We start from the raw sequence: 55,808 nt of genomic DNA, 5'->3' as shown, positions 1-55,808 counted from the left end.
CCGCGCACCGGGAGTTCCAGGCGAACATCTGCGTATTGGATCCAGTGAAGCTCACTAGCGGCCAACGGCTGTTGATCAAGCACGGTACCAAGGTCGCCGCAGCCAAGCTGTCAACCATCGACTACGTCATCAACGTGGCCGACTATTCGCAGCAGCCCGCCCACTCCTTGGAGCTCAACGACCTGGGCCGGATCACCTTGCGCAGCCAGGCAGCGTTGGCCATCGAGCAGTACGCCACCTCGCGCACTGGCGGAAGCTTCCTGCTGATCGATCCAGCTACGGGGCGCACCCTTGCGGCGGGGATCTTCGAGGAAAATAATGAAGCAGCCTGATGCTGGCCAGCCAGCAGGAAACCAAGGCCGGGTCCGGCTGACGGCTCATGGGCAGAAGACCGGCTTCCGAGGACGCTTCCTCGGGCTGGCGGCGGTCGGAGCATTGAGCGCAGTTGCTGTGGCGACGACGTTTCTTCCGGGACCAAATGAAGTACCAGCGCAGGCGGCACATCACGGACCGGCAGATGAGCTGAAGATTGGCTATTTCGCCAACCTCACCCATGCTCCGGCCTTGATCGCCCAGTCCGAAGGTCTTCTCCAAGATCACCTTGAAGAAGACGGTACCAGTGTCCAAAGCCAGATATTCAACGCGGGACCGGCAGCCGTAGAAGCCTTGAACTCGGGGGCCATCGACGCCGCGTATCTGGGGCCAAACCCAGCGTTGAACAGCTACCTGTCCAGCGATGGCGAGTCTTTGAACGTGGTGTCCGGCGTCGCCTACGGCGGAGCCAGCCTGGTCGTGGACAAGAAGATCACTGAGCCCGAGGAACTGGCCGGCAGCAATCTGGCCAGCCCGCAATTCGGCGGAACCCAGGATGTTGCCTTGCGCAGCTACCTGAAGGGCCTGGGCTTGAAACAGGACGCCACAGTGACCCCGAGCTCCAATGGAACCGTCGCACAGCTTTTCGGCCGCGGTGAAATTGACGGTGCTTGGCTTCCGGAGCCCTACGCTTCATTGCTAGTCGAGAAGAACGGGGGACACCGCTTGGTGAATGAAGCCGAGCTCTGGCCCGACGGCAAGTTCCCGACAACGGTTCTGGTGGTCTCCAAGGAATTCATGGCTAGCCATCCGCAAACCGTCCAGAAGCTGGTCGATGCAAATACCCAAGCCATCGATTGGCTCAATCATGCGGACGGAAAACAGAAGTTGGCGGCTGTGCAGAAAGCTTTGGTCGAAGCCAACGGAAGTTCCTTTGACAAATCAGTGATCGCTGAAGCCTTGAAGCAGGTGCACTTCAGCGAGGACCCCCTGCCTGAAACCTACCAGTCACTCGTGGACCACGCATTGGCCGTAGGAGTGGGGTCTGGCGGTAACGCAGACGGAGTCGTGGATACGCGTTTTCTTGAACAGCAGGAGAAGTAATGGGAGTACGGCTGAATGAAGTTTCCCTGAGCTATCCAGGCACTGGCTTGGTCATAGATCGCCTCAGTGCAGAAATTGAAGACGGAGAGTTTATCGCTGTCTTGGGGGCCTCAGGCTGCGGCAAGTCGTCCTTGCTCAACATGATTGCTGGGTTACTGCCGCCCAGCTGCGGCTGGCTTGAAGTACCTGAAGACGGCGCGGCATTCATGTTCCAGGATGCCAACCTCCTGCCGTGGCTGACAGCCAGCGAGAACGTTGACCTGGCGCTCAAGCTCGCGGGGAAGCCAGCTCCGGAACGCCAGCAACGCGTCGAGGAACTGCTCAACCTCGTTCAGCTGGGGCATGCAAGCGGCAAGAAGCCGCATGAACTTTCTGGCGGCATGCGCCAACGCGTAGCTTTGGCCAGGGCTTTGGCTCAGGACCGCCAGGTTCTGTTGATGGATGAGCCATTTGCCGCCCTGGACGCCATCACGCGTGACATGCTCCATGAGCAGTTGCGCGCCTTGTGGAGGCAAACGGGCAAAACCATCATCTTCGTCACCCACAATGTGCGTGAGGCGATTCGCCTCTCCGGCCGCATTCTGGTGCTTTCTTCGCACCCCGGGCGCATCCTTGAGACTCGCCGGATCACCGGCGAACTCCGCAATAACCCGGCCGAGGCCGCCGCATTGGCCGATGAACTAACCACGATTCTCAGAAAGGAGCAGCGGAAACATGAGCTCACTGACAGAATCTCGAACTAGGTTCAAACCCGTGCGCGTTATCAAGCTACGCCCGAACAACCAGCTCGATTCATGGGTTGCCCCCTTGCTCACTGTGGTTGTGCTTCTGAGCCTGTGGCAAATTATTTCCTGGGCAAGCCCACTGCGCGAAGACCTTTTCCCCGGTCCACTGGCTGTCGCGGCTAAGCTTCCGCAACTGCTGGCAGATGGATCATTGGTTGCGGCCGTGGGCAATTCGTTGTTCCGCGCCGTGAGCGGATTTGCGATTGCCGTGATTATTTCCACCCCGCTGGCGTTGCTGCTGGCGCATCAGCCGCTGTTGCGCAAGGGGGTGGGGCCACTGGTATCGGCCATGCAGGTATTGCCCTCTATTGCGTGGGTTCCCGCAGCCATCATTCTTTTTGGCCTGAGCGATGCGACCATCTACACGGTTCTGCTGCTCGGCGCGATTCCATCCATCATCAATGGCCTGCTCGCCGGGATCGACATGATTCCAGCGCAGTACAAGTCCTTGTCCAAGGTGCTCGGTGCCTCCAAGTGGGAGCATGTGCTGCACATTGAGCTGCCAGCTGCCATGCCAGGGTATGTAGCCGGACTGCGTCAGGGCTGGGCTTTCGCTTGGCGTTCGTTGATGGCTGCCGAATTGATTGCCGTGGGCGGTTCGCTGGCCCTGGGCGTCGGTTCACTGCTGCAACGGGGCCGCGATCTGGCAGACCTGCCATTGGTCATGCTGGTGATCTTGACCATCCTGCTGGTGGGTGTGCTGATCGAGTTGGTATTTTTCGCTCCGATTGAACGCAAGCTGTTGCGCGATCGAGGAATGACCCGAACGGGAGAAAACAATGGCTAAAGGGCATATCACCCTGATTGGCGGTGGACCGGGGGATCCCGAGCTGATTACCATCGCCGGCTATAGGGCCCTGCTTGCCGCGGAAGTGGTTTTGGCCGACAAGCTGGGACCTACCGCGTTGCTGGCAGAACTTTCCGATGATGTGGTTGTCATCGATGTGGGCAAGTCACCAGGCTGCCACGTCAAAACCCAGGATGAAACCAATGAATTACTGGTCAAGTACGCTTTAGAAGGTAAGCGGGTAGTTCGCCTCAAAGGTGGCGACCCGTTTGTACTTGGACGCGGCGGCGAGGAACTGCTCCACGCCGCGAAATACGGGATCCCTACGCGTGTGATTCCCGGCATTACCAGTGCAGTCTCCGTGCCCATGGCCGCTGGCATTCCCGTCACGCACCGGGGAATTGCGGCCGGTTTTACCGTAGTCAGTGGACACAGCGAACTCGCGGACGTGCCGATCCGCTCCGATCACACCCTTGCGGTGCTGATGGGAGTATCGAATTTGCCACAAATTGTTGAGACATTGCTTACCCGTGGTTTACCGTCAAGTACACCGATTGCGATAGTTGAGCGAGGTTACTCACAGACGCAGCGCACAACTATCGGTACGCTAGAAGGGATAGTAAAGCGCGCCCGCAAGGCCGCAGTGGCGAATCCGGCCGTTATCGTTATTGGTGACGTCGTTCGGCTAGCCCCGGAAGCCTCCGACCAACTGGTAGACCTCCTGCCGCTAGAGAATGCCGATGCCACCGCGGCGGCCTCATTCGTTGACTAAGAAAGAGAAGTTGTTTGATGAGTGAAATTATCGTCCCTGAGCACCTCCATTCCCGGGCGCTGCGTGTTGCCATCGTTGGTGCCGGTCCGGCCGGCATCTACGCCGCTGACCTGCTCAACAAGAGCCAGCCGGTCGCATCGGGAGAATTGAAGCTGCACGTTGATCTCTTTGACGAGCTTCCTACGCCATTCGGTCTGATCCGTTACGGAGTTTCCCCGGATCACCCGCGTATCAAGGGCATCATCAACGCCCTGCACAAGGTGCTGGACAACGACTGGATCGACTTCTACGGCAACGTCGGCTTGGGCCGAGACATTTCGCTGGAAGACCTGCATACCCGTTACGACGCAGTGATCATCTCCACCGGCGCCCAGAAGGACGCTGACCTGAACATCCCAGGTGTCGATCTTGAAGGGTCCTTCGGCGGCGCCGACTTCGTGTCCTGGTATGACGCACACCCAGATGTTGACAAGAATTGGGACCTGTCCGCCAAGGAAGTTGCTGTCATCGGCAACGGCAACGTTGCCCTGGACGTGGCCCGCATCCTTTCCAAGCATGCTGACCAGCTGCTGGAAACCGAAATCCCTGAGCACATCTACGAGCAGCTGAATGACTCGGCCGTCACCGACGTGCATGTCTTCGGCCGCCGTGGCCCGGCCCAGGTGAAGTTCACCCCGCTGGAACTGCGCGAACTCTCGCACTCCAAGGACGTTGACATCGTCCTGTACCCAGAGGACTTCGAGTTCGACAAGGCTTCGGATGAAGCCATGAAGACCAATAACCAGACCAAGACCATGGTCTCCACCCTGACCAACTGGCTGATCGAGCAGGAAGAGCGTGAAGAAGCTCCAAGCGCCTCGCGCCGCCTGCACCTGCACTTCCTGCAGTCGCCAGTCGAGGTATTGGGCGAAGATGGCAAGGTCACCGGCTTGAAGGTGGAGCGCAACGAGCTCGACGGAAATGGCGGCGCACGCGGCACCGGCGAATTCGTCGAGTACCCGCTGCAGGCCATCTACCGTGCCGTCGGCTACTTCGGTTCGGCAGTCGACGACATTGAATACGACGGGGCCAAGGGCGTTTTGCCCAACGTGGAAGGCCGCGTGCTGAACGCGTCCGGCGCTCACGTTCCCGGCCTGTATGCCACTGGCTGGATCAAGCGTGGCCCGATTGGGCTGATTGGCCACACCAAGGGCGACGCCCTGGAGACCATTACCCACTTGCTTGAAGACCTCACTAAGCTGGCGCAGCCGGATTCTTCCCAGAAGATCTCGGAACTGCTCGAAAGCCGCGGCGTGAACTTCTCCAACTGGGATGGCTGGAAGAACTTGGACGCGCACGAGAAGGAACTGGGCGCCACAGCCGGCACCGTTTCGACTCGCTTCGGCGAGATCACTCGCGACCGCGTCAAGGTCGTAGAGCGCGAAGCGATGATGGAATTCTCCTCGGCAAAAAAATTGGTTGAGAGCCTGTAAGTTTCACCCCGGGCTCTAGCAACTATGGGCGATGTCCCTCGGCAAATCATTGCTGGGGAACATCGCCCATTGCTGTACCTGGCGCAGGTGTCAGCGGAGTAGGGTGTTCCAGAGATAATCTTCGCCGACAACAGGGATGCAGTAGTCGCGTGCTTTCTTGGCTTTGCCGGAGAGCGAGTCAGGATCCGCGGCCACCAGCAAGGCTACTTTCTTGGTGATCGCGCGATGAGGGGTGAACCCTGCGGACGCAAGCTGAGCTTCAATCTCCGAACGCGGACGAGTCATATCGCCGGTGAGCACCACCATGGCGCCGAGATCGATCTGATGATTGCCCTGAGGCTCGCGGATGGGTTCGTGATCTTCGGAAGCCACCGGCGCCACCTTGGCTACCTCGATTAGCTGCGGCGGAAGTCCTAGCAATCCGATGACTTTCGCCAGATCGTCTATTTCGTCTTCGGTCAGTACGCCATCGGACCAAGCCGTTGCGACAAGCTGTTGGAAGTACAGTTCGTGCAATCTCAGCGCTTGGTGCTTATCCAAACCAATTTCAGTGGCGGCCTGGAGCAGCTGGGCTTCTTCATGGGCTGATACGTAGCGGTCCATCAAAGCTAAATCCAGTACAGCCAAGTAGTTCTCCTCCGTAGCCGTGCCCGAAAATTCCGGCAACCGGGTCGCAAGCTTTTCCAGAAAATGCCCGGCAGATTCAGCTCTGTACTGGGACCGCTTAACTGGAACGACGCGCGAGCGCGGCGTGGAATCAAACCACCGCCCTGTCGAGGCTAAACGCAGTCGTCCGTCCCATTCTGGTTCATCGGGATCCAGTTCCATGTAGCGCGAAAGCAATGTCGCTGTGGCCGTCGCATCTCCCACTGCGCTGTGAGCCTGTTGCAACTCGATGCCAAAGGAATCGCAGCAGTCTTGAAGCGAGCGGCCTGCGCCTTGCAGGTAGCGGTGGGACATTCGCATGGTGCACATTCCTTGCGCCAGGAAGGTCTCGGGCACCGGCAGGCCGCACTTGCGGAATTCAGCCTCAAGGAATCTGGAATCGAAGGAAAGATTGTGTGCCACGAGCACTGTGCCCGATAGCCTCCAATGCAGTTCTTCTGCCAGATCCTTGAAGCTGGGCGCATCGAGCACGTCGCGGCTCTGGATGCCATGGATTGATTGCTTGCCAAGATCGCGTTGCGGGTTGATCAGTGTTTCCCACGAGTCGACAATCGTGCCCTGCCGATTCATGGTGACTATCGCAATTTCGGCGATGCGGTCGTTCCCTCCGGGGAACAGGCCGGTGGTTTCGGTATCCACGATGGAAAAGAATTCGTCGCTCATGACCGCTCCTGGGAGAAAGATTGTTAGTTCAATCTATAGCAGCAGCGGATCATTTTATCTTTAGCCAAGTGGCCAATCTTGGGGTCCTGGCAGTGGGGGCCAGAAGCGCGAGCGAACTCGGCCCAGACGATCTTCGTCTGGGCCGAGTGTCAGTTCCGCTGTGGTACTTGGCTGGGCTAGCCGGCCAGCTCAACCTTTTGGGTTGGCTTCTGGGCGCCGACACTGCGGCGCAGCATGATGAACAGCAAGATCATGCCTGCGGTGATAGACATGTGGCCAAGGCCCGCGATGCCCGAGATCATCTTGGACGACTCAATGCCTAGTACGGTCATGATGCCGTGGGTGAGCTGCATGCCCGCGGTTAGGATCACGCCCGCGTTGTAGGTGCCCATGAACCACGCGAAGAGCTTGCGGTGCTGGCTCAGGCCGAAGGCCTTTTCCAGAAGGAGCACCAGCAGCAAGATGATGAAGCCCAGCACCAGCAGGTGGGTGTGGACTACGGAGAGCTGGGTCCACTGGCCTTCAGGGAATCCGTTCATCTTGGTGAATTCACGGTAGAAAAGACCGGAAGCTACACCGAGGACCATGTAGGCGAAGGAGAAATTCACGAGCTTACGCATTGATTTTGTTTTCTTTCTGAACGGTTGGTTCTGCAGTTGCTTCTGCAGCGGAGGAAGTTGTGCCGAAGAGTGGATGCTTGCCTGAGCCCAGGACTGCGAACAGCGCCGGGAGCAGCAGGGTGCGAACGACGAAGGTGTCCAGCAGGACGCCGAGTCCGACGATCAGGCCGAGCTGGCCTAATACCGTGAGCGGCAGTGTTGCCAGTGCCGCGAAGACACCTGCCAGCACGAGCCCGGCACTGGTGATCACCGAACCGGTGCGGCTTGCGGCCAGTACCACTGCGTCGCCCAGCGCCAGCACCTGCGAGTCTTGGCGGACTCGCTGGGTCAAGAAGATGGTGTAATCCACGCCCAAGGCGACCAAGAAGACGAAGGCCAGCAGCGGCACCTGGACATCCAGGGCGTTGGCCTCGAAGACCACCGAGGAAACCAGGGAACCCAAGCCGACGGCGGCGCCCGCGCTGAGCAAATTCACCAGACCCAAGGCAAGTGCGGTTCGCCAGGAACGGGTCAGCCAGCCGAGCATCACGAAGCAGATGACCATGATCAGCGGGGCAATCACGAACAGGTCGCGCAGGTGCATCTGGTGCGAATCAAGCTGTTCGGCGCTCTGCCCGCCAATGAGCACCTGCCCGGTACTGCCGGTTGCCGCAGCACCGCGCAGGTCCGCTACCAGGTCCTGTGCCATGGCCGAGCTGGGATCGACAGCCGAGATGACAGAGAACTGCTGCCATGGCGTGGTGCCGAGCTGGGAGGATTCGCCAACACGCTTGACGTTTTCGACTCCGGAGAATTCATCTCGCAGGACCTGGACATCGGTTCCCTGCGCCAACACGGTGATCGGCTGGGTTTCACCTGCGGGGAAGTGCGCGGCCAGGGTCTGCATGGCACTGGAAGACTCGGTGGCGGTGCGGAATTGCTGGGTCTGGTCCAGACCGATACGCGTACCGGTCAGCGCTCCGGCCAGAACCATGAGCAAGACCGCCAATGCTGCCAGGTTCAGGCCCGGACGGGTCATGACAGCACGAGCAGCACGTCCGAAGAAGTTTTCCTTCTTGCTTTCCTGTCCCGGGCGGGGGACCAGCGGCCAGAATGCCTTGCGCCCGGCGAAGGCCAGGATCGGTGGCAGCGCAAAGAGCACGAAGAACGCAGCGATCAGCAAGCCAGCGGCGCAGACGATGCCCAGCCCGCGGGTATCTTCCATGACGGCCAGTCCCAAGGTCAGCAGGGCCAGCACTACGGTGAGGTTGGAGGTCAGAATCGCTTCGAAGCTGGCCGCCCACGCCTTGGACAGCGCCTGGCGGTGGTCAGTAGTCTTCTGCAGTTCATCGCGGTAACGGGAGATCAGCAGCAAGGCGTAGTTGGTGCCGGCGCCGAAGACCAGCACGCTGAGCACGCCGGAGTCGAAGTGCAGATTGAAGGCGTTGCCCAGCAGGTTCGCCACCAGGGAGGCGCTGCGATCGGCTATGGCAACAACGACCAGCGGGATAAGCCAGAGTACCGGCGAACGGTAGGTGAGGATCAGCAAGACTGCCACGATGCCCACCGTGACGGCCAGCAGGGTGAAGTCCGCCCCGGCGAACGCATTGGTGATATCTACTGCGAAGGCGGTAGAACCAGTGACCTGCACGGCCAGCCCCTGAATGGGATGGGCCTGGATCCAGTTGCGGATCTCATCCAGCTTCTGGCGGTCGGCCGTATCGGAGACCGTATCCCAGGTGAGCGGAACCATGGCTGCCTGCTGGTCTTCGCTGGCCATGGTGGGGCCAGCGGAAAGCTCCGCGTCGTGGGCTAGCGCCGCGGTCTGCTCATCAAGGGCAGCGGTGTCGGCATTGCTCAACGCATGGCCATCGGCGCGGTTGGCCACCAGCAAAGCCGAGCTCTGGGAATCGCTGGTGTTGGCATCCAGGATTTCGGCGACCTGTGCCGATTCAGAGCCTTCGACCAGGGAGCTGGCCGCACGCGTTGGGGCTTGGATGCTGCTCAGCGCACCAAAAAGAACGAGAACTATTGCAAAGATGCCAGCGGCCCAAATGCGGGCTCCGCGGCGGCTGGTCAGCGAATCGCCGATCCGGGGGATAACTGGAACTTTCATAGTTCCAGTTAACGAGATTTCGCAGGTCAGGCCATCGTGGAAAGGGGTGAATAAAACTTCAACCGAAAGGTTGAGATGCACCCCGCCGTGTCACCGGGATTCTGTTGATCAGCTACAGCAGCCCGTGGTCTTTGGCCTTGTTGATCGCGTCGGTACGCGTGGTTGCTTGGAGCTTGTCGAAAATGTGGACCAGGTGGGTTTTGACCGTCGCCTCCGAGACGAACAGGGCCTTGGCGATCTGCTTGTTGCCGGCACCGGTAGACAGTTGGGCCAATACGTCCTTTTCGCGCTTGGTGAGCTCGATTTTGGGACGGCGCATGCCCTCGACAACGCGCTGGGTCATCTCCGGGGCCAGGACCATGTGCCCGGCGGAGGCTTGGCGGATGGACTCGACGATGGTCTGGGCACTAACATCCTTGAGCAGGTAGCCGGCAGCTCCAGCTTCGATGCAAGCGAGCAGCTCTGAGTCCTTGTCGAAGGTGGTCAGGATCAGCACATAAGGCGGTTTGGCCAGTTGGCGGATCGCCGCGGTGGTTTGTGCACCGTTCATCCCGGCACCCAAGCGCAAGTCGCAGAGCACCACATCGACGGTGTTGGCCTTGACGAATTCCACCGCTTCCTCGCCGCTGGATGCTTCGCCAATGACAACGATGTCGTCGTAGTTCTCGAACAGCGCGCGCAGGCCGGTCCGCACGATGGGGTGGTCGTCGACCAGCAGGATCCGGATCATGAGTTGTCCTTTGCTAAGCGAAGCGGAAGGTGGGCGCACAGGGCGGTGCCTTCACCGGGTGAGCTCTCGACATCCAAACCGCCGCCGAGTTCGCGCAGGCGCTGGTTCATTGCGGTCAGGCCGAAGCCTCCGGTGTGCGTACTGGTTTGCACGCGACCAGTTTTGGGAACGAAGCCGATGCCGTCATCGACAATATCCAAACGTACCTCGTCGCCGCTGGACCCCAGGCTGAGCGCCACCGCGGAGGCCTGGGCATGGCGCAGCACGTTGGACAGGGCGGATTGGGTGGTGCGCAGCAGCGCGATCTGCACATTCGGATCCAAAGTGGGCAGCCCCGGTTCGATATCCAATCGGGTCTCCAACTTCGAATCGGCCTTGAAATTCTCCAAGACGCGGCCCAAGGCTCCGGCGAGCGCCTGGGAATCGAGTTCTGCCGGAGCCAGGGCGGCGATGATGCGACGCAAATCGGTCAGCGCTTGCCCGGAAAGCTCATCGATGCGACTCAGGGCCGCCGAGGCAGACTCTGGGTCTTTGGAGGCTTCTGCCGCCTTGGCATGCAATCCGATGGAGGAGAGCTGCTGGGCCACGGTGTCGTGGATTTCGCGGGCCAAGCGGGTGCGTTCGGTGGCGATGCCAGCCTCATGCTGGGAGCGGGCCAATTCTCCTTGCAGGTCTGCCATTTCCTGCTGGGCTCGCACCAGGGAATTCACCAAGGATGTGCGCACTTCGGCATCGCGTTCCATCTGCAGGTATCCGCGGGAGATGCCCCAGGCGAATAGCCCGCCAACCAAGGGGCCGGCAATGGCGGCAATGCTGAGCTCGGCATTGTGCAGGTAGGGAGCGAGCAAAGTAAAGGCGTAGACGACCACTGACCACAATATTGAGGGAAGAAATGGCAGCTGGTGGCCCAGAAGAAGCCAAAGGCTGAAGGCCAACCACATGAATTCAGCGGAAACGAAGAGGCTTGCAATCCAGATCCCTAGCAGCAGCGCCAACCACCACGCGGGCTTGGCGAAGACTCCTTTCTTGGCACGGGAAACGAAGCCGAGGCTGTACCAAGTGGCGAAGAGTACCGAGACGAGGATCGCGGGCAGGACATTTCCTTGCGCTGAAATCTGTCGCAGCAACGCGATGGCAAGCAGGATTGCCGTCACCAGGTGCTGCCCCCAGCGCAGCACCACTGGCGAGGCCAACGAGTGCTGCTGATTCTGGGTGTCCAACCACTGCGGCTCGGAAGTACTCATGAATGCCAGCCTACTAAAGGCTGCTGCCGGTTATTGATCGGCAAGTATTACCAGTTGAGCTGTCGCTCTGGTCATGGCCACGTATCTGCGCACGGCTCCGCTTAATCCGGTGCCGAAGGAGCGTGGCTGGCAGACGAGCACCAGATCGAATTCCAGGCCCTTGGCGTTCTCTGGCGAAAGAAAGCGGACCCTGCCAGAGTCGTGGAAGCCAGAGGCCCCGATAACTGCCGCCGTGCCCTCGGCATTTTCGCCTAGCCAATCATCGAGTATTAATTCCAGTTCGGTCAGGCGGGCATAACGCACCGGTGCACCATCCGTGCGCAATGATCGCGGCACGTTCGCCTCGGGCATCTGTGCCTGGATCTGCTCTGCGGCTGCTTCCATGATCTGTGCCGTGCTGCGGTAGTTGACCCGCAAGCGGGATACGGAGATGCCGCGAATGCCAATCCTGGCCAAACGCTGTTCCCATGTCGTGTTGAAGCCGTGAACGGCCTGGGCCCTATCGCCCACAATCGTCAGGCTCCCTGATGGGCAACGGCGTTGGATCATTGCCCATTGCGCATCGGTCAGGTCCTGGGCTTCATCGATGATGACATGCGAAAAGGGTCCGTCGTAATTGAGCGAGGCCAAATTGTTCTCCGGAGCTCCGGCGAGAAGCTGCTCCTGGAGATCGTGGTGGATGAGCTGGGATGCCAGATCCTCGCTGTCGTCAACCGAGTCCATCAGATCATCAACGACGTTTTTCCATCGAGTACGCTCGGCGTGCACTCTGAACTGTTCATCACGACGTTTCGCTTCGCTGTGCGGGTCGCCAATGAGAAAGCGCGCAAGGTCAATCAGCGGAATATCCGACGTGGTCCATCGGCCAGAAGCCGAACTTGCCAGTAGCTTTTCGATCTCTTCGTTGCCAAGGTCTCTGCCGCTGTAGCGGAGCAGTTCCGAGGTTGAATAGAGCGCCCGCAGCAGCTTGCATGGATCCAGGACAGGCCAGTGCTCATCTAGCAACCCATTCAGTGCTGGATTTCTCTCCCACTCCGAGCGCGGCAGTGGCTTCGTGTCTTCGCCTCTGAGGGCTTGGGGGAGCAATTGATCAATGAGGGCATCACGCAATTCGATGCGTGCTTCATTGTGCGGCGTTGCTTCGCCAATCATGGTGACCGCAGTGCGCCACAGCTGCGTTGTCAGAGTGGCTTGAGCTTCCCCAAAGTCGATTTGAACGTCAACGGAGGGAGGCTCTTCAAAGACCTGCACGGCCCTCTTGACTGCATCCAGCATTGCCAGACTGGATTTAATGCGGTGGACTCCGTGATCCGGTTCCGAGGGCTAATCATCGCCAATCGAAACTATGTTCGAAAGTGTTGAAATGAGCACCTCGTCCTCGCCGAGATTCGGAAGAATGTCAGCGACATAGGAGCTATAGGCCTCGTGCGGGCTTACCACCAAAACCTTGCCACCCTGGCGTTGAAGCCGTGGGTCCGCATGCAGCAAATAGGCGGCTCGATGCAGGGCGACCACCGTCTTGCCGGTACCCGGCCCTCCGTCAACTACCAGCGCGCCTTGCGAGCTTCTCCGGATGATCGTGTCCTGGTCCGATTGGATGGTTGCGAGCACGTCCTGCATTTTTGGTGAACGCTTGCTGCCAAGGGAAGCGAGAAATGAAGAATGGTCATCCAAGCGGGCATGGGAAGCCAGCTGGGAGGAATCAAACACTTCATCCCAATAGTCGCAGATGCGTTGCCGGCGCCAACGGTAGCGGCGTCTCATGGCCAACCCATGGTCCTTCTCATGGGTGGCGGCGAAGAATGGTTCTGCTGCAGGGGCTCGCCAATCAAGCAGCAGCTGCTTGCCCTGGTCGTCGCTCAAGCCACTGCGGCCAATGTAGAGGCGCTCGCCGGTCCCGGCTATTTCCATGAAGCCCAAGCAGGCGTAGGGACCCATGCGGTCCAGCTGGCGCAGCCGCTGGGCTAATTCGCTGAGTTCAACATCGCGTTCAAGGGATTGCTGCAGCACGCCGCCCTGGTCTTGTCCTCGTCGGGCGATGCGCTCCAAAATTTCGGATCGAAGCTGCCCAACCCGGTTGGCAATTTCGCAGAGCCGTTGCTGGTCCTCGCCAATCTCGGCCGAGTTCTCCGGTGCTGGACTGTGCTCGATGGCATCGAAATAGTTGGTGTTTGCGATTTTGGCAGGCACACGGGCTCCCTGGTCTGGCTAGTTCTCGTGGGGAAGATATTGATTATGGACCCTATGCGGGGCCTTGCGGCAAGGCCCCCTGGGCGCGCTATCCTGAAAATGCAGGGAATGGCGTTTTCGGTTTTCCAGCTGCGTACTGTGAGCCTGCGCTCACTTGCATTTCGAAGGCTGCTGGGAATTTTCAGCTGGGGCATCACGCGGTAGGATATAAGGACTGCGACTTTGATCCGGCTATCACCGGTGAGTCTTCGGAAGAACCGCGAGCATCATGAACGCCAAGTAGAACCGAACGGGACCAGCCCGTCACAGCTGAAGATAAGCGATTCCCCATCATTGCGGCGGGGGATAAGCGGGGTGGTACCGCGGCATTCGTGCCGTCCTCGTAGGCAAGGATTTATCGACCCTACGCTTGAAGGACGGCCCATTCGATGAGCTTCTACCCGAAGGTCACTACAGACCCAACCGGTTCGACCCCGGCTTCACCGCGATTCCCAGATCTTGAGAAGCGCGTCCTCGAATACTGGAAGAACGACGACACTTTCCAGGCCTCCATTGACCAGCGCGAGGGCGAAGAATTCGTCTTCTACGATGGCCCTCCCTTCGCCAACGGCCTGCCGCACTACGGCCACCTGCTCACCGGCTACGTCAAGGACCTGGTAGCGCGCTACCAGACCCAGCGCGGCAAGCGCGTGGAGCGCCGCTTCGGCTGGGACACCCACGGCCTGCCAGCCGAGCTGGAAGCCATGAAGCAGCTGGGCATGACCGACAAGAAGCAGATCGAAGCCATGGGCATCGACAAGTTCAATGACGCCTGCCGCACCTCGGTGATGAAGTATGCCGATGAGTGGAAGCAGTACGTGAACCGCCAGGCTCGCTGGGTCGACTTCGAAAACGACTACAAGACCCTGAACGTCGAGTTCATGGAATCGGTCATCTGGGCCTTCAAGCAGCTTTCGGACAAGGACCTGACCTACAAGGGCTTCCGCGTGCTTCCATACTGCTGGAAGGACGAGACCCCGCTGTCCAACCACGAGCTGCGCATGGACGACGACGTCTACAAGAACCGCCAGGACCAGACCGTCACCGTGGGCTTCACCATCCTTGCCGGTGAAACCGAAGCCTCCAAGGCACTTGCCGGCGTGCAGGCCCTGGCGTGGACCACCACCCCGTGGACCCTGCCAACCAACGCCGCACTGGCCGTGCACCCGGCGATCGACTATGTCGTGGTTCCTGCAGGCGAAGCCGGCGTGAAGGCTTCGGCCGCCGCCGGGCCATTCCTGCTGGCCCGCGACCTGCTCGGCTCCTACGCCAAGGACCTGGGCTACAAGGATGCCAAGGAAGCCGCTGCGGCCATCACCGCCAGCTACACCGGTGAGCAGCTTGCCGGCGTGCGCTACCAGCCGCTGTGGGACACCTACACCGACACCGAGAAGTACGGCACCGAAAACGCATGGCAGATTCTCACCGCCGACTACGTCACTGTGGCCGACGGCACCGGCATCGTGCACCAGGCTCCGGCCTACGGCGAGGATGACCAGAAGGTCTGCGAAGAGCACGGCATCCCGGTGATCCTCTCGGTAGACGAGGGCGCCAAGTTCCTGCCGGTCTTCGGCAACGGTCCGCTGGCCGAGATCGCCGGCGTGCAGGTCTTCGACGCCAACAAGACCATCACCAATGTGCTCAAGGACGAGGCCAAGCTGGTCAAGCAGGCCTCCTACGAGCACTCCTACCCGCATTGCTGGCGCTGCCGCACCCCGCTGATCTACCGCGCGATCTCCTCGTGGTACGTCGAGGTCTCCAAGTTCAAGGACCGCATGGTCGAGCTGAACGAGCAGATCAACTGGATCCCGGGCAACGTCAAGCACGGCCAGTTCGGCAAGTGGCTGGAAAACGCCCGCGACTGGTCCATCTCGCGCAACCGCTACTGGGGTTCGCCGATCCCGGTGTGGGAATGCAGCGGTGCCGAATGCGAGCACCGCGAAGTCTTCGGCTCGCTGCAGGAAATGCAGGACTTCTTCGGCCGCATGCCGGTTAACCACGAAGGCCAGCCTGACCTGCACCGCCCATTCATCGACGAGCTGACCAAGGCCCATGAGGGCTGCGCCGAATCCGGCACCCTCAAGCGCGTGGAAGACGTGCTCGATGTCTGGTTCGACTCCGGCTCGATGCCGTACGCCCAGGTGCACTACCCGTTCAACAACCAGGAATGGTTCGATTCCGGCCACCACCCGGCGGACTTCATCGTGGAGTACATCGGACAGACCCGCGGCTGGTTCTACACCATGCACGTGCTCTCCACCGCGCTCTTCGACCGCCCGGCCTACACCAACGTGATCTCCCACGGCATCGTGCTGGGCTCGGACGGGCAGAAGATGTCCAAGTCCTTGCGCAACTACCCGGATGTCACCGAGGTCCTGGACCGCGACGGCTCCGATGCCATGCGCTGGTTCCTGATGGCCTCGCCGATCCTGCGCGGCGGCAACCTGGTCGTGACCGAACAGGGCATCCGCGATGGCGTGCGCCAGGTGCTGCTGCCGCTGTGGAACGTCTGGCACTTCTTCAACCTCTACACCAACTCCGCCAACAACGGGGCCGGCTACGAGGCCAAGCGCTCGATGGACTCCACCGACCCGCTGGACCAGTACATGCTGGCTGCCACGGGCCAGCTGGTGCGCGAAGTCACCGAGGCACTGGATTCCTACGAGGTCTCCGATGCTACCGAGGCCGTACGCCAGTACATGGACACCCTGACCAACTGGTACGTGCGCCGTAGCCGCCAGCGTTTCTTCGATGAAGACACCCAGGCCTTCGACACCCTGTACACCGCGCTGGAAACCCTGGTGAAGGTCACCGCTTCGCTGCTGCCGCTGGCCAGCGAAGAGATCTTCCGCGGGCTGACTGGCAAGCGCTCGGTGCACCTGGAGGACTGGCCGGACGCCAGCGAATTCCCAACCGATGCCGCGTTGCTGGAAACTATGGAAACCACCCGCAAGATCTGTTCCGTGGGCTCCTCGCTGCGCAAGGCCAAGAACCTGCGCGTGCGCCTGCCGCTGGCCGAGCTGAAGGTCGTGCTCACCGGCGCTGCCCGCCTGGAAGGCACCTACGCGTCGATCATCAAGGACGAGCTGAACCTGAAGGCCGTCACCCTGATCGATGCCGAAGGCGTCGACGCCGCCAGCTACGGCATCAGCCAGCAGCTGGTAGTGAACGCCCGTGCGGCCGGTCCGCGCCTGGGCAAGAACGTGCAGCAGGCGATCAAGGGCGCCAAGTCCGGGGACTGGTCGGTCACCGACGGGGTGGTCACCGCGGGCGGACTGGAACTGGCCGAGGGCGAATACACCCTGGACACCGTGGTGGATGCAGCAGGCGAAATTGCCGCGGCAGTCATCGACGGCGGCTTCCTGGTGCTGGATACCGAGGTCACCGAGGCACTGGCTGCCGAAGGCACCGCACGCGACATGATCCGCTCCATCCAGTCCGCCCGCAAGGACGCGGACCTGCAGGTATCGGATCGCATCCACACCGTGGTCACCGCCAACACGGCCGCCATCGCGGCACTGGAAGCGAACCGCGAGCTGGTGGCAGCTGAAACCCTGACCGCGCAGCTGGAACTTGTCGCCGATGATTCGGTAGATGGCGAGCAGGTCACCGTGGCCAAGCTGGATTCTGGCAAAGTCGAGGCCAACTAGTGAGCGAATTGGACCGCGTCTACGCGCAACTTCTCTCCCGTGCGCCGGAAAACAAGATGGAACCGCGCATGGATCCGATGTTCCGCGCGATGGAGATCCTCGGCGAGCCGAACAAGGCTTGCCCGGTCATCCACATCACCGGCACCAACGGCAAGACCTCGACCGCACGCATGATCGAGTCGCTGCTGATGGCGCACGACTTGCGCACCGGCCGCTACTCCTCGCCGCACCTGATCTCGGTCACCGAGCGCATCGCCATTGACGGTGCCCCGGTAGACGACGGGACCTTCGTGCGGGTGTGGGATGAAATCAGCCCGTTCCTTCAGATCGTGGACACCGAGCTCGTCGAGCGCGGCGAAAACAAGCTGACCTACTTCGAAGCTGTCACCATCCTGGCCTTCGCGGTTTTCGCCGAGGTTCCGGTGGATGTCGTGGTGCTCGAAGTCGGCCTGGGCGGCATCACCGACGCCACCAACGTGGCAGATGCCGACGTTTCGGTGATCACCCCGATCTCCTTGGACCACACCGATCTGCTGGGGGATACCCCGGGCGAGATTGCCGAAGAAAAGGTCGGCATCCTCAAGCCCGGCGGCTACCTGGTCTCTTCGGTGCAACCGGTGGATGCCGCCGACGTGCTGCTGGCTCGCGCCCGCGAGCTTGAGGTGCCGGCAGCTTTCGACAGCCTGGACTTCAAGCTCCTGGAACGCCAGCATGGCGTGGGCGGGCAGCTGCTGTCCATCCAGGGCCAAGCGGCGCGCTACGACGAGATCTTCCTGCCATTGTTCGGTGCCCACCAGGCGCAGAACGCCACCGTGGCCTTGGCTGCGGTGGAGGCCTTCCTGGGCGGCGGCCAGCGCGAGCTGAATGCCGATCTGGTCCGCGACGGCTTCGCGGCCGCCACCAGCCCGGGCCGCCTGGAACTGGTCCGCGCGGCACCGAGCATCCTGGTGGATGCCGGCCACAACCCGGATGGCATCCGCGTCACCGCAGAGGCGATCAAGGAATCCTTCGGCTTCACCCGCCTGGTGCTGATGGTTGGCATCTTGCAGGAGAAGGACGCCGAAGCAATGCTTTACACCATGCGCGAGCAGTACGGTGACATGGTTGAGGACATTTGCATCACCCAGTCGTCCTCGCCGCGGGCCATCCCGGCCGGCGAACTGTCCACCATGGCGATCGACGCTGGCTGGCCGGAAGAGGACATCCACGTCACCGAGGACCTGGAAGATGCCATCGAATGGTCGGTGGGCCGCGCCGAGGCAGGCAACGACTTGTCCGGCGGCGTGCTGGTGACCGGTTCGATTACACTGGTGGGCGAGATTTCACTGTTGCTCAAGGGAGGCGAATCCTGATGGCTAAACTCACCCGTGCCCAGCGCGAGTGGCGTCCTGGGATGAAGAAGAAGCAGCGCTCCACGAAAATGATGTTCGCATCAACAGTGCTGGTCTGCGAGGCGCTGCTGGCGGTGTTCGTCACCCTCGCGGCCTTCGGGCTCAAGCGTGGCGGAGAACCGGTGGTCGTGCTCAGCCTCGGCGCTGCCGTGGCGCTGCTGTGCATCTTCAACTGCGCCCTGCTGGGCAAGAAGATCGGCTACATCATCGGCTGGATCCTGCAGGTAGTGTTCTTCCTGTGCGGCTTCATCCTGCCGGACATGTTCTACCTCGCAGCGGCCTTCGCCCTGTGCTGGTGGTATGCGCTGAACAAGGGCGGCGAAATCGACGCAGTGAACAAGCGCCGCGCCGCCGCCCAAGAAGCCTGGGAAAAGGCGAACCCCGAGCAAGCCTGAGAACCTAAGAAGTACATCAACGATACGAAGAGGTAGTCACATGACTGAACGTACCCTGATCCTGGTCAAGCCAGATGGCGTCAAGCGCGGTCTGACCGGACAGATCCTTGGCCGCATTGAAGCCAAGGGTTACACCATTGCCAAGCTGCAGCAGCTGGAAGCTACTCGCGAGCTGCTCGCCGAGCACTATGCAGAGCACGAAGGCAAGCCATTCTACGAGCCGCTGGTTGAGTTCATGCTCTCCGGTCCGGTGGTGGCGATCGTGGCTGAAGGCCAGGGCGTTATCCCCGGCTTCCGTTCGCTGGCTGGCACCACCGACCCGACCACCGCGGCTCCAGGCACCATCCGTGGCGACTTCGGCCGCGACTGGGGCCTGAAGGTCCAGCAGAACCTGGTCCACGGTTCGGACTCCGTCGAGTCCGCCGAGCGCGAGATCGGCATCTGGTTCGGCAAGTAGATCGAAACGCGAAAATCCCGGCAGTTGGAAACTGCCGGGATTTTTCATGCCTGGAAGCGGGTTCTAGAACCAGTCATCCAAACTGTCCTGGGCGAGCATAGCTCCTTGCGGGCTAGCTGCCTGCTGCACCGAACTTACGAGCGCCTGTGCAGTCGAGTCCAGCGGCAGCTGCTCTGCAGCGCCGATCCTGACCACCTGGTGGTGGTCGGTGATAGGGCCGACTATGTGCGAAAGATACTTATCTGCTCCGTCATTGCTGAATTCCAGCACGTGGATACCTCCCAGTCTTCAGTGCGCGTTAGCACATTGATTGCGGGCGAAGCGTGGCGCGGGTTTTCCCTGTTGGGGAAAACGAAGACATGCAGCAAAACTTCTCAAGGCGATTGCGCATCCCGCGTCGCTCCACTTCCATCACTTCAGTCACATTAAACACACAAACCACATCCACGGCAACGCGGGATCGGGTCCACCGGTCTTGTCCCCAGCGCGAAAACCCCGGGAAGCCGGGGCTGGATGAGGGCGTGAACTCTTTGAGAATTAATCGGAAATAATTCGATCAAGAGCATTTAAGTGGCAAAAGGAAGGACGCCCCTGACGTGCAGGAGCGCCCCAGCCGCAACAGCTACTCGGAATCCTTCAGGGATTCCTGGTGCTGTTCCTTCGCTTCGAGTTTGTCGAAAGCCGCTTGCTCTTCGCTGATCTCGACTTCAGACTTGATGTCCTCGCTGGCTTCAGCCACCGCATCGGATTTGTCGCGCCCGGTCCATACCTTGATCACCGCCCATGAAGCGGCCACCAGTGGCACCGCCAGGACGGCGCCAACGATGCCTGCCAGGACGGTGCCTGCGGTCAGTGCCATCAGCACGACCAGTGCATGCAGGCTCAGGGCGTTGGCCATGACGACCGGCTGCAGGAAGTTGCCCTCCAGCTGGTTCACCAGGATCACCGCAGCCAGCACGATCAGCGCCACCACAGGTCCGTTGGTAACCAATGCAATCAGCGTGGCCAGGATGCCGGCAACGGTGGCACCTACCATCGGCACGAAGGAACCGAGGAAGACAATGACGCCTAGCGGGATGGCCAATGGAACCTGCACGATCAGCAGCGTCGCGGTGATGCCCAAAGCATCCACCGCGGCCACGGTGGCAGTACCGCGGATGTAGCCGCCGAAGGTGCGCAGCGCGCGGTCGCCGGAAAGAATCCACTTGTTGCGGTAGTGGCGTGGAGTCCACGACACGGCAAAGGCCCAGATCTTGTCGCCGTCCTTCAGGAAGAAGAACAGGATCACCAGCAGCAGGACCAGGCCGGTCACGAAGCTGCCTGCTGCGCTCAGCGTGTTCAAAGCGCCGGTGCCGAACTGGGAACTGGTCAAGAAGCCGGTTACCGTTTCGACAACATTATCGATCTGGCTCTGGTCGACGCTGAAAGGCATCGTGCCGATGAAGCCCTGAACCATGTCATTGAGCTGGTTGAAGCCCTCAACAGCTTGGTCAACGAGCTTTGGCCATTCCTTGATGACCGAGAAGACCAGGCCGGTGCCAATGCCTCCGAGGACCAATAGGGATCCGAGAAAAACGATCCATGCTGCCAGCATCGGGGAAACAAACTTGCGCAGCTTGACCACCAGGGGCCACAACGCACAGGAAATGATGACGGCCAGCAACGTCGGGATCACGATCATGGTCAAGCGGAGCATGCCGATGATGAGGAATGTTGCCAGCGCGCCAACTACCAGCAGCTGGGCGCTTCGAATGCCTAGGCGTCCTAGCAAGTCGGTCCACAGGCTGGTGACCGTGAAATCTGGTTTGGCGTCCCTGGCCGGAACACGGTGGTGCTCGGCAGGTGTCGGCTTGTCGTCCTGAGGTTGCTTTTTCAACAACGCGGCGGGCCTGACCTTACGGAAAAAAGCCATAGTCGCTCCTTGTAGCTGGTTCTGATAGCTCTAACAATAGGCTAACGACTTGACAAGGTCCCAAGGCAACACCGAAATGCTGATTTTTTGGCGTTCACACTGGCCACTAACCCGTTTTCGTGCCCGAATGCATCGATTCGTGCACCCACGGGCTGATTTCCCCGGCATTCCTGCGGCGTCGTCTCTGCAATGATGCTGGGCTTGAACTAGCGGGGGATCAATGCCGACGGGCATCGAAACCCGGTGGTCTTCTTTGAAACCAGTGGAAATAGCAGTGACGGAAGCCTCGGGCAGAAGTCCCGCGGCAAGTTGATTCGCCAAAATGTTCTTGCGCTCAAGGAATTGCTGCTCGGAATGGCATCGGGCGAAGTCCAACAAGAAGATCCAGAACGCTGGGAGGAAATCCCTCACCAGCCGGTGACGGGCTATCAGACCGATTATGCGGGTCTGGTCCAGAAGTGAACTGACGCAGCAGAGCTGGGGCCGCGCAATGCGCGGCCCCAGCTCTGTTAAGGTCTCGTTCTCTGCCTGTGCGGACTACTTGGCGTTGAAGTACTCCTTGGCCAGCAGGCCCATGATGATCTTGTCGTGGAACGACCCATCGTGGAATCCAGCCTGGCGCACTCGGCCCTCTTCGCGGAACCCTGCGCGGTTGAAGGTGCGCAGTGCGCGCTCGTTGTACGCCCAGGCGTTCAAGCCGATGCGGTTCAAGCCCATCTCGCGGAAGCCGTAGTCGATGATCATCTTGGTGGCCATGGTGCCATAGCCTTGGCCCACATTTGAACCACCGATCATGATCATCAATTCGGCGGAACGGGCCGGCGCGTTGTAGTCGTACAAAGCGGTGTGCCCGATCAGCGTGTCGTCGGGAAGCGTGATGGAAAGCCCCACGCCGTCGGTAGTGCCACGGTTGACGCTGCGCGACTTGAAGAGTTCTGCGGCTTCGGTGATCGGGTGGGGAAGTACCAGGTTGCCCTGCAGGGCCATGAATTCTGGGCTATTCCACCATTGGGTGAGGAACGCAAGATCTTCCTCTTGTAGTTCACGGAGCCGAAGGTGTTCGGAAATCAGCAGGTTGATTCCGTAGTCCTGGGCATTTTCTGTGTTCCATATGTCACTTGCCATGCTTCTAATCTACCGGGTCTAGCTGGACAGTATCCGGAAGATCGTTGACGGCGAACCCTTTCCGGCCTTGCCGATGGACGTTTTGACGCGGATCGGAGGCCGAAGCGGGATGTCTTGGCGCCGGTGGCGCGCCGGGGCGCAACAAGCAGTGGCACAAGGCCGGCCGACCTGGTTGGCGGCGGGGTGGGGGGAGCGCCAGGAACAGCACTGCGGGGCCGCTACCGAAGTAGCGGCCCCGCAGGTGGGCATGGAAGCCGGGCTCTAGCCGAAGAAGGCGAGCGGGAAACGCAGGACGACCGATGCGGCAACGAGCGCCCAGATGACGGCAGTAATGATCCAGCTCCACTCGGCGAAGAACTTCTTCACGCCGGCGCCAGCAGGAATCACGCCGGTAAGCACATTGCGTGCGGTTGTGAACACGAACAAGGGAATCGTCATGGCCCACACGACCATGCAGTAAGGGCACAAGGCATTGATTTCATACAGGGCCTGGGACCAGAACCAGATCACGAAGCCCATAGCGGCGGTGATGCCCAGCTGGAAGCACAGCCAGAACCAGCGCTTCAGGTTTGTTGCGCCGGCCAGCAGGGCGAAGCCGATGGCGATAACAACAGCGAAGCAAACGATCCCGAAGAAGGGATTGGGGAATCCGAAGATTCCTGCCTGCTCGGATTTCATCACGGTGCCACAGGAGATCCAGGGATTGACGTCGCAACTGGTGATGTAGTCGGGGTTCTTGTACAACTCCAAGCGTTCCAGGACCAGGATTCCGGCGGCGAGCCAAGAGATCAATCCCGTAACGATGATGAACAGCCCGAAGCCGCGTTCCTTAGCCCACCAGGGCAACACGCCCGAGCCGTGGCTATTTTCTTGTGATGAAACCATGTTTTGACTATTCCATAAGTTCATAGGAAAGCGGGTTATTCCGCCAAGGCCTTTTTCATCCTAGGAAGCATTTCTGTGCATCTGGTGAGAAGCAATGAACAAGGCGTGAACGAAATATGAGAGAATGGGAATGGTTGTTCGCGGATCCACAGTCTGCTTTCAACCCGACGATAGACTTTTGAAACAACAGATCGACAGGCGATGCATCGCTTCGGTTGAGTGCCCAATATGTGCGCCTCCCGGGGGAATACCGCGGATCGTAGGGCTGCAAAGGAAAGCAGCCGGTTTTCTTAGGCCACGTTGATCCGCAGGATTTGCGCCTGGTTCATAAATTTGGACCAGCGTCGAACCCGCGGAAAATAGCGAGCTTTTGTGTCCGGACTACTGGAAGATAAGTAGGCCAAGCGACACGTGATGATTGTAGTTTCAGCAACGGCGCCGTCTGTGGAGGATGCCCGAGCGGGACATAGTAGGAGTACGCGAATTTAAATGAGCGCAGCAAATCAACGAAAGGGCGGAACGCAGGGTAATAAGCGGGGCAACCGTTCAACACGAGCCCGCCGTACCAGTGTTTCAACCACACCCGCGCGACCACTGCGTCGCGCCATGACCTTGGCCGAACTCAATGCCGCTGCCGGCGTCGAGGAAAGCCCATACCGCTGGCGGGCCACCCGCCGCACCCAGATTTCCACCCCTGATTCCACCAAGCGGGCCAGCCGCCAGGCCGAACGCCGGGCGCAGGCAGTGCGCAATACCGCGAATGACGAGGCCGTAGAGGTCGCCGCGGCCAAGCAGGAAGACGTCCAGGACAAGCAGGAAGACGTCCAGGAGCAGAGCGCCGAAATCGCTGCCCCGGCCGAGCAGGAAGTTGCACCGGTTGAGGAAGCGAACGACGTTGACCAGACCGGCATGCTGCTGGCCGAACACGGCAGCACCATGATCTTGAATCCTTTCGCCGTGCCGGAAACAGCTCAGGCTGTTCTGGCCCAGGCTGTTGCGAAGAAGCAGGAACCTGCTCGCCGCGCAGCTGCCGCAGATCCCGAGGCAGACGCCGATGCCGACGACGTGACTTCGCGCCGCCGCCGCCGCCGTCGCCGCGGGGAAGTGGATCTGGAACTTGAGGGCGGCTCGCAGGATGATCCGCCGAACACCGTTACCCGTGTGCGCGCCCCGCGTGGCAGCATCGAAAGCCACAGCTCGGTCAACGACAAGGTCGCTTCGGTGCGCGGTTCCACCCGATTGGAAGCCAAGCGCCAGCGCCGCCGCGAATCACGCGAAACCGGTCGCCGCCGCCAGGTGATCACCGAGGCCGAGTTCCTGGCCCGCCGCGAATCCGTCGAGCGCAAGATGATCGTGCGCCAGCGCGAGGACCGCATCCAGATCGGCGTACTGGAAGATGGAGTGCTTGCAGAGCACTTCGTCTCCAAGACCCAGCAGGATTCGCTGATCGGCAACGTGTACGTCGGCAAGGTGCAGAATGTGCTGCCATCCATGGAAGCTGCTTTCGTGGATATCGGCCGCGGCCGCAACGCCGTGCTGTACGCCGGCGAAGTGAACTGGGACGTAGCCGCTCTCGAAGGCGCGCCGCGCCGCATTGAGAACGCCTTGAAGGCTGGCGACTCGGTCCTGGTGCAGGTCACCAAGGACCCGGTAGGCCACAAGGGCGCCCGGCTGACCAGCCAGATCTCCCTGCCTGGCCGCTACCTGGTCTACGTGCCAGGTGGTTCGATGACCGGCATCTCGCGCAAGCTCCCTGATGTCGAACGCCAGCGCCTGAAGAAGATCCTGAAGGACCACCTGCCGGAAAACGCGGGCGTCATCGTGCGCACCGCCGCCGAAGGCGCTTCCGAGGAAGAACTGACCAACGATATCAACCGGCTGCGTGCGCAGTGGGAAGGCATCGAAGAGCAGGCCAACTCCACCAAGACCCTGGCTCCGGAACTGCTGTACTCGGAACCCGATCTGACCATCAAGGTGGTCCGCGACGTCTTCAACGAGGACTTCACCAAGCTGATCGTTTCCGGTGACCACGCCTGGGACACCATCGAGGCCTACGTCATGTACGTGGCGCCGGATCTGATGGGCCGCCTGGAGAAGTGGGAAGCCGAAGAGGACATCTTCGCCAACTTCCGTGTGGACGAGCAGATCGCCAAGGCGCTGGACCGCAAGGTCTTCCTGCCTTCGGGTGGTTCGCTGGTCATCGACCGCACCGAAGCGATGACCGTCATCGACGTGAACACCGGCAAATTCACCGGTTCGGGCGGCAACCTCGAAGAGACCGTGACCAAGAACAACCTGGAAGCGGCCGAAGAAGTGGTCCGCCAGCTGCGCCTGCGTGACATCGGCGGCATCATCGTCATCGACTTCATCGACATGGTCCTGGAATCCAACCGCGATCTGGTGCTGCGCCGCCTGGTGGAGTGCCTGGGCCGCGACCGGACCAAGCACCAGGTTGCTGAAGTGACCTCGCTGGGTCTGGTCCAGATGACGCGCAAGCGCATGGGCACCGGCCTGCTCGAAGTCTTCGGTGAAGAGTGCGAGCACTGTGCAGGTGCTGGCTTCATCACCCACGAAGAGCCAGTTGAATCGCGCAAGACCTTCAACTCGCAGGGCGAAGCGCACAGCAAGAAGTTCAACGACAAGCCAAGCCGCAACTCCCGCCGCCGTCGTGGCGGCGAGAAGGACGAGCAGAAGCCAGTTGAGAAGCAGGAGCCGGCAGCAGGGGAGAAGGACGAAGCCACGCGCAACGCCCTGGCCAGCATTGCCGCCGCTTCGCACCTGGATGCCGCTGCTGAAAACGCAGTGAGCATCGAGGGCGAACAGATTCCTGTGGCCAAGTCCGCGGCGTCTGCGCAGGGCACCGAGGCCTCGGTTACCCTGGAAGCGCTGGAAGCAGCGTTGCCGGGCCAGGATGAGTCCAGCGACGAGCAGGACGGCAGCCGCAAGCCGCGCCGCCGTTCACGCTCCCGTGGACGCGGACGCAACCAGTCCGAGGAAAACGCTTCGGGCAACGAGGAAGCTCAGGCCAACCAGGAGCAGCAGGCTGCTCCTGAACCTGTTGCCGCCTCGACGTCCCAGGAGCAGCCGCGCAAGCGCTCACGCCGTGCTTCGCGTCCGCAGGAAGCGGCACAGCAGGACCAGCCGGTGCTCACCGGCCTGGCCATGCCTGCTGCCAGCGCGCCTGCTGAGTCCAGCAGCCCCGCGGCTTCCGTCCCAGTTGCCGCCACCGCGGCAGCCCCACAGAATTCCACGAAGCCAAAGCGTCGCAGTCGTCGGGCCACCTCGGTCCAGGGCGATGCGACTGCAGAGGTTCTCGTGGCAGAGGTATCCGCCGCTACCGGTTCGGTAGTTCAGATGGATTCCTCCGGTTCGCAGAAAGATAAGCCAGCTGAGCCTGCCGGGCAACCGGTAATGCTCGGTGTGGGTGTTCCAGTACGCGAACTGAAATAGATGAACTTGATCACGCTTCCCTCGCTGGGGCAGTTTGTATTTGCTCCAGCGGTGTGGACTAGCGTAATCTAGTTGATCGGTGCTAAACGCCAAGATCACGGACTTTTGGTCCGCTCGGCGTCAAGGCACAAGCGCATGAGATCCCCGGGATCGCATCCACTTTGTGGGTGTTCGGGTCGATATCTGCGCCGGTAAGACAATAAACGTCGAGTAGAAGTGAGTACCCACGTGGTGTACGCAATTGTCCGCGCAGGCGGCCACCAGGAGAAGGTTTCCGTTGGAGACCTCATCACCGTTGACCGTCTTCAGGCTGCCCCAGGCAGCTCCATCGAGCTTCCAGCTTTGCTGTTGGTAGATGGCGAGAAGGTAACTTCCGCAGCTGCCGATCTGGCTAAGGTCACGGTCACCGCTGAGGTTGTAGAAAACCTTCGCGGCGAGAAGATCGTAATCCAGAAGTACAAGAACAAGACCGGTTACAAGAAGCGCCAGGGCTTCCGTGCCGCTCTGACCAAGGTCAAGGTCACCTCGATCGCCTAATTCAGGCAATCGTAGAATCCATTTTTGTAGCGAAAGAGGCTAAAAGGCATGGCACATAAGAAAGGTGCGAGTTCCACTCGCAACGGTCGCGATTCCAACGCACAGTACCTAGGCGTAAAGCGCTATGGTGGACAGGAAGTCAAGGCAGGCGAAATCATCGTTCGCCAGCGTGGCACCCACTTCCACCCAGGCGCCGGCGTAGGCCGTGGCAAGGATGACACCCTGTTCGCATTGGCTGCTGGCGCAGTCGAGTTCGGCACCCGTCGTGGTCGCCGCGTGGTGAACATTGTGGCTGCTGCCTAATTCAGGCAACAGGCAAATTTTTTAGTACACAAGGGGTGGGCCGATTTCGGTCCGCCCCTTGCGTGCATAGTTAGACTTTTAAGCGAGTATCCCTCGCAACCCCGTACTAGGAGAAGATGGCCCCGTGGCTGCATTCGTTGATCGCGTAACCCTTCATGTCACCGCAGGTAATGGTGGCCACGGTTGTGTGTCCATCAAGCGTGAGAAATTCAAGCCGCTTGGCGGTCCCGACGGCGGCAACGGCGGCAAGGGCGGAGACATCATCCTGCGCGTCGACCCCCAGGTCACCACGCTGCTGGACTTCCACCACCTGCCGCACCGCAAGGCTGGCAACGGCGAGCCGGGCAAGGGCGGTCTGCACCCGGGCAAGAGCGGCGAGGACCTGGTCCTGGGCGTACCTGCCGGCACCGTCATCAAGACCAAGGACGGCGACATCCTCGGCGACCTGGTCAAGCCGGGCGATGAATACATCGCCGCAATAGGCGGCATGGGCGGCCTGGGCAATGCGTCCATCGCCTCGGACAAGCGCAAGGCCCCGGGCTTCGCGTTGCTGGGCATTCCCGGAACCGGCCAGGATATTGTCCTGGAACTGAAGTCCATGGCGGATATCGCGCTGGTGGGCTACCCATCGGCCGGCAAATCCTCGCTGATCGCCGCCCTGTCCGCGGCACGCCCGAAGATCGCCGACTACCCGTTCACCACCCTGGTGCCCAACCTGGGTGTCGTCGAAGCAGGCGAAACCCGCTTCACTGTCGCCGACGTGCCTGGCCTGATCCCTGGAGCCTCCGAAGGCAAGGGGCTGGGCCACGAGTTCCTGCGCCACGTTGAGCGCTGTGCCGCCATCGTGCACGTGCTGGACTGCGCCTCGCTGGAAGCGGACCGCGACCCAATCAGCGACCTGGACATCATCGAAGCAGAGCTGGCCAACTACGAAGCCGACTCCACCTTCGCCGGTACCGACGGCACCATCGTGCCGCTGATCGAGCGCCCGAAGCTGATCGCACTTAATAAGGTTGACATGCCAGACGGTGCCGACATGGCTGAATTCGTGCGCCCTGAGTTGGAAAAACGCGGTTACCGCGTCTTCGAGATCTCCGCGCTCTCGCGTAACGGATTGCGTGATCTGTCCTTCGCTATGGCTGAATTGGTAGAGCAGGCACGCGCTGAACAGGTTGTTGAAGCCCCAGTAGTCGAGGTGCCTGTGATTCGTCCACGTACCACCAAGCGTGCCGAGTTCACCATCCGCCGCGAGGAGCAGAACTTTGAGCCAATGTGGCGAGTTATCGGTGAAAAGCCGGAACGCTGGATTATGCAGACCGATTTCCGCAACGATGAAGCTGTCGGCTACCTGGCTGACCGCCTGGCCAAGCTGGGCGTCGAAAACCAGCTGTTCAAGGCCGGTGCCAAGCCAGGGGACGCGGTAATCATCGGCGCCGAGGACAACGCAGTGGTCTTCGATTGGGAGCCAACTATGGCAGCTGGCGCCGAACTGCTCGGCGGCAGCCGACGCGGCGAGGACATCCGCCTCGAGGATCGCGGCGATCGCAAGACCCGCGAGGAAAAGCGTGCCGAGCACGAAGAGCGCCGGGCGGCCAAGGCGTCGGCTCGCGCCGAACTGGAAGCCGAACGCAAGGCCGGCGTCTGGACCGAATCGGTTGACTCCAAGTACGGACGAAAGACTGCGGAACCAAAGGCAACCCAGGAGGAAAATTAAAGTATGAGTGAAAGTGCCACCAAAACAATTTCAGCCATTACCTCGCCCCACCAACTGCCTCAAGCCAAGCGCTTAGTGGTCAAAGTTGGATCCAGCTCGCTGACCACGGTCAGCGGCGGGATATCCCACGAGCGGTTGAAGTTCCTGGTGGACACTCTCGCTGAAACTGTCGACAACGGTACCGAGGTCATTCTTGTATCCTCAGGTGCCATTGCCGCCGGTCTGGCCCCGCTCGGGTTGGCCAAGCGTCCCAAGGACCTTGCCACCCAGCAGGCCGCGGCGGCCGTAGGCCAGGGTCTGCTGCTGGCGCAGTACACCCAGCTTTTCGATGAGTACGACCAGCGCGTAGGCCAGGTGCTGCTCACCGCCGACGACCTGATGCGCCGCTCTTCCTACACCAACGCGCTGCGCTCCCTGGTTCGCTTGCTGAACCTGGGCGTGCTGCCCATCGTGAACGAAAATGACGCGGTCGCCACCCGCGAAATCCGCTTCGGCGACAACGACCGCCTCGCCTCGCTTGTGGCCCACCTGGTCAAGGCCGACGCGCTGCTGCTCTTCTCCGACGTGGACTCGGTCTACGACGCGCACCCTGATGACGGCGGCAGCCGCATCACCACCATCGAGCACCCCGACGAACTCGAAGCGGTGGACCTGGGCACCCCGGGGGCAGCCGGAGTCGGCACCGGCGGCATGATCACCAAAGTCGATGCCGCGACCCTGAGCTCCTCGGCGGGCATTCCTACCCTGGTGACCAGCACCGACAATGCCGCCAAGGCGCTGCGCGGACAGGATGTAGGCACCTGGTTCGCCGCCCGCAACTCCCGCCGTTCGGCCCGCGACGTCTGGCTGGCCTACCTGGCTTCCATCGAAGGCAAGCTGATCCTGGATGCCGGCGCAGTCAAGGCCATCGAAAAGGGAACCAACTCGCTGCTGGCAGCCGGCATTACCGCCGTCCGCGGGGAATTCGAGGCTGGTGACGCCGTAGAGATCTGCGACGCGGAAGGAACCCCCTTCGCTCGCGGGCTGGTGAACTTCAGCTCCCATGAACTGCCCGAGATGCTCGGACACAACACCACGGATCTGGTTGAAGAGCTGGGCGAAGGTTACGACAGATCAGTAGTGCATGTTGACGACCTAGCTTTGATCGAACCCATTTTCTAGAATGAGGAGCATGAGTATGGATGCCGTAAACACCGAAGAAACGACCACCGACGTCACCACCTCGGTCCACCAGCTGGCCGACCGTGCACGCCGCGCCGCACGGATCCTCAAGCGCGCCAACCGCGACTGGAAGGACCGCGCCCTCGCGGCCATGGCTTCGCGCATCGACCAGAACCGTGCGATGATCCTGCGCGCCAACGAGAAGGACCTGGCTGCCGGCCGCGCCAATGGCACCTCCGAGGCCCTGCTGGACCGGTTGAAGCTCGATGGCAAGCGCATCGACGGCTTGATTTCCGCGCTGCATGAACTCGCTGGCCTGCCCGACCCGGTCGGTCGCGTGGTGCGCGGGGAAACCCTGCCCAACGGCCTGCGCATGCGCCAGGTCAACGTCCCGCTGGGCGTCATCGGCACCATCTACGAAGCGCGTCCGAACGTCACCGTGGACATCGCCGGCCTGGCGCTCAAGAGCGGCAACTCGGTGCTGCTGCGTGGCGGTTCGGCGGCGCTGAACTCCAACCAGGCGCTGGTCGCGGTGATCCGCGACGCACTGGAGTCCGTCTCCCTGCCCCGCGACATCGTGATCTCGGTCGACGAATTCGGCCGCGCCGGTGCCGACGCCATGATGGGAGCGCGCGGAAAGATCGACGTGCTCATCCCGCGTGGCGGCCGCGAGCTGATCCAGCGCGTGGTCACCACCGCCAAGGTCCCGGTAATCGAAACCGGCGAAGGCAACGTGCACATCTTCCTCGACGCGAGCGCCGACGAGGAAATGGCCGTCGATATCCTGCTCAACGCGAAAACCCACCGCCCCAGCGTCTGCAACACCGTGGAGACCCTGCTGGTCCACAAGGATGCCGCTGTGGCCCCGGCAGTGCTGCAGGCCCTGGCCGCAGCCGGCGTGAGATTGCACACGGACGACCGAGCCGCCGCGCTGGTTCCGCAGCTGCCGACCATCCCGGCGGGGGAGGATGACTGGCGCAACGAGTACCTGGACTTGGATATCGCGGTGAAGGTCGTCGATGGCATGGACCAGGCCCTGGAGCACATCCGCGCCTACTCCACCGGCCATACCGAGGCGATCATCACCTCCACGCTGGCTGCTTCCGAGCGGTTCGTGGCGGAGATCGACTCGGCCGCGGTGATTGTCAACGCCTCGACCCGGTTCACCGACGGCGGGCAGCTGGGCCTGGGCGCAGAAGTGGGCATCTCAACCCAGAAGATGCACGCTCGCGGCCCGATGGGCCTGGCCGAACTGACCACGACCAAGTGGATCGTCCAGGGCGACGGGCACATTCGCAAATAGTTTCTGACCGCCCTTTTCGGTACGATGTAGAAGAAACGTACCGTTACTTTTCGAGCTACTGATCCAGCCGCCCAGGTTGCTGGCTTAGCGAACTCGTGAAAACGACTGGAGAATTATCTTGAACGCGCTGATTTTGGCTTCAGAAGCCGCTTCCACCGGCATGGATCCTCACACTTTCGCTGTGATCGTCGGTGGTGGCATCTTCGCAGCACTGATGGTCCTGCTGCTGATTACCGTTTCCTACACCAACGTAGGCAACCGCCACGAGGCAAAGCCTGAACCAGAGGACACCCACCGCCAGTTCAAGACTCACGTACCACATAGCCACTAGTCTTGGCAGAGCAAAAGCCTCAAGACCGCCCATTGCGCCTCGGCGTGATGGGCGGTACTTTTGACCCCATCCACAATGGCCACTTGGTCGCTGCCAGCGAGGTAGCCGCCGAGTACGGCCTGGATGAGGTCGTTTTCGTGCCCACCGGCCAGCCGTGGCAGAAGGCCGATCGCCAGGTCACCAGCGCTGAGCACCGCTACCTGATGACCGTGATCGCCACCGCGTCGAACCCGCGCTTCACCGTAAGCCGGGTCGACGTCGACCGCGAAGGCGCCACCTACACGCGTGACACCTTGCTCGATCTGCGCGCCTTGCGCCCGGATGCGGAGCTCTTCTTCATTACCGGTGCCGATGCGATGAGCCAGATCATGAGCTGGCGCGACATCGACCAGGTCTTCGACCTCGCCCACTTCGTTGGCGTGAGCCGCCCTGGCTATGTCATCGCGGATGTGGGTCGCGACAATGTCTCGCAATTGGAAATTCCGGCACTGGCAATTTCCTCTACCGATTGCCGGGAGCGTGTCGCCGCCGACAAGCCGGTTTGGTATCTTGTGCCGGACGGTGTGGTGCAGTACATTGCAAAATATGGGCTGTATACCGAGTCGTAACCTCACATAAGGTGGGGTAGCACGGCATAATCTCTAGGTAAGGGTGACGGTATTTGTCTATGCGGTCGGGAGAAGTATCAGGATGAGCGATAACTCGCAGCCGGTTTCAAGCAGGCGAGCTCTGCGCGAAAAACGACGTGCTGAGATGGAAGCTTTGCTGGCCAACAGCAAGGCCGAGCAGGCAGCCAAGGAGCACGCGTCGAAAAGCGCGGAAAAGGCCGAGGATTCGGCGAAGCCAGCGAAATCTGACGCGACCCCAAAGGCCAAGCCGGCACCCAAGGCAGAGCCAGCCAAACCAGCTCCAGCCAAGCCGCAGCCGGCCAAGCCTGCACCCAAGCCAGAGCCGGCAAAACCAGCTCCAGCCAAGCCGCAGCCGGCCAAGCCAGCCGCCAAGGCCGCAGGTGCCAGGCCAGAAACGGCCAAGCCGGCTGGAGCCCCAGCCAAGGCTCCCAGCGCAAAGCCTGCAGCTGAGCCAGCTAGCGCACCACAGTCCGAAGAGTCCCTGGGTGAACGGGCGTCGTTGCGCCGTGCCCGTGACCGCGAGGCCTTGCGCGAGCGTCGTCGACTGGAAGAAGAGGTCGGCGCGCTGACCACTAATATTCCAACGGTCGCCCCCGCGGAGGAACCTAAGCCGCTGACCCGCCGTCAACTGCGCCTCCAGGCGCTGGCAGACCAGGGCAAGGCCGAGCCGAAGGCCCCGGCCGCCAAGAAGCCTGCGCCCAAGGAAGACGCCCCGGAGACTACGGTCATGAGCGTCGAGCAGGCGCTAGCCGCCCGCCGTGCCCACGCGCCGAAGACCCCGGTCGATCCAAACCTGCTGGGGGAGGACGACTCCGAGATCGATCTCGAAGTGCTCGCCCACCAGCGTGAAATGGCAGCCCGCGCGGCCATCATTTCCCGCCGTGCCGCGGAACGTGAACGCCTGCGCATCCAGAATGCCAACCAGGGCAAGGACGACAAGGCCTCCGATCCTTTCACCGGCGCCATGGGCAACATTCGCGAGGTCGAGGACCGCATCGCCAAAACCGGCGTGCAAGGGCCCAAGACCCAGAGTGTTTCGCTGGACTTCAACGCCGGCGGCAAGCTCAGCTCCAAGAAGGACGAAGCGGCACCAGCAGCCAAGAAGCCTATGGCCAAGCCGGCGCCCAAACCCGCAGCGAAGGCCCCCGCCAAGCCTGCGGCCAAGGCACCGGCCAAGCCTGCAGCCAAGCCAGTTGCAAAACCAGCCGCTAAGCCTGCGCCAAAGGCGCCGGCGGATCAGAAGGCTGAAACCCATACGGCCCAACCGGCCCCGGACGTTGACATGCCACGCATCGATGCGGTCAATGCACAGGGCTTGCAGCCACTTGACGTGCAGGCGCACGGCCTCCGCCGCGCCAATAACATGCTGATCGCGATGATCGTCGCCCTCAGCGTGGGCGGTGCAGCATTGATTGCTGGCTTGATCATGTTGCTTGGCAACTAGTTTTCGTAGGACAATTAGGTTCTCGATCTACACCTCTATAAGGAGACACTCCACTCTATGGGAGCACACGCAGAATCAATTGCCCTCGTGAAAGTTGCCGCGCACGCGGCTTCCGAGAAGATGGCAGAAAACATGGTCGCGCTGGACGTTGCCGACCGCTTGGGCGTCACCGACGCTTTCTTGATTGTCTCTGGTGGATCAGAACCTCAGGTGAACGCAATCGTCGATGAAATCGTCGCTGAGGTGCTCGACGAGTACAGCATGCGTCCGATTCGCCGTGAAGGCTTCGGCCAGGGCCGCTGGGTCCTGCTGGACTACGGCGACGTAGTCGTCCACGTTCAGCACCAGGAAGACCGCATCTTCTACGCGCTCGAACGCCTGTGGGCCGACTGCCCAGTCATCGAGCTGCCTGAGGAACTTTCTGAAAACCAGAAGTAACCCTCAATTTGCATCCTGATCAGGTAGTCATCTATGATTATGGAGTTGCCTGATCAGGGCAGCAATCCTTTTGGGGGTATGGCGCAGTTGGTAGCGCGTCTGCATGGCATGCAGAAGGTCAGGGGTTCGAATCCCCTTACCTCCACAAATTAAAATCCTGAAATTTCGGTTTATCCGAGATTTCAGGATTTTTTGTTTTCCACAAACCGTGTTGCCCACCGCCGGTGCCCGCGATGCCCACGGCATGCTGTATCCCATGAGCACAGTGACGGCACAAGCACTATCGAATCTGGTCGAGGCGGGCAAGCTAATCGCCTTGGCTACTTCGATCCTGTCCGGCGACGTACCGGCCGGCCACGCTGCGATATTCGCGCTGTATGTCGAGGAAATCAACCAAAAGCTCAGTCGGGCACAGATCCACGCAGCTCATGCCCTACGCCGCACCGGTGCACACAAACTTGATCAGGCCTCCTTCCAAGCGATCAGCGATGCTGGTGTCGATCCCACGCTGGAACAACTTGAAGCCGCCGAAGGACATGCCACTACCGGGCGCACCCATTTCAAAGACGCCAAAGGCATGATGACCGACTGGCTGAATATTCCGCGCGGCACTGCAGGAACTCGGCTAGTCCAAGCCGACTGCCTGCTAGGTGGTGTCGATCAAGCAGGGCAACCGGTAGAGCCGTGGCTCCCGGAGCTAGCCGCGCAATTCGAAGCCCCGAATGTGGACCCGCGATTGGTAGCTTCTACGGCCTTGAAGCTGCATTCGGCACGTAATGATTTCGGCGACGATGAAACCGGCCAGGCGGAGAAAGCGCGATTGGAAGCAGAATCAGTCGCTTTCCTGCGCTCAGAACCCAAATCGGCTCGTAAGCACATCAATGACTTGGTGGCTCAGGTGAAAGCCGGCAAACGCCCGCTGAAAGCTCTGCTGGAGCGCATTGGCATCTTCAAGAAGGGCATGCGCCAGGGCCTGATCGAGTATACGCTTCGTGTGTTGCCCTCCCAGGCGGCGTATATCGAGGCCTACTTCGCGCAACTGGACAATCCTGCCACCGTGGCCGGGAACAGGGACGGCTTGAAAGACGCCGAGGCTCAATTCACGGGCCAGCAGGACTCCGGTTGGGACGATGCGGAGTCCAAACCGGACTGGGCAAAAGACGATCCGGTGGCGGACGAAGAAACCGAAGACGATAGTCCGCCGGCAGACAACAACGAACAAGTTTCGGAGACCTCGGATGACGAGGAAGAATGTTGCCGGCCGGGGGATCCTGAAGAACGTAATACTGAATCAGCTACCAATGGTGCAGTCACTCCATGGGAGGATTTGAAGCCCGAGCGACGCCGTTTAGTTGGATTCATGGCAATGCTGATGAGTGACAGGACGAGCACCAGTGACCCGCCGGGTCAACGTGCTGGGTTGGTCGCACCGCAGGTGAGCATCATTCTGAATTGGGACAAGATGCAAGAGCAAGCACAAGACTTCGCGGTCACCAGCAGTGGGATGTCCTTGTCTGCTGGTGAAGTCAGAACTGCGCTGTGCAATGCCGGAGTGTATCCGGTAGTGCTCAATGGCCAGAGCCTGCCCCTCGACTTAGGCCGGACGCAACGACTGTATTCGAAGTCCCAGCGCCGTGCGATCCGAGCCGCCTACCGGGGCTGTTCCTATCCTGGATGCAGCATGCCCGTAGAACGGTGCGAAATTGATCATCTGGACGCGTGGGAAAAGGGTGGACGAACGGATATCAAGTCTGCCGGGTTGAATTGCCTGATACACCACACTGCCCGGCATTGCGGGTTGTTCCACGCGGTGAAGATTCCGGAGAGCAGGCCGATGGTATTGCTTTCACCAGAATTGGATCCGGAACAGAAATTGCGGATCAATACGTATTTCATGACTCCCGCAGAGGCATTGGAAGCTGAAGCGTTGGCGGATGAAACGACAGCGAAGTGGCGCGCGGGGGAGCTGGACGTAGAAATCGTCGAACCTTGAGATCCCCCTAGCAAGATTCAGCCGCCGACGAGCGGAGGACCGTTTCAGCGCCGATATTCTCGCCGGAGTTGCGATACTTGAATGAACGAAGATCATTCAGGAGCAATATGTCACGTGTTCAACGCCGGGCTGCGAATTCCCGACCATTTTTCGGTACCCAGAATTCGTCGCATACCTCGATGGCTGTTCGCTATATTGATGATGGCAACGTGGAATCCGCTCCGGAAGGCACGAGCGCGGCCGATGCGCTGGCGTTCGGCCAGACTGGTGATCAGCGCATTGCTTTGTCCTTGTATCCCACACCAGATGAAGCTGACATCCACGATCTCACCGAGGCGTGGGAACTGCATCCAGTGCTGGCCGAAGACCTCGTGCACGCCCGCCAGCGGCCTAAACTCGAACGCTACGGCGAGGTGCTCCTACTGGTAGTTCGCTCAGCGTTGTACCTCGATGAATCCGAAGAAGTCGAGCTGTCCGAGTTCCACATCCTGATGCGCAAAGGCGCTGTGGCGGTGCTCTGCCAGGACCACCGGTGGATCGACGGCACAGACGGCGAGGAATTCGTCGAGTCAATCAGGAACGGCAAGCTTCGCAAGGACCAGGTGCTGCTCAAAGACCCGGAGCTGCTCCGGTTGGGCGCCGAAGCAGTGCTGTACCGGATACTTGATGCGATTGTTGATGGATACGCCCCCGTGCTCCACGGCCTGGGGATCGACAAGGAGCAGATCGAACGGCAAGTCTTCAGTGGCGATGCCGCAGTCACCGAACGCATTTATCGCCTCAGCCAAGAAGTGATCGACATGCAGCATGCGACCGCGTCATTGCTGGAGGTCGTGCAATCGCTCGACGACGGGTTCAAGAAGTACCCGGTGCCCGCTGAGCTGGAAACCTACCTGCAGGATGTCACTGACCACCTCACCCGCGCGCATACCCAAGCCGTGGAATACCGGGATGCGCTATCGCAGATCTTGAGCGTCAATTCCACCCTCGTAGCCCAGCGCCAAAACGAGGACATGAAGAAGATTTCCGGTTGGGCAGCGATCCTCTTCGCCCCGACCTTGATTGCAGCGATTTACGGGATGAACTTCGAGAACATGCCAGAACTGCATTGGACCTTCGGCTACCCGATTGCGGCCGGCCTCATGCTGGGATTTGCTGCCGCACTATATGGTGTATTCAAATGGCGCAAGTGGTTCTGAGCGGAAAGATTCCAGGGGAGACATTGACGGCGAAAATCGACTTCAAGAAGTCGCTGGACAGCTATCGGTCCGTGGCCGGGCAGTTCCGTGTCCTGCAGCTGCCAGCGATGCACTACCTGATGTTCGATGGATCAGGTGACCCGAATACCAGCAACTTGTACCAGCAAGCCCTGCAAACCTTGTATCCGGTGGCCTACAAACTCAAATTCGCGAGCAAGGCGCAGGGCAAGGACTATGTCGTCCCGCCGCTGGAAGGCTTGTGGTGGGCCGAGGACATGGCGGTCTTTACCGAACGGAGAGACAAGGAACAGTGGAGCTGGACCATGATGCTGATGGTCCCGGCGTGGATCAACGAGGACGACTACGCGACGGCTCTGGAAACCGCCCAGGCGAAGAAGCCGTTGCCTTGCCCTGGGCGCATCCGGTTCCAGTCGCTTGCTGAAGGCCAATGCGTGCAGACGCTGCACATTGGCCCCTACGATGCAGAAGCCGAAATCCTGGCCGCGATGCACCACGAATTCATACCCGGCCAGGGACTGCGCATGACTGGCAAGCACCACGAGATCTACCTCGGCGACCCTCGTAAGGTGGCACCGGAAAAGCTTCGCACGATCCTGCGCCAACCCGTTGAGCCCAACTAGCGAGAGGAAAATAGATGGAACTGGCACCCCAGAGCACAGTTGCCCAAGTGCAACAGGCACTGGCCGAGCTCGAAGACCCCAAGTACCGCGCGGTCAATGAGAAGCACGGCGATGATTTCGGCGTGAATCTAGGCAAGCTCCGCGCCTTGGCCAAGTCGTTGAAGAGCAACCAGGAGCTTGCCGAGGAACTCTGGGCCACCGGCGAAACCGCAACCCGGCTGGTCGCGCTGCTGATCGCCAAACCACGGAGCTTTACCTTGGAGCAGCTGCAGGTGTGGAGCCAAGGCGCCAGCACTCCCAAGGTCCAAGCATGGTTCCTGAGCTACATCGTCAAGAAATCCAAGCTGCTCGAGGAGCTCCGCCTGCTGCTCATGAGCCAGAGCGACCCGGTACAGCTGGCTGCCGGCTGGGAGCTGACTGCCCACCAGGTAGTCAAGGCCCCGGAACTGCTGGACCTGGAACAGCTGCTTGACACGATCGAAGCCCGAATGAGCGCCGCACCGGATCGCCTGCAGTGGGCGATGAATACGACCCTGGCGCACATCGGCATCGAGCATGAGCATTTGCGCCGACGTGCCCTGGCCATCGGCGAGACCTTGCAGGTGCTGGCGGACTACCCGACCTCCGCCGGGTGCATTTCACCATTCGCTCCCATATGGATCACCGAAATGGCCAAAAGAAAAGCCTAGGTCCAGCAATCGCTGGACCTAGGCTTCCGGGAGCTAGGCGTCCGCCGGTTCCTCGCGCTTATCGCGCAGCGCGATCTTGGAGATCACCCAGATCACGGCGGTCAGCCCGCCGGTGAGCAGCAGCTGGGTGCGCGCCGCGGGATCAGTCATCGCGATGGCGACAATCGCCGCAAGGACGATGATCGTAGCGATCGACAGGCCCGGGAAACCCCACAGCCGCAACGGCAGATGCCCGCCATCGCGGTCCGCGCGGCGACGCAGGATCAGCTGCGTCACGGCAATGAACGCCCAGATGAAGATGATGGTCGAACCCACCACGTTCAGCAAGATCGGCATCACAGCCTCGGGCCAGATCCAGTTCAGGCCCACGGCCAGGAAGGAGAAGGCCACGGAGGCGATCACGGCCTTCGACGGCACGCCCTTGCCGGTCACGTGGGTGACGGCGCTCGGGGCGAGCTTGCGCTGGCCCAGCGAGTACAGCATGCGCGAGGAACCGTAGATATTCGCGTTCATCGCCGAAAGCAAGGCGACCACGACCACGGCGTTCATCAAGAAGCCCACGCCTGGAATGTGCATGACATCCAGTGCAGCCGCAAATGGGCCGTCCACGATCGCCGGATCATTCCAGGGCACCAGGGCGACAATGACCAGGATCGAGCCGAGGTAGAAGAACAGGATACGCATCATCACGGATTTGACCACGCGCTTGATGTTGCCGGCCGGGTCCTTGGACTCGGCGGCCGCGATGGACACCACCTCGGTACCGCCGAAGGAGAAGATGACGATCAGGACTGCGGCGGCGATGCCGGCCATGCCACCGGGGGCGAAGCCGCCATGGGCGGCCAGATTGGCGAAGCCAACTGGTTCCGGCGTCGGGATCACCCGGGTCAGCACCAAGGCGCCGAAGACCAGGAACGCGATGATCGCAGCCACCTTGATCACGGCAAACCAGTATTCGAAACGGCCGTAATTCCTTACGCCGAGCAGATTCGCTCCGGTCAGGACCACCACGAAGCCGAGCACCCATGCCCACTGCGGGAAGGCCGGAACCCAGCCGGCAGTAATAGCCGCGGCCCCGGTAGCCTCGGCAGCGATCACCACGACCAGCTGGATCCAGTAGAGCCAGCCCAGGGTGGACCCTGCGCTGCGCCCCATGGCTTGGCCAGCGAAGGTGGAGAACGCGCCGGAGGACGGATTGGCGGCTACCATCTCCGCGAGCATGGCCATGATCACGATGATCACGGTTCCAGCGATCAGGTAGGAGACCAGCACTGCCGGACCAGCGATGGAAATGGCCTGGCCGGAGCCGACGAACAGGCCAGCGCCGATCGCGCCGCCCAGGCCCATCATGGAGATCTGGCGCCGGGTCAGCCCGGTATGCAGCTGCTCGGGGGCTTTGACTGCGCTCACGCGGTGGCCTCCTGGACGGACAGGGCCGCGAGCACGCGATCGACGTCGTGTGCGGTACCGGAGGAAATCCTCAACCCGTCTCCGGGGAAGGCGCGAACCACTACACCGCCGGCGGCGAGCTTGGCTTCAAGCTGTTCGGTTGACTCTCCGGCATCCACCCAGACGAAGTTCGCCTGCGACTTCACGACCGGGTACCCGGCAGCGGCCAGGCCCTCGTACATCCGCTCGCGCTGGGTGACGACTTCCTCGATGCGCAGCGACAGCTCGCCGATGGCGGCCAGCGAGGCCACCGCCGCGCGCTGTGCCAAGTCGGAGACGCCAAATGGCACGGCCACCTTGCGCAGGTTCCCGGCAACTTCCAGCGGGCTGATGGCGTACCCGACGCGCAGGCCAGCCAGGCCGTAGGCCTTGGAGAAGGTGTGCAGCACGGCCACATGCGGGTACTTGCGGAACAGCTCGATGCCATCGGCCCGCACGGCCGAGCGGTCGAAGTGCACGTAGGCTTCGTCGACGACGACCAGCACGTTGCGCGGCACGGCATTGATGAACTCATCCAGCGCGCGGGCCTCCACCACCGTGCCGGTCGGGTTGTTCGGGTTGCAGATGAAGACCAATCGGGTCTTATCGGTGATCGCGGCCAGCATGGCGGGCAGATCGTGGCGGCTATCGGCATCCAGGGGCACCTCGACCGGGGTTGCGCCGGCGATCCGCACCAGCGAAGGATACGCCTCGAAGGAGCGCCACGCGTAGATGACTTCGTCGCCCTCGGCGGCAACCGCATGGATGATCTGGGCCGCGACCTCGACCGAGCCCGCGCCCAGGGTGATGTGCTCCGCCGGGACGCCGAACTGCGAGCTGAGGGCGCCGGTCAATTCGGGCGCCGCGATGCTCGGGTAGCGGTGGATCGTGGCCAGGCCCTCCTGGATGCTGGACAGCACCGAGGGCAGCGGGCTATGCGGGGATTCGTTGGATGAGAGCTTGGAGGCTCCAGCGGCTGCGGGCTTGCCCTGCTTGTAAGCGGGCACTTCCTGCAAGGAGGGGCGCTGGTGAAGGGTCATGAGTTTCCTCTCTGACTGCCAGAGCTGCACGAGGTTGGCAATCGTTCGTATGGCAAAGCCGTGGTGCGTGGTCAGCGGTGGCCCTGCTCATATCCTCGCGTGTCGCGATTCACAAGCATCGACTGTAGGTTGAATGAATCTGCCGGCGCAATCGCAAACTCTGTTTCTATGCAGGCTGCATAGCAATCGCCGCCAATCAACCCATTTTACTAGTCAATCTGCCCAGTGTTTTCCACTTCTGCCTCGGCCCTAGCGCACGCTGCGACCAGTGGCAGTGTCCTTCCCTGGAAATGCTCGTGCAGGGCGAAGGAGGATGAGGTCCTTGCCACACCCGGCACCTTGTTGATGCGGTTGAAAATCGCCTGCAGGTCCTCGGGGGTCCGGGCCACAACGCGCAGCTGCAAGTCCGAACTGCCGGTCACGGTGTACATGTCGAGGATTTCCGGGATGGATTCCTCCAATGCGCTCGCGACCGGATCGTGCCCGTAGCGCTGGATGATCTCCACCTGGCAGAACGCGACCAGCGTGTACCCGAACCCCGCAGGCTTGACCCGCGGGACGATGCCCTGGATGACGCCAGCCTCGTGGAGCCGGGCCAGCCGGCTGCTGATCGTGCCGCGGGCAACACCCAAGCGCCGGGCGCACTCCATCACCGGAAGCATCGGCGATTCGGTGAGCAGTTCGATCAAATCCGCGTCCAGGCGGTCAATGCGCACGGTCGTCCTTTCGACGAGTCGGTCCAATGATCCAAGGCTAGCGGTGTTTGCTGGGCGCGCTCGATGAAAATGAGCCAAGTGTAATCCGCGCCACAGGCTAGGCTGTTGCCATACTGATCCTCAAGGAGTTCACTGATGGGCAAGACACCTCTCCAGTCGGTAGCCGGTTTGCACGTCCTTGTCACCGGGGCCGCGCAGGGCATGGGTTTGCTTTTCGCCAGGCAGGCTTGCCTCGAGGGCGCGGCACGGGTGGTCATCTGGGACATCGACGCGGCCAAGCTCGACGCGGCTGCCGAGGAGCTGCGCCAGCTCGGCGGCACTGTCGAGACCCATGTGGTGGACCTTGCCGACCAGAGCCAAATCCAGCGCTACGCCGCCACGGCGGTGGAGGGCGGGGGAATCGACGTGCTGGTCAACAACGCCGGGGTGGTCACCGGCACCTCCTTCGCGAAGCACAGCACCGCGCAAATCACCGCGGCCATGCATGTGAACGCGCTCGCCCCGATGTACTTGACCCACGCCCTGCTTCCGCAGCTGGGCCGACGGGGCAAGGGCCGGGTGCTGACCATCGCCTCGGCGGCCGCGCTGGTGTCCAACCCGAATATGAGCGTCTACGCGGCCTCCAAGGCCGCGGCCCTGTCCTTCAGCGATTCGCTGCGGCTGGAAGGCAACGACCAGATCGCCGTGAGCACCATTTGCCCGACCTATATCAGCACCGGCATGTTCGCGGGCGCCAAGCCGTTGCTGCTGACCCCGATCCTGGAGCCGGAAGTCGTGGTGGACCGGGCGTGGCGGGCGATGCTTGCCGGCACGCCGCTGGTGCTGATGCCGTGGACCAGCAAGCTGGGCCAGCTGCTGCGCGGCGTGCTGCCGCGACCGGCCTGGGATTTCGTGGCCGGCAAGGTTATCGGCGTATACCGCTCGATGGACGAGTTCACCGGGCGAACAACGCGGGACGAGCAGATGAATCGGGGCTGAAAGTTCGCTGGCCCATCTGTTGCTGGAGGGCCCTGCGGGGTAGCTTTGGAGCATCGCCCAGCTAGGAGGACCGTCATGCAAAAGCTCACCGTCAATTTATGGATGCAAGGCACTGCAGAGGAAGCGGGGGAATTCTATGCCCGCGCCCTGCCGGAGGCAAAAACCGAAGTCGAATCGCGCTATCCCACCGAGGGCCTGCTGGAATTCCAGGAACCCTTCGCCGGCAAGGCGCTGACCGTTTCGCTGTGGGTGCGGGGAACCAAGATCACGCTGATCAACGCGGGCCAGGAATTCATGCCCAATCCGGCGATCTCGATCATCGTGGTCTTCAACGCCGGCCAGCGCGAGTCCCTCGATGCCACCTGGGCCGCGCTGCTGGAGGGCGGCACGGCGCTGATGCCGCTGGACACCTACCCGTTCAGCGCGCGCTACGGCTGGGTGAACGACAAGTACGGTGTCTCCTGGCAGCTGATGGAGTCCGATGAGCCCGTTGAGCCGCGCGCCTCGGTCTTTCCTGCGCTGATGTTCGGCGGTGCGGCCCAGAACCGCGCGGTCGAGGCCATCGAGTACTACAGCCAGGTGCTCGGCGCGAAACTGGACAGCGCCTTCCCGTACGGGGAGCCGACCGAAGCCGCTACCGCCGAAGCGCTGATGTACGCCCAATTCACGCTCGGCGAGGATTGCGTTGCGGCCATGGATTCGGCCGTGCCACAGGACTTCACCTTCACTCCCGGCGTCTCGCTGGAATGGCCATGCGATGGCCAGGCGGAGATCGACCGCGTCTGGGAGGCGCTGTCCGCGGTGCCTGAAGCCGAGGCCTGCGGCTGGCTGACCGACAAATTCGGGGTGAGCTGGCAGATCGTGCCCTCGAACATGGGCGAGCTGATGGAGCGACCCGGCGCATTCGAGCATATGCTGAAGATGAAGAAACTGGTGATCAACGACTTCTGAGCGGGGAACGATGCAGAGCGCTGCACGGCGGGCGGTAGTGGCAGGAGCCAGCGGGTTCATTGGCGAACGGCTGATCGCGCAGCTGCGCGGGGCTGGATACAAGGTGGCGGTCATCGGCCGCGGCCGTACAGCGGATGCGCAGTGGGGCGATGGCCCGGCGCTGGCGGCACTCATCGATGGTGCAGAACTGCTGGTCAATCTGGCCGGGAAGAATGTCGGCTGCCGCTATCACGAGGCGGCGCGCAACGAGATCCTCGCCTCGCGCGTGGACACGACCCGCGCGCTGCACGAGGCAGTGTCCCAGGCAGCTGATCCGCCGGCGCTGTGGCTGAACGCGTCCACCGCGACCATCTACCGGCACAGCATGGACGCGCCGAACACCGAGGACGGCCGGATCGGCGAAGGGTTCTCGGTGGATGTGGCGCGCAACTGGGAACGCGAGTTCTTCCGCGGCGAGCTGCCCACGCGCCGGGTCGCCCTGCGCATGGCCATCGTGCTCGGCGACGGCCCGGCTACGCGCAAGCTGCTTGCCGTCGCGCGGCTGGGGCTGGGCGGGGCGCAGCACGATAGCTGGTGGCCAGCGCATCGGCGCTACCGCGGCATCGGCCCGGATCCGAGCGGATCCGAACGCAGCGGCTGGCACCGCACGCGCGGGAACCAGCGCTTCAGCTGGATCCACGTGGATGATGCGATCGGCGCGATCGGGCATATCATGGATCACCCCGAAATCACCGGCCCGGTCAACCTCAGCTCGCCGAACCCGGTTGCCAACCGGGCGCTGATGGCCTCGCTGCGCCGCGCCACCGGCGCGAAATTCGGGCTGCCCGCGTATCGTTGGATGCTGGAGCCGGCCATGTTCGTGCTGCGCGTGGAACCGGAAATGCTGCTCAAGTCCCGCTGGGCGCTGCCCGGGGTGCTGCAGGGGACCGGGTACGAGTTCCGCTGGCCGCACCTGGATGCGGCACTGGATGACGTGGCCGGGAACCTGGCTGCGAAGCAAGCACTTTAAGGACGCGCATTGGCACCGAGAATCCGCCGCTTCACCCTGCCCGAACTGGCCCCTGGCTACCGCGGGGATCTGGGCGATGACTACGTTGAACTGCTGCACTTCAGGGATTTCGATGAGCCGCTGGCGGCCGATGGCGCGCGGCTGGAGGAATGCCGTTTCAGCTCCGTGCAGATCGAGGCCTTGCGCAATGCCCGGCTGATCCAGTGCGAACTGGACCAATCCGGGGCTCCCGCCCTGCAAGCCGCTGGTGCGTTCCTCAACGATGTGCGGGTGACCCACAGCCGCTTCGGGTCTGCGGATTTCGCCGAGGCCCAGCTCGATGGCGTGGTATTCGAGAACTGCAAATTCGGCTGGCTGAATTTGCGCGGTGCAACGGTGCGCGATGTGCTCTTCGTCAATTGCCAATTCGAGGAGATCGACCTGGGCGGGCAGATCCAGCGCCTGGGCTTCGTCGATTCGCGGGCCGGGCAAATTACCGCTGCCGGGGCGCAATTGCGCGAGGTCGACCTGCAAGGGCTGGACTTCGCCCAGGTTGAGGGGGTCGATGGGTTGCGCGGCGCGCGGATCAGCTCACTGCAGCTGGGCCTGCTGGCAGAGGCGATGGCCAGCCACCTGGGGATCAAGCTAGGGAGTTGATTTGCCCGTGGCCGGCGGCCAGCTGCTGCGCGGTTTCGGCCAGCAGCTGCGCCATGGCCGCGGCGGCTCGGGTCAATGAGACATCGCGCCGGTGCGCCAGCCCGATGGTGCGGGCCAGCGGTTCGCGCAAGGCAATGGAGCGCACTCCCGGAGCGTCCAGCGCCACCGTCGCCGGAACCACGGCGACTCCGAGCCCGCGCTGCACGAAGCGCAGCACCGCGTCCATCTCCCCGCCTTCCACGACGATATTGGGCACCAGGCCGGCGTTCTTGTAGGCCAGGGCGGTGCTGGCGCGCAGATCGTAGCTGTGTGAGAAGGCCAGCTGGGGCACCGGAGCCAACGCGCGCAAATCAAGCTCCTGGCCAGCCAGGTGCGGGTGCTCCAGTGCGTCGATGACCACCAATTCCTCTTCGAGCAGCGGCAGGTTCTCCAGATGGTTGTCGTTCACCGCATGCTCCGAGGTCACGATGAGCGCCAGATCCAGTGCGCCGCCGTCCAGCTGCTCCAGCAGCTTGTGCGAGCCCGCTTCGAAAATCTGCAGTTGCACCCCGGGGTAGCGGGTGCGGAAGATGGACAGCGCCTCGGCGACCAGCGACACGCACAGGGTAGGCGGGGCGCCCAGGCGCACCCGCCCGCGATGCAGCCCGGCCAGGTCGGCCATTTCGGTGCGGATGGACTCCTCGTCGGCCAGCATCCGGCGCGCACGGGGCAGCAATGCCTGCCCGGCGGCGGTGAGCGTGATGTTGCCGCGGGCCCGGTGGAACAGCTCGGAGCCCAGTTCCTGTTCCAGCGTGGCGATCTGCCGGCTGAGCGATGGCTGGGCCAGGTGCAGCTGCTCGGCGGCCCGGGTGAAGTGCCCCACTTCGGCGATGGCGGTGAAGCCGCGCAATTGCTCTAGGTTCATGGTGCATAGCCTACTGCTATCAACATCATGCCAATAATTCATTGGACGTATTCTGGGCGCGGGGTGATGCTGGAAACCATGAGAAACGAACAGCAGATATCCACCTCCGTACTGGTCATCGGCACCGGTGGTTCAGGCTTGCGCGCGGCCATCGAGCTGGCAGAATCGGGCACCGACGTGCTGGCCGTGGGCAAGCGCCCGCGCCACGACGCGCACACCGCGCTGGCCGCCGGCGGCATCAACGCCGCACTGGGCACGATGGACGCCGAGGACAGCTGGCAGCAGCACGCGGCGGACACCATCAAGGAAAGCTACTACCTGGCCGATCCGCGCACCGTGCAGGTGGTCGCCCAAGGCGCGGCCCGCGGCATCGAGGACCTGGAACGCTACGGCATGAACTTCGCCCGCGAAACCGACGGCCGGATCTCCCAGCGCTTCTTCGGTGCCCACAAATTCCGGCGCACCGCCTTCGCCGGGGACTACACCGGGCTGGAAATCCAGCGCACCCTGGTCCGCCGTGCGCAGCAGCTGCAGGTCCCGATCCTGGACTCGGTCTATATCACCGAGCTGCTGGTCGCCGAGGGGCGGATCTTCGGCGCCTACGGCTTCGACGTCAACGACGGCACCGGGTACCTGATCCATGCCGACGCGGTCATCCTGGCCGCCGGCGGCCACACCCGCATCTGGCGGCGCAGCAGCTCGCGGCGCGACGAGAACACCGGCGACGCCTTCCGCCTGGCCGTGGAGGCCGGTGCCCGGCTGCGCGATGCCGAGCTCGTACAATTCCACCCCTCGGGCATCATCGAACCCGAATCGGTGGCCGGGACCCTGGTCTCCGAGGCCGCCCGCGGCGAAGGCGGGATCCTGACCAACGCCCTGGGCGAACGCTTCATGGAGCGCTACGATCCCCAGCGCATGGAATTGTCCACCCGCGACCGGGTCGCCCTGGCCGCCTACACCGAGATCGCCGCCGGGCGCGGCACCGCCAAGGGCGGGGTCTGGCTGGATGTCTCGCACCTGCCCCGGGCCACCATCATGGAACGGCTGCCCCGGGTCTACCAGACGCTGCTCGAAGAGCAGATGCTGGACATCACCGAGCAGAAGATCGAGATCGCCCCGACGGCGCACTATTCCATGGGCGGGGTGCAGGTGGACCCGCTCACCCACGAGACGGCGGTCCCCGGCCTGTACGCGATCGGTGAAGCCTCCTCGGGCCTGCACGGGGCCAACCGGCTGGGCGGCAACTCGCTGATCGAGCTGCTGGTCTTCGGCCGGATCGTCGGGCAGGGAGCTGCCCGGTATTCGCGTGCGCTCACTTCCCAGCCGCGTTCGCAGGCGGCCATCGAGAAGGCGCGCGGGGAAGTGGACCGGCTGCTGGCCGCCGATGGGCAGGAAAATGTCCGGTCCCTGCAGCGGGCGATCCGCGACATCATGACCCAGCACGCCGGAGTCGTGCGCGAGAAGGCGGGGCTGAAGCTGGGGCTGGAGAAGCTGGCAGAGGTCGAAGCGCGGATGGCGCGGGTGGGCATCCACCCGGACATCGCCGGCTACCAGGACCTGTGCCACGCCTTCGACCTGAAGTCCTCGGCTCTGGCCGCGCGCGCCACCTTGGAGTCGGCGCTGGAGCGCCGGGAAACCCGCGGCTGCCATAACCGCAGCGACTATCCGCACACCGATCCGCAGCTGCAGGTGAACCTCATCTGGTCGCCTGAGGGCATCACCCGTGAGCCGATCCCCGAGGTGCCTGCGGAAGTGGCCGCGCTGATCACCGAGGTATCGCAGGCAGGCAAGCTCGTGGAGTAATGAACCGGTGCGAACTTGCCAAGGCCCGGCGGCTGCGCTGAAACTGAGCTCAGTGGGCGACCGGCCAGGCGTGGGTGCCCTTCGCGAGTGGAGGATGAGATGGCCCATGTGGGGCTCGTATTCGTAGGACTGATTCTGAGTGTGAATGCGTTGGTGGGGCTGGGCCGGATTCCGGCCCGCTCGGCGGCGGTGCTCAACCTGATGGTCGGCGCGCTGCAGATCATGTTGCCGACCTTGATACTCAGCCAGGCAGGCAGCGATATCGCACTGGTCAATGCCACCTGGCCCAGCTACCTGTTCGGGATGACCTATCTGCTGGTCGGGTTCAACACCCTGTCCGGTTTCGACCCGGCCACGCTGGGCTGGTTCAGCGCGTTCGTAGCCGCGATCGCGCTCTACAAGAGCGTGCTGTCCATCGGCCCGGACCCGCTGTTCGCGGTCATCTGGCTGGCCTGGGCGCTGATGTGGCTGGGCCTGTTCCTCTCCGACGGGCTGGGGCTGCGCCGGCTCGGCCCGGTCCAGGTGCCCGTGGCCACCGCATGGTTGATGCTCAGCGCCGGCATCCCGAGCAGCACCATCCCGGCGCTGTTCGCGCAGAACGAGCGGTGGTCCACGTCGCCGGCTGCGGGTTGGACCGCCCTCTGCGTGCTGGCCGCGGCCGCCGGATTCAGCTGCTGGAAAGCCCGCAGCACCTGGCGCTCCATGCAGGAGGCAGCCTAGCGCTTGCGCTGCACCCGGGCCTCGTCCCAGACCGGCTCGTCGGACTCGTAGACGGTGCCGTCGGAGCCGAAGACCAGGAAGCGGTCGAAGCCGCGGGCGAACCAGCGGTCGTGGGTCACCGCCAGCACCGTGCCCTCGAACGCGTCGATGGCACGCTCCAGGGCTTCGCCCGAGTGCAGGTCCAGGTTGTCGGTGGGCTCATCGAGCAGCAGCAGGGTTGCCCCCGAGAGCTGCAGCAGCAGGATCTGGAAGCGCGCCTGCTGGCCTCCGGAGAGCGATTCGAACTTCTGCTCGGACTGCGCTGCCAGCCCGTAGCCATCCAGCGCTCCGGCCGCTGCCTCGCGCGGCATTCCGGAGCGGTGCTCGTCGCCGCGGTGCAGGATTTCGAGCAGGGTTCGGCCAAACAGGTCCGGGCGGCTGTGGGTCTGGGCGAAGTAGCCCGGGCGGATGCGCGCTCCCAGCTTCACCGTGCCGGCATGCGCCACCGGGGCGATCACCACATCGGAGACCGGCAGGTGCTCGCGCTCCGGATCGGATCCGCCGGAGGCCAGCAGGCGCAGGAAGTGCGACTTGCCCGAGCCGTTCGAACCCAGCACGCCCACCCGGTCGCCGAACCAGATTTCGGTATTGAAGGGCTTCATCAGGCCGGTCAGCTCGAGCTTTTCGGCCACGACCGCGCGCTTGGCGGTGCGCCCGCCCTTCAGCCGCATCTGCACGTTCTGCTCCAGCGGGATCGCCTGCGGCGGGCCGGCCTCCAGGAACTTCTCCAGCCGGGTGGTGGCCGCCTGGTAGCGGTTGGCCATGTCGGAGCGGAACGCGGCCTTGGTCTTGTACATGTTGACCAGTTCCTTGAGCTTGGCGTGCTCCTCGTCCCAGCGCTTGCGCAGCTCCTCGAAGCGCTCGTTGCGCTCCTTGCGGGCTTCCACATAGGAGCCGAACGCGCCGCCGTGCACCCAGGCGGTGGCCCCGCCGTGGCCCGGTTCCAGGGTCACGATGCGGGTGGCGGCGTTGTCCAGCAGCTCGCGGTCGTGGCTGATGAACAGCACGGTCTTGTTGGAGCGGGACATGATCTCTTCCAGCCAGCGCTTGCCGGGCACGTCAAGGTAGTTATCCGGCTCGTCGAGCAGCAGCAGTTCGTCGTTGCCTTCGAAGAGCGCTTCGAGGACCAGGCGCTTCTGCTCGCCGCCGGACAGGGTGCGCGCCAGCCGGTCCCGGGCCTTGTCGAACCCGATGCCCAAGGCGGCCATGCAGACCTTGTCCCAGGTGGTTTCCAGCTCGTAGCCGCCGGCGTCGCCCCACTCGATGATCGCCTCGGCGTAGCGCATGTGGACTTTCTCGTCCTCGCTGGTGAGCATCTTGGCTTCGTACTCGGCGACCTTGGCGGCGGCCTGGGCCAAAGCCGGTGCGGCGGTGGACAGCAGCAGGTCCTTCACCGTGGAGTCGTCGCGCACCTGCCCGACGAATTGGCGCATGATGCCCAGGGTGCCGGTGCGGTTGATGGAGCCTTCGTCGGCCTTCAGGTCTCCTGCGATGATCTTGAACAGGGTTGTCTTGCCGGTGCCGTTGGGTCCGATCAGCGCGGTCTTGGAGCCGGCGGTGACCTTGAAGGCCGCACCGCCCAGAAGCTGGGTGCCGTCGGAAAGGAAATACTGGATGTCTGTCACGTCTATATGGATAATTACCTACCAAGGGGCTTAGTTCCGCATGATTACGGGGTTTAGTTAATGAATGTCGCGACTAAAGATGACCAAATCGGCCAGTCATGGCTACACTGTGGCTACACTACATTATAAAGGCGGAAGCATGGCAAGAAGCAATGGCGACGGGGGACTGTACAAAGACAGCCGTGGACTATGGACAGCAGTCGTAGAACTCCCCGAAGGACCAGACGGGAAACGCCGGCGCAAAGTCGTGCGACGAAAGAACAAAAGAGACGCACTCGACCAACTAGGCAAACTCAAAGACGAATTCTCCAAGCATGGCGACCTCGTAACCAATTCCCAAACAGTCGGTCAATGGCTTACCTACTGGCTCGAAGAGATCCTGCCCGGCACAGTCGCGCCCAACACCTACACTGCGCACAAGAACTCCTGCGAGAGTTTCCTGATCCCGATGCTGGGCAAGGTTAAGATGAGCAAGCTAACCACTATGCGGATTCGCGAGTTCCACAAGCAGCTATCTTCAACACCTGTGAAGAAGGACTTGCGCGATAAGCCTGAGACTCAACGCCCAGAAGGTTACAAGGTTGTAGGCCGCTCAACAATGCGTGCCGTCCACTCCGCCCTGGTGGTCGCGTTGGATGCGGCAATGAATGACCGCAAAGTGAATGTGAACGTCGCTCGCCTTGCTGGACAGCCGAAGGGCGGTGCCGTGGGCGAGGCGAAATCCATGAGTGTAGAAGGAGTCAAGAAGCTCCTCGCTTATCTGGCAACCCACCCAGAAGGAGCCATGTGGATTACTTACCTGTTCACCGGGGCCCGACGCGGCGAAGTGCTCGGAGTCGAACGCGAGCGGGTATCGGCAGACCAGTTGGACATGTCTTGGCAGTTGCTCAACTTGCAGCCTGATGCTGTAAAAGCAGCCAAAGAGGACTATCAGATCCGCAAGGTGCGCGGGAACATTTGGTTGGCGCGCCCCAAGTCCAAATCTGGTTGGCGCGTCCTGCCTTTGGTTGAGCCCCTGAAATCAGTTCTAGCTCGGCACTTGGAACAGTTTGAGGGAGAGGGGCTGATCTTCCGCACCATGGATGGTGAGCCTTACAACCCGTCGAATGTCAGCAAGGCTTGGCGAAAGCTACTCGCGAGCGCCGAGATCGACGAGGATGTGAACCTGCACGGGACACGGCACACGCTTGTCGATCTTCTCTACGACGCTGGTGTTTCGGAGCAGACGATTCAGCAGATCGTCGGCCATTCGGACGTAAAAATGACCCGTAGTTACAAGACCCGCGTCAATCAGGGGCAGGCGAAACTAGCCCTTGAATCACTAGGGAAGTTCATCGACGCTTCCTGAATAGCATTGGACCCCCACTGGATCTTCTGATCTGGTGGGGGTCTTTTTTTATGCCTGGAACTCGGCTATCTGATTCATCATATCGACAACTTGTTCGGCGTTGAGGGTGTTCACGAATGCTTCGACAACCCATGGCATGACGTTGAGTTGTGCGGCTATCTCACTAGTGGCAAGCGTGAATCGTGCTTGTTCAAGGATCATGTCGAAGTTGAGCAGCTTCCCCGCTGCCCACTTATCGGCAAGTCTCTCTGTTTTTGGGTGGTGTCCGTGGTGCCCGTATCTGGCATGCCCGAGTTCGTGGGCGAGGGTGGAACGGTATTGGGCTTCGCTAAGGCCGGGGGAGAGCGTGATGAGGTGTCGGGGTTTGTCGTAGATGCCCCAGAGCCCGTTAGGTGTGGGCGCTTCTCTTACGCGCACACCCAACGCCTCTGCTGTGGCATTAAGGTTCGTGTGGGCTGTCGTCTGGTCCAATGTTTGGATCTGCTTTCTTTGCTGCTAGACCATAATTTCTAGCATCCTCTGCCGACATTTTGGAGTAGTCGGGGTCGTCGTCTACTAGTTGCAGTTTGCGGACGTTGTCGATGTTTTGGCGTCCGGCAGCTCGGCGCAGGACTTCTTCAAGTAACGCGGTTTCGGGAACATCCTTGAGGCTGGCTTCAGCTGCTGCGTCGTTTACCTCGGATGCTTCCAGTAGTCCGGCTGCTAATAGCCCGTCTACTGGGTTCAGGTTGTATGCGCGGCACACTGCGATGATTACTTCCGCTGTTTCGATGTTGCGGTTGAACGTGCTTGGTTGCTGTCCGAGCTTTATGGCCATCTGGCGCTTGGTGTCGCCGGTCTTAGCTTCGAGCCACTGTGAGATGTTCGTGTTCATAAAATTAATTATGTTGCATTTTTGCTACATGCGCAAGTCTATTGATGCATGTCAGCGCAATTGCCCATTGCAAGATTCGAACATTCGGTGGTGCGGATTCGAAATACAGTGTTGCAATTCTGTCAGCGGGTGTGTCAGACTCGAAACATCGAAAAGCAAAAACGCAACAAACTTAAGGATTTTCGGCATGGACTACCGTCTTCGAATCAAACCAGGACTTCTTGAACGTCTTCGAAATCTATCGGAAATCAAATCGGACGATGCTCAAGCGCGAATGCTTGGCGTGGACCGATCAACCATCAATCGCATCAAGAACGGCGAGCAGCCTTCTGGAAAGTTCATGGCCACCCTCTGCACCACTTACGGACTTGGTCTAGGCGAAGCGTTCGAAGTGTACGAAGTGGATAAAATGAGCGATGCGGCATGAACCCCAAGATCAGTTACAACCTAGACGAAGCCGCAGGGCAAACCGGATACAGCATCCGCACACTGCAACGGCACATCAAAGACGGCAACCTGATCGCGAAGTACGCCAATACGAAATGCGTAATCATGCATCAGGACCTCATCAAATGGCTCGAAGATCTGCCAACAGAATCGCCAAACTCATGAGCCGCCAAGTCAAAACCCAGTCGCCGGGCGAATGCCCGATCAAGACATCCCCTCGTGTCGTAGTCGATAACGCGGTACCTCTTCCAGCGTTGAAGAAGTACTTCCGCACCGAACTACGCCTATCCAAGCGAGACGCCGAATACATGGCGCGGGAAGTGTATAGGGACGAAGCAACGTCCCGCACAAACCTTCCCGAAGCATGGCACACGGACATATGGCCCGAGCAAGTAACGTTCATCCGCCGTAGCCCTGGCATCAGCGACCCAACGCCAGTTCAGGCTTTCAAGAACATGGAGCATGCCGCATGAAAAACTGCTCTTTCAGTGGGTGTGGACGGAAGCACCGCGCACATGGGTACTGCGTGACTCATGGCAAGCAGGTGAAAGAGGGGCGACCGCTGACCGTTATTGGTCTACCAAGGCCCTCACTCGAAGACAGGTTCCTTCAGCAGGTCGAAAAGACTGATACGTGCTGGAACTGGATCGGATACATAAGTCCAGCGGGATATGGCCGAATCAAAGTTGGTAGGGCAGGAAAATTTGCTCACAGGGTTTCTTATGAGATGCACATAGAACATATCGCACGTGGGCAAATCATAGATCACAAGTGCCGAAATAAAGCCTGTGTCAATCCAGATCACTTGCGCATCAGCAACCCAAAGATGAATGGGGAGCACAGGGCAGGTCCAAACAGGAATTCTACTTCAGGAATCCTAGGAGTGACATGGGATTCGAGGAAAAAGAGATGGCGTGCCCAACTTACGCACAATGGGGTCGGAATCAACGCGGGGTCGTTTAGTAGCATCGCCGAAGCCGAAAGGGCTGTTATAGCCAAGCGAAATGAACTGTTCACTCACAATGACGCTGATCGCGTCACCAAATAAGTAAAGGCCACTAGCTGCAAACCTAGTGGCCTTCGTCATTTCAGAAAGGATTCAACATGGAAAGCATATCAAAACCTCTCCCGGTCCCGATGATCCTTGATACCCGCGCTGAATGGTTCGAAGCCGCGAACGCTGGCATGGATACCTTGATCGCACGGAACACGAGCTTTACCGCTGATGATCTGCGTGACCTCGTACCAATGCCAGCTAACCCGAATTGGGTGGGCGCAATTTTCAAGGGTTATCAGTCGATGAAGCTTATTCGCACTGTCGGGTTTGAGTTGTCGCGGTCTAGTTCACGTCGTGGCGGTTCGTTGCGGCGTTGGGTTGGGGTGAAGCATCGTGCCACGGCCTAGCCCCGCCACCGTGTTCATTTGGTCGTGTGTTACCCCGTTCGCGGCCCTAGTTTTCGTTGTCATAGCAGATATGGAGTGGTGGTAATGAGTGAGGAACTAGACCTTGATGAGCTGCGTGCAACGTATGACCACCCAGCAGACAAGAGCGTAATCGAACTGATTGACCGCCTCGAACAGGCTGAGCAGGCCGTAGCAAGAGTGCGGGAGGCCATGGGAAAGCCTTGGGGAAGTGCTATCACAGCCAAGCACATTGTCCGCCGCGCCCTGGACGGTGAGCAGAATGTGTAACTGCACGCTGTTAGGGCGCGATTGCACCCACTGGTACGACTACGCCGACCGTATGGCACGAACCAACCAAGGAGAAAACAATGCCTAACCAGCCCCCGCTAAACCCGGACGCGCTCAAAGCTGGATTAGACGCTGGACACTGCGCCTATGCGATTGGCGGTGATCAGGATGACGTGTCTCGCGCTGCTATCACCGGATATCTCCTCGCCGTCGCCCAGCCGGTAGTGAACAGCGTGGAAGAACTCGACAAGTTGCCGATGCATAGTTACGTGCAAGGCAACGACGGGTTCAACCATGCCAAAGACTGGAACGGTGGATGGCACTTGATTGTCAACCGCCCATCAAGTGCCCCGCACCTTTCGGGAAGCATCGACCTCCCCGCCCGTGTCCTGTACCGCCCGGTGGTGGAATCATGAGCCGTTTTGGTGACCGTGATTATTCGACGTGTGGCCCTGGTTGTGGGTGCGACGAC

General features: G+C 61.4%; 56 protein-coding genes and 1 tRNA gene (1 of these 57 running past the window's edge). 39 read left to right on the top strand and 18 right to left on the bottom strand.

Annotation, left to right across the window (positions count from 1 at the left end; genetic code table 11):
* The 6 genes in view from ACIP6G_RS00285 to ACIP6G_RS00260 are tightly spaced (at most 17 nt apart) and all read left to right on the top strand, a layout consistent with a single transcriptional unit that may run on beyond the window.
* Positions 1-332, top strand: partial view of a sulfate adenylyltransferase subunit 1 gene (locus tag ACIP6G_RS00285; RefSeq protein WP_400288041.1) — the end only. 964 nt of this gene lie to the left of the window's left edge; only the last 332 of its 1,296 coding nucleotides appear in the window; its start codon lies beyond the left edge, outside the window; the stop codon is at positions 330-332.
* On the top strand, positions 319-1,416 hold the full coding sequence (locus ACIP6G_RS00280; RefSeq protein WP_400288039.1) for an ABC transporter substrate-binding protein: 1,098 nt from the start codon (positions 319-321) through the stop codon (positions 1,414-1,416). The genes ACIP6G_RS00285 and ACIP6G_RS00280 overlap by 14 nt, the downstream gene beginning before the upstream one ends.
* A complete protein-coding gene (locus tag ACIP6G_RS00275; protein WP_400288038.1) occupies positions 1,416-2,159 on the top strand; it encodes an ABC transporter ATP-binding protein in 744 nt (247 codons plus the stop codon). Before ACIP6G_RS00280 ends, ACIP6G_RS00275 begins: the two co-directional genes overlap by 1 nt.
* Positions 2,131-2,988: an ABC transporter permease gene (locus ACIP6G_RS00270; RefSeq protein ID WP_105658476.1), complete on the top strand. Its 858-nt coding sequence runs from the start codon at positions 2,131-2,133 to the stop codon at positions 2,986-2,988. The genes ACIP6G_RS00275 and ACIP6G_RS00270 overlap by 29 nt, the downstream gene beginning before the upstream one ends.
* On the top strand, positions 2,981-3,760 hold the full coding sequence (cobA, locus tag ACIP6G_RS00265) for a uroporphyrinogen-III C-methyltransferase (RefSeq protein ID WP_400288035.1): 780 nt from the start codon (positions 2,981-2,983) through the stop codon (positions 3,758-3,760). Before ACIP6G_RS00270 ends, cobA begins: the two co-directional genes overlap by 8 nt.
* Before the next feature lie 17 nt (positions 3,761-3,777).
* A complete protein-coding gene (locus tag ACIP6G_RS00260; RefSeq protein WP_105658478.1) occupies positions 3,778-5,232 on the top strand; it encodes an FAD-dependent oxidoreductase in 1,455 nt (484 codons plus the stop codon).
* Between the two features lie 90 nt (positions 5,233-5,322).
* On the opposite strand, the gene ACIP6G_RS00255 is transcribed toward ACIP6G_RS00260, so the two are convergent.
* The 7 genes from ACIP6G_RS00255 to ACIP6G_RS00225 all read right to left on the bottom strand — a co-directional run bounded on the left by ACIP6G_RS00255 (position 5,323) and on the right by ACIP6G_RS00225 (position 13,440).
* Positions 5,323-6,561 carry an exonuclease domain-containing protein gene (locus tag ACIP6G_RS00255; RefSeq protein WP_400288033.1) on the bottom strand — a complete coding sequence of 413 codons (1,239 nt, stop codon included), beginning with the start codon at positions 6,559-6,561 and terminating at the stop codon, positions 5,323-5,325.
* Between the two features lie 176 nt (positions 6,562-6,737).
* Positions 6,738-7,181 (bottom strand): DUF2871 domain-containing protein, encoded by a 444-nt coding sequence (locus ACIP6G_RS00250; protein ID WP_400288031.1) that lies wholly within the window; start codon positions 7,179-7,181, stop codon positions 6,738-6,740.
* On the bottom strand, positions 7,174-9,276 hold the full coding sequence (locus tag ACIP6G_RS00245) for an MMPL family transporter (protein WP_400288029.1): 2,103 nt from the start codon (positions 9,274-9,276) through the stop codon (positions 7,174-7,176). The genes ACIP6G_RS00250 and ACIP6G_RS00245 overlap by 8 nt, the downstream gene beginning before the upstream one ends.
* Before the next feature lie 112 nt (positions 9,277-9,388).
* A complete protein-coding gene (locus tag ACIP6G_RS00240) occupies positions 9,389-10,006 on the bottom strand; it encodes a response regulator (protein ID WP_400288027.1) in 618 nt (205 codons plus the stop codon).
* Entirely contained in the window at positions 10,003-11,250 is a 1,248-nt protein-coding gene (locus ACIP6G_RS00235; protein ID WP_400288025.1) for a sensor histidine kinase, read from the bottom strand. The genes ACIP6G_RS00240 and ACIP6G_RS00235 overlap by 4 nt, the downstream gene beginning before the upstream one ends.
* Positions 11,251-11,280: 30 nt before the next feature.
* Positions 11,281-12,525, bottom strand: a complete 1,245-nt coding sequence (locus tag ACIP6G_RS00230; protein WP_400288023.1) for a UvrD-helicase domain-containing protein — start codon at positions 12,523-12,525, stop codon at positions 11,281-11,283.
* 48 nt (positions 12,526-12,573) lie between these two features.
* Positions 12,574-13,440: a hypothetical protein gene (locus ACIP6G_RS00225; RefSeq protein ID WP_400288021.1), complete on the bottom strand. Its 867-nt coding sequence runs from the start codon at positions 13,438-13,440 to the stop codon at positions 12,574-12,576.
* Between the two features lie 428 nt (positions 13,441-13,868).
* Between ACIP6G_RS00225 and ileS the strand changes: the two genes are divergently transcribed.
* Genes ileS through ndk form a run of 4 tightly spaced genes read left to right on the top strand, consistent with a single transcriptional unit; the run spans position 13,869 to position 19,372 of the window.
* On the top strand, positions 13,869-17,129 hold the full coding sequence (gene ileS, locus ACIP6G_RS00220) for an isoleucine--tRNA ligase (protein WP_400288019.1): 3,261 nt from the start codon (positions 13,869-13,871) through the stop codon (positions 17,127-17,129).
* Between the two features lie 56 nt (positions 17,130-17,185).
* The gene (locus tag ACIP6G_RS00215; protein WP_388022955.1) at positions 17,186-18,481 is read left to right on the top strand and encodes a bifunctional folylpolyglutamate synthase/dihydrofolate synthase; all 1,296 of its coding nucleotides are present in this window, start codon (positions 17,186-17,188) and stop codon (positions 18,479-18,481) included.
* Positions 18,481-18,915 (top strand): DUF4233 domain-containing protein, encoded by a 435-nt coding sequence (locus tag ACIP6G_RS00210; RefSeq protein WP_105658487.1) that lies wholly within the window; start codon positions 18,481-18,483, stop codon positions 18,913-18,915. Before ACIP6G_RS00215 ends, ACIP6G_RS00210 begins: the two co-directional genes overlap by 1 nt.
* Before the next feature lie 40 nt (positions 18,916-18,955).
* Complete coding sequence (gene ndk, locus ACIP6G_RS00205) at positions 18,956-19,372, top strand: nucleoside-diphosphate kinase (protein ID WP_105658488.1); 417 nt, start codon at positions 18,956-18,958, stop codon at positions 19,370-19,372.
* A 63-nt stretch (positions 19,373-19,435) separates the two neighbouring features.
* Here the strand turns inward: ndk and ACIP6G_RS00200 are convergent, their stop codons facing one another.
* Positions 19,436-19,642 carry a hypothetical protein gene (locus ACIP6G_RS00200; protein ID WP_400288017.1) on the bottom strand — a complete coding sequence of 69 codons (207 nt, stop codon included), beginning with the start codon at positions 19,640-19,642 and terminating at the stop codon, positions 19,436-19,438.
* Positions 19,643-19,994: 352 nt separating this feature from the next.
* A complete protein-coding gene (locus ACIP6G_RS00195; protein WP_105658490.1) occupies positions 19,995-21,284 on the bottom strand; it encodes an AI-2E family transporter in 1,290 nt (429 codons plus the stop codon).
* A 243-nt stretch (positions 21,285-21,527) separates the two neighbouring features.
* On the opposite strand from ACIP6G_RS00195, the gene ACIP6G_RS00190 reads away from it, so the two are divergent.
* Positions 21,528-21,746, top strand: a complete 219-nt coding sequence (locus ACIP6G_RS00190; protein WP_332489125.1) for a hypothetical protein — start codon at positions 21,528-21,530, stop codon at positions 21,744-21,746.
* Positions 21,747-21,821: 75 nt separating this feature from the next.
* Here ACIP6G_RS00190 and ACIP6G_RS00185 read toward each other — a convergent pair whose 3' ends face one another.
* Together ACIP6G_RS00185 and ACIP6G_RS00180 are read right to left on the bottom strand one after the other, a co-directional pair.
* Positions 21,822-22,409: a GNAT family protein gene (locus ACIP6G_RS00185; RefSeq protein ID WP_332489126.1), complete on the bottom strand. Its 588-nt coding sequence runs from the start codon at positions 22,407-22,409 to the stop codon at positions 21,822-21,824.
* A gap of 261 nt (positions 22,410-22,670) precedes the next feature.
* Positions 22,671-23,294, bottom strand: coding sequence for a vitamin K epoxide reductase family protein (locus ACIP6G_RS00180; RefSeq protein ID WP_400288014.1), 624 nt, complete (start codon positions 23,292-23,294; stop codon positions 22,671-22,673).
* Positions 23,295-23,900: 606 nt separating this feature from the next.
* Here ACIP6G_RS00180 and ACIP6G_RS00175 point away from each other — a divergent pair.
* The 15 genes from ACIP6G_RS00175 to ACIP6G_RS00105 all read left to right on the top strand — a co-directional run bounded on the left by ACIP6G_RS00175 (position 23,901) and on the right by ACIP6G_RS00105 (position 39,126).
* Positions 23,901-26,744, top strand: coding sequence for an Rne/Rng family ribonuclease (locus ACIP6G_RS00175; RefSeq protein ID WP_400288739.1), 2,844 nt, complete (start codon positions 23,901-23,903; stop codon positions 26,742-26,744).
* A 228-nt stretch (positions 26,745-26,972) separates the two neighbouring features.
* Entirely contained in the window at positions 26,973-27,281 is a 309-nt protein-coding gene (gene rplU, locus ACIP6G_RS00170) for a 50S ribosomal protein L21 (RefSeq protein ID WP_013349163.1), read from the top strand.
* A gap of 48 nt (positions 27,282-27,329) precedes the next feature.
* Complete coding sequence (rpmA, locus tag ACIP6G_RS00165) at positions 27,330-27,584, top strand: 50S ribosomal protein L27 (protein ID WP_013349162.1); 255 nt, start codon at positions 27,330-27,332, stop codon at positions 27,582-27,584.
* Positions 27,585-27,708: 124 nt separating this feature from the next.
* On the top strand, positions 27,709-29,298 hold the full coding sequence (obgE, locus tag ACIP6G_RS00160; RefSeq protein ID WP_400288012.1) for a GTPase ObgE: 1,590 nt from the start codon (positions 27,709-27,711) through the stop codon (positions 29,296-29,298).
* Between the two features lie 3 nt (positions 29,299-29,301).
* Positions 29,302-30,459: a glutamate 5-kinase gene (proB, locus tag ACIP6G_RS00155; protein ID WP_400288010.1), complete on the top strand. Its 1,158-nt coding sequence runs from the start codon at positions 29,302-29,304 to the stop codon at positions 30,457-30,459.
* A gap of 16 nt (positions 30,460-30,475) precedes the next feature.
* On the top strand, positions 30,476-31,762 hold the full coding sequence (locus ACIP6G_RS00150; protein WP_332727761.1) for a glutamate-5-semialdehyde dehydrogenase: 1,287 nt from the start codon (positions 30,476-30,478) through the stop codon (positions 31,760-31,762).
* Between the two features lie 118 nt (positions 31,763-31,880).
* Positions 31,881-32,093: a hypothetical protein gene (locus tag ACIP6G_RS00145; RefSeq protein WP_105658498.1), complete on the top strand. Its 213-nt coding sequence runs from the start codon at positions 31,881-31,883 to the stop codon at positions 32,091-32,093.
* Between the two features lie 2 nt (positions 32,094-32,095).
* Complete coding sequence (gene nadD / locus ACIP6G_RS00140) at positions 32,096-32,701, top strand: nicotinate-nucleotide adenylyltransferase (RefSeq protein WP_105658499.1); 606 nt, start codon at positions 32,096-32,098, stop codon at positions 32,699-32,701.
* An 82-nt stretch (positions 32,702-32,783) separates the two neighbouring features.
* Complete coding sequence (locus ACIP6G_RS00135) at positions 32,784-34,166, top strand: hypothetical protein (protein WP_332595295.1); 1,383 nt, start codon at positions 32,784-32,786, stop codon at positions 34,164-34,166.
* Positions 34,167-34,223: 57 nt separating this feature from the next.
* Entirely contained in the window at positions 34,224-34,604 is a 381-nt protein-coding gene (gene rsfS, locus ACIP6G_RS00130) for a ribosome silencing factor (RefSeq protein ID WP_105658500.1), read from the top strand.
* Positions 34,605-34,676: 72 nt separating this feature from the next.
* Positions 34,677-34,749, top strand: a tRNA-Ala gene (locus tag ACIP6G_RS00125).
* A gap of 111 nt (positions 34,750-34,860) precedes the next feature.
* Positions 34,861-36,597, top strand: coding sequence for a DUF222 domain-containing protein (locus ACIP6G_RS00120; protein WP_332503153.1), 1,737 nt, complete (start codon positions 34,861-34,863; stop codon positions 36,595-36,597).
* A 179-nt stretch (positions 36,598-36,776) separates the two neighbouring features.
* The gene (locus ACIP6G_RS00115; RefSeq protein ID WP_332488796.1) at positions 36,777-37,796 is read left to right on the top strand and encodes a magnesium and cobalt transport protein CorA; all 1,020 of its coding nucleotides are present in this window, start codon (positions 36,777-36,779) and stop codon (positions 37,794-37,796) included.
* Complete coding sequence (locus ACIP6G_RS00110) at positions 37,778-38,437, top strand: GyrI-like domain-containing protein (protein WP_332595112.1); 660 nt, start codon at positions 37,778-37,780, stop codon at positions 38,435-38,437. The genes ACIP6G_RS00115 and ACIP6G_RS00110 overlap by 19 nt, the downstream gene beginning before the upstream one ends.
* Before the next feature lie 14 nt (positions 38,438-38,451).
* Positions 38,452-39,126, top strand: coding sequence for a DNA alkylation repair protein (locus tag ACIP6G_RS00105; RefSeq protein WP_105658503.1), 675 nt, complete (start codon positions 38,452-38,454; stop codon positions 39,124-39,126).
* A 33-nt stretch (positions 39,127-39,159) separates the two neighbouring features.
* On the opposite strand, the gene ACIP6G_RS00100 is transcribed toward ACIP6G_RS00105, so the two are convergent.
* The 3 genes from ACIP6G_RS00100 to ACIP6G_RS00090 all read right to left on the bottom strand — a co-directional run bounded on the left by ACIP6G_RS00100 (position 39,160) and on the right by ACIP6G_RS00090 (position 42,337).
* The gene (locus ACIP6G_RS00100) at positions 39,160-40,536 is read right to left on the bottom strand and encodes an amino acid permease (protein WP_105658504.1); all 1,377 of its coding nucleotides are present in this window, start codon (positions 40,534-40,536) and stop codon (positions 39,160-39,162) included.
* Positions 40,533-41,594 (bottom strand): histidinol-phosphate transaminase, encoded by a 1,062-nt coding sequence (gene hisC, locus ACIP6G_RS00095; RefSeq protein ID WP_332499062.1) that lies wholly within the window; start codon positions 41,592-41,594, stop codon positions 40,533-40,535. The genes ACIP6G_RS00100 and hisC overlap by 4 nt, the downstream gene beginning before the upstream one ends.
* A gap of 209 nt (positions 41,595-41,803) precedes the next feature.
* The gene (locus tag ACIP6G_RS00090) at positions 41,804-42,337 is read right to left on the bottom strand and encodes an Lrp/AsnC family transcriptional regulator (protein WP_286172087.1); all 534 of its coding nucleotides are present in this window, start codon (positions 42,335-42,337) and stop codon (positions 41,804-41,806) included.
* A gap of 108 nt (positions 42,338-42,445) precedes the next feature.
* Between ACIP6G_RS00090 and ACIP6G_RS00085 the strand changes: the two genes are divergently transcribed.
* The 4 genes from ACIP6G_RS00085 to ACIP6G_RS00070 all read left to right on the top strand — a co-directional run bounded on the left by ACIP6G_RS00085 (position 42,446) and on the right by ACIP6G_RS00070 (position 45,884).
* The gene (locus tag ACIP6G_RS00085) at positions 42,446-43,288 is read left to right on the top strand and encodes an SDR family NAD(P)-dependent oxidoreductase (RefSeq protein ID WP_400288004.1); all 843 of its coding nucleotides are present in this window, start codon (positions 42,446-42,448) and stop codon (positions 43,286-43,288) included.
* Positions 43,289-43,363: 75 nt separating this feature from the next.
* Positions 43,364-44,239 (top strand): VOC family protein, encoded by an 876-nt coding sequence (locus tag ACIP6G_RS00080; RefSeq protein WP_105661415.1) that lies wholly within the window; start codon positions 43,364-43,366, stop codon positions 44,237-44,239.
* Positions 44,240-44,249: 10 nt separating this feature from the next.
* Positions 44,250-45,248: an epimerase gene (locus ACIP6G_RS00075; protein ID WP_400288003.1), complete on the top strand. Its 999-nt coding sequence runs from the start codon at positions 44,250-44,252 to the stop codon at positions 45,246-45,248.
* A gap of 9 nt (positions 45,249-45,257) precedes the next feature.
* A complete protein-coding gene (locus ACIP6G_RS00070) occupies positions 45,258-45,884 on the top strand; it encodes a pentapeptide repeat-containing protein (RefSeq protein ID WP_400288001.1) in 627 nt (208 codons plus the stop codon).
* Here the strand turns inward: ACIP6G_RS00070 and ACIP6G_RS00065 are convergent.
* Positions 45,868-46,788, bottom strand: coding sequence for a LysR family transcriptional regulator (locus ACIP6G_RS00065; RefSeq protein WP_105658510.1), 921 nt, complete (start codon positions 46,786-46,788; stop codon positions 45,868-45,870). The genes ACIP6G_RS00070 and ACIP6G_RS00065 overlap by 17 nt on opposite strands.
* Before the next feature lie 78 nt (positions 46,789-46,866).
* Here ACIP6G_RS00065 and ACIP6G_RS00060 point away from each other — a divergent pair, with 78 nt between their 5' ends.
* Positions 46,867-48,591, top strand: coding sequence for an FAD-dependent oxidoreductase (locus tag ACIP6G_RS00060; protein WP_400287999.1), 1,725 nt, complete (start codon positions 46,867-46,869; stop codon positions 48,589-48,591).
* A gap of 99 nt (positions 48,592-48,690) precedes the next feature.
* On the top strand, positions 48,691-49,311 hold the full coding sequence (locus ACIP6G_RS00055; RefSeq protein WP_400287998.1) for an AmiS/UreI family transporter: 621 nt from the start codon (positions 48,691-48,693) through the stop codon (positions 49,309-49,311).
* Here ACIP6G_RS00055 and ACIP6G_RS00050 read toward each other — a convergent pair.
* The gene (locus ACIP6G_RS00050) at positions 49,308-50,990 is read right to left on the bottom strand and encodes an ABC-F family ATP-binding cassette domain-containing protein (RefSeq protein ID WP_400288736.1); all 1,683 of its coding nucleotides are present in this window, start codon (positions 50,988-50,990) and stop codon (positions 49,308-49,310) included. The two genes, ACIP6G_RS00055 and ACIP6G_RS00050, sit on opposite strands and share 4 nt — an antisense overlap.
* Positions 50,991-51,114: 124 nt before the next feature.
* Here ACIP6G_RS00050 and ACIP6G_RS00045 point away from each other — a divergent pair, with 124 nt between their 5' ends.
* Positions 51,115-52,323 (top strand): tyrosine-type recombinase/integrase, encoded by a 1,209-nt coding sequence (locus ACIP6G_RS00045; RefSeq protein WP_400287996.1) that lies wholly within the window; start codon positions 51,115-51,117, stop codon positions 52,321-52,323.
* Positions 52,324-52,371: 48 nt separating this feature from the next.
* Here ACIP6G_RS00045 and ACIP6G_RS00040 read toward each other — a convergent pair whose 3' ends face one another.
* Together ACIP6G_RS00040 and ACIP6G_RS00035 are read right to left on the bottom strand one after the other, a co-directional pair.
* The gene (locus tag ACIP6G_RS00040; protein WP_400287994.1) at positions 52,372-52,794 is read right to left on the bottom strand and encodes an ImmA/IrrE family metallo-endopeptidase; all 423 of its coding nucleotides are present in this window, start codon (positions 52,792-52,794) and stop codon (positions 52,372-52,374) included.
* Entirely contained in the window at positions 52,763-53,197 is a 435-nt protein-coding gene (locus ACIP6G_RS00035; protein WP_060700610.1) for a hypothetical protein, read from the bottom strand. Before ACIP6G_RS00035 ends, ACIP6G_RS00040 begins: the two co-directional genes overlap by 32 nt.
* 187 nt (positions 53,198-53,384) lie before the next feature.
* On the opposite strand from ACIP6G_RS00035, the gene ACIP6G_RS00030 reads away from it, so the two are divergent.
* The 6 genes from ACIP6G_RS00030 to ACIP6G_RS00005 all read left to right on the top strand — a co-directional run bounded on the left by ACIP6G_RS00030 (position 53,385) and on the right by ACIP6G_RS00005 (position 55,752).
* Entirely contained in the window at positions 53,385-53,624 is a 240-nt protein-coding gene (locus ACIP6G_RS00030; RefSeq protein WP_400287992.1) for a helix-turn-helix domain-containing protein, read from the top strand.
* A complete protein-coding gene (locus tag ACIP6G_RS00025) occupies positions 53,621-53,809 on the top strand; it encodes a hypothetical protein (RefSeq protein WP_400287990.1) in 189 nt (62 codons plus the stop codon). Before ACIP6G_RS00030 ends, ACIP6G_RS00025 begins: the two co-directional genes overlap by 4 nt.
* Before the next feature lie 304 nt (positions 53,810-54,113).
* Positions 54,114-54,692: an HNH endonuclease signature motif containing protein gene (locus tag ACIP6G_RS00020; RefSeq protein WP_400287988.1), complete on the top strand. Its 579-nt coding sequence runs from the start codon at positions 54,114-54,116 to the stop codon at positions 54,690-54,692.
* A 56-nt stretch (positions 54,693-54,748) separates the two neighbouring features.
* The gene (locus ACIP6G_RS00015) at positions 54,749-55,048 is read left to right on the top strand and encodes a hypothetical protein (protein ID WP_400287986.1); all 300 of its coding nucleotides are present in this window, start codon (positions 54,749-54,751) and stop codon (positions 55,046-55,048) included.
* A gap of 84 nt (positions 55,049-55,132) precedes the next feature.
* Positions 55,133-55,336, top strand: coding sequence for a hypothetical protein (locus tag ACIP6G_RS00010; RefSeq protein WP_400287984.1), 204 nt, complete (start codon positions 55,133-55,135; stop codon positions 55,334-55,336).
* An 80-nt stretch (positions 55,337-55,416) separates the two neighbouring features.
* Positions 55,417-55,752, top strand: a complete 336-nt coding sequence (locus ACIP6G_RS00005) for a hypothetical protein (RefSeq protein WP_400287982.1) — start codon at positions 55,417-55,419, stop codon at positions 55,750-55,752.
* The last annotated feature ends 56 nt before the right edge of the window (positions 55,753-55,808 follow it).

The sequence above is a fragment of the Glutamicibacter sp. NPDC088483 genome (assembly GCF_044753145.1).
Lineage (GTDB): Bacteria > Actinomycetota > Actinomycetes > Actinomycetales > Micrococcaceae > Glutamicibacter.
The sequence above is the reverse complement of the archived record's forward strand: the minus strand, read 5'-3'. Positions and strand labels throughout refer to the sequence as shown.

What these genes read in the sequence shown, in the direction of transcription:
- ACIP6G_RS00080 (WP_105661415.1), top strand. Translation starts at nt 43,364, where the DNA reads ATGCAAAAGCTCACCGTCAATTTATGGATGCAAGGCACTGCAGAGGAA.
- ACIP6G_RS00055 (WP_400287998.1), top strand. Translation starts at nt 48,691, where the DNA reads ATGGCCCATGTGGGGCTCGTATTCGTAGGACTGATTCTGAGTGTGAAT.
- ACIP6G_RS00215 (WP_388022955.1), top strand. Translation starts at nt 17,186, where the DNA reads ATGGAACCGCGCATGGATCCGATGTTCCGCGCGATGGAGATCCTCGGC.
- hisC (WP_332499062.1), bottom strand. Translation starts at nt 41,594, where the DNA reads ATGACCCTTCACCAGCGCCCCTCCTTGCAGGAAGTGCCCGCTTACAAG.
- ACIP6G_RS00110 (WP_332595112.1), top strand. Translation starts at nt 37,778, where the DNA reads ATGGCGCAAGTGGTTCTGAGCGGAAAGATTCCAGGGGAGACATTGACG.
- ACIP6G_RS00060 (WP_400287999.1), top strand. Translation starts at nt 46,867, where the DNA reads ATGAGAAACGAACAGCAGATATCCACCTCCGTACTGGTCATCGGCACC.
- ACIP6G_RS00015 (WP_400287986.1), top strand. Translation starts at nt 54,749, where the DNA reads ATGGAAAGCATATCAAAACCTCTCCCGGTCCCGATGATCCTTGATACC.
- ACIP6G_RS00240 (WP_400288027.1), bottom strand. Translation starts at nt 10,006, where the DNA reads ATGATCCGGATCCTGCTGGTCGACGACCACCCCATCGTGCGGACCGGC.
- ACIP6G_RS00075 (WP_400288003.1), top strand. Translation starts at nt 44,250, where the DNA reads ATGCAGAGCGCTGCACGGCGGGCGGTAGTGGCAGGAGCCAGCGGGTTC.
- ACIP6G_RS00020 (WP_400287988.1), top strand. Translation starts at nt 54,114, where the DNA reads ATGAAAAACTGCTCTTTCAGTGGGTGTGGACGGAAGCACCGCGCACAT.
- ileS (WP_400288019.1), top strand. Translation starts at nt 13,869, where the DNA reads ATGAGCTTCTACCCGAAGGTCACTACAGACCCAACCGGTTCGACCCCG.
- rpmA (WP_013349162.1), top strand. Translation starts at nt 27,330, where the DNA reads ATGGCACATAAGAAAGGTGCGAGTTCCACTCGCAACGGTCGCGATTCC.
- ACIP6G_RS00180 (WP_400288014.1), bottom strand. Translation starts at nt 23,294, where the DNA reads ATGGTTTCATCACAAGAAAATAGCCACGGCTCGGGCGTGTTGCCCTGG.
- ACIP6G_RS00195 (WP_105658490.1), bottom strand. Translation starts at nt 21,284, where the DNA reads ATGGCTTTTTTCCGTAAGGTCAGGCCCGCCGCGTTGTTGAAAAAGCAA.
- ACIP6G_RS00035 (WP_060700610.1), bottom strand. Translation starts at nt 53,197, where the DNA reads ATGAACACGAACATCTCACAGTGGCTCGAAGCTAAGACCGGCGACACC.
- ndk (WP_105658488.1), top strand. Translation starts at nt 18,956, where the DNA reads ATGACTGAACGTACCCTGATCCTGGTCAAGCCAGATGGCGTCAAGCGC.
- ACIP6G_RS00115 (WP_332488796.1), top strand. Translation starts at nt 36,777, where the DNA reads ATGGCTGTTCGCTATATTGATGATGGCAACGTGGAATCCGCTCCGGAA.
- ACIP6G_RS00250 (WP_400288031.1), bottom strand. Translation starts at nt 7,181, where the DNA reads ATGCGTAAGCTCGTGAATTTCTCCTTCGCCTACATGGTCCTCGGTGTA.
- ACIP6G_RS00275 (WP_400288038.1), top strand. Translation starts at nt 1,416, where the DNA reads ATGGGAGTACGGCTGAATGAAGTTTCCCTGAGCTATCCAGGCACTGGC.
- ACIP6G_RS00210 (WP_105658487.1), top strand. Translation starts at nt 18,481, where the DNA reads ATGGCTAAACTCACCCGTGCCCAGCGCGAGTGGCGTCCTGGGATGAAG.
- ACIP6G_RS00255 (WP_400288033.1), bottom strand. Translation starts at nt 6,561, where the DNA reads ATGAGCGACGAATTCTTTTCCATCGTGGATACCGAAACCACCGGCCTG.
- ACIP6G_RS00065 (WP_105658510.1), bottom strand. Translation starts at nt 46,788, where the DNA reads ATGAACCTAGAGCAATTGCGCGGCTTCACCGCCATCGCCGAAGTGGGG.
- ACIP6G_RS00260 (WP_105658478.1), top strand. Translation starts at nt 3,778, where the DNA reads ATGAGTGAAATTATCGTCCCTGAGCACCTCCATTCCCGGGCGCTGCGT.
- ACIP6G_RS00025 (WP_400287990.1), top strand. Translation starts at nt 53,621, where the DNA reads ATGAACCCCAAGATCAGTTACAACCTAGACGAAGCCGCAGGGCAAACC.
- ACIP6G_RS00085 (WP_400288004.1), top strand. Translation starts at nt 42,446, where the DNA reads ATGGGCAAGACACCTCTCCAGTCGGTAGCCGGTTTGCACGTCCTTGTC.
- ACIP6G_RS00135 (WP_332595295.1), top strand. Translation starts at nt 32,784, where the DNA reads ATGAGCGATAACTCGCAGCCGGTTTCAAGCAGGCGAGCTCTGCGCGAA.
- ACIP6G_RS00005 (WP_400287982.1), top strand. Translation starts at nt 55,417, where the DNA reads ATGCCTAACCAGCCCCCGCTAAACCCGGACGCGCTCAAAGCTGGATTA.
- ACIP6G_RS00045 (WP_400287996.1), top strand. Translation starts at nt 51,115, where the DNA reads ATGGCAAGAAGCAATGGCGACGGGGGACTGTACAAAGACAGCCGTGGA.
- ACIP6G_RS00175 (WP_400288739.1), top strand. Translation starts at nt 23,901, where the DNA reads ATGACCTTGGCCGAACTCAATGCCGCTGCCGGCGTCGAGGAAAGCCCA.
- ACIP6G_RS00185 (WP_332489126.1), bottom strand. Translation starts at nt 22,409, where the DNA reads ATGGCAAGTGACATATGGAACACAGAAAATGCCCAGGACTACGGAATC.
- ACIP6G_RS00270 (WP_105658476.1), top strand. Translation starts at nt 2,131, where the DNA reads ATGAGCTCACTGACAGAATCTCGAACTAGGTTCAAACCCGTGCGCGTT.
- ACIP6G_RS00105 (WP_105658503.1), top strand. Translation starts at nt 38,452, where the DNA reads ATGGAACTGGCACCCCAGAGCACAGTTGCCCAAGTGCAACAGGCACTG.
- cobA (WP_400288035.1), top strand. Translation starts at nt 2,981, where the DNA reads ATGGCTAAAGGGCATATCACCCTGATTGGCGGTGGACCGGGGGATCCC.
- proB (WP_400288010.1), top strand. Translation starts at nt 29,302, where the DNA reads ATGAGTGAAAGTGCCACCAAAACAATTTCAGCCATTACCTCGCCCCAC.
- ACIP6G_RS00245 (WP_400288029.1), bottom strand. Translation starts at nt 9,276, where the DNA reads ATGAAAGTTCCAGTTATCCCCCGGATCGGCGATTCGCTGACCAGCCGC.
- ACIP6G_RS00235 (WP_400288025.1), bottom strand. Translation starts at nt 11,250, where the DNA reads ATGAGTACTTCCGAGCCGCAGTGGTTGGACACCCAGAATCAGCAGCAC.
- ACIP6G_RS00280 (WP_400288039.1), top strand. Translation starts at nt 319, where the DNA reads ATGAAGCAGCCTGATGCTGGCCAGCCAGCAGGAAACCAAGGCCGGGTC.
- ACIP6G_RS00030 (WP_400287992.1), top strand. Translation starts at nt 53,385, where the DNA reads ATGGACTACCGTCTTCGAATCAAACCAGGACTTCTTGAACGTCTTCGA.
- ACIP6G_RS00120 (WP_332503153.1), top strand. Translation starts at nt 34,861, where the DNA reads ATGAGCACAGTGACGGCACAAGCACTATCGAATCTGGTCGAGGCGGGC.
- rsfS (WP_105658500.1), top strand. Translation starts at nt 34,224, where the DNA reads ATGGGAGCACACGCAGAATCAATTGCCCTCGTGAAAGTTGCCGCGCAC.
- ACIP6G_RS00010 (WP_400287984.1), top strand. Translation starts at nt 55,133, where the DNA reads ATGAGTGAGGAACTAGACCTTGATGAGCTGCGTGCAACGTATGACCAC.
- ACIP6G_RS00230 (WP_400288023.1), bottom strand. Translation starts at nt 12,525, where the DNA reads ATGCTGGATGCAGTCAAGAGGGCCGTGCAGGTCTTTGAAGAGCCTCCC.
- ACIP6G_RS00150 (WP_332727761.1), top strand. Translation starts at nt 30,476, where the DNA reads ATGGATGCCGTAAACACCGAAGAAACGACCACCGACGTCACCACCTCG.